53 protein-coding genes (2 of these 53 running past the window's edge) are annotated in these 55,979 nt (G+C 71.5%); 30 read left to right on the plus strand and 23 right to left on the minus strand.

Annotated elements, in window-relative coordinates:
* Positions 1–859: the start of an FtsX-like permease family protein gene (locus ACZ7OH_RS07020; protein WP_470279995.1), read on the minus strand. The gene continues 1,724 nt to the left of window position 1, outside the view; the window shows 859 of its 2,583 coding nt (coding positions 1–859); it begins with the start codon at positions 857–859; its stop codon lies beyond the left edge, outside the window.
* A gap of 287 nt (positions 860–1,146) precedes the next feature.
* On the opposite strand from ACZ7OH_RS07020, the gene ACZ7OH_RS07025 reads away from it, so the two are divergent.
* Positions 1,147–2,877: a glycosyl hydrolase family 18 protein gene (locus tag ACZ7OH_RS07025; RefSeq protein WP_470279996.1), complete on the plus strand. Its 1,731-nt coding sequence runs from the start codon at positions 1,147–1,149 to the stop codon at positions 2,875–2,877.
* Between the two features lie 101 nt (positions 2,878–2,978).
* A complete protein-coding gene (locus tag ACZ7OH_RS07030) occupies positions 2,979–3,512 on the plus strand; it encodes a carboxymuconolactone decarboxylase family protein (protein WP_470279997.1) in 534 nt (177 codons plus the stop codon).
* On the opposite strand, the gene ACZ7OH_RS07035 is transcribed toward ACZ7OH_RS07030, so the two are convergent.
* From ACZ7OH_RS07035 to ACZ7OH_RS07055, 5 genes are all read right to left on the minus strand, one after another.
* Positions 3,509–4,462 (minus strand): quinone oxidoreductase family protein, encoded by a 954-nt coding sequence (locus ACZ7OH_RS07035; protein WP_470279998.1) that lies wholly within the window; start codon positions 4,460–4,462, stop codon positions 3,509–3,511. The genes ACZ7OH_RS07030 and ACZ7OH_RS07035 overlap by 4 nt on opposite strands.
* A 4-nt stretch (positions 4,463–4,466) precedes the next feature.
* Positions 4,467–5,327, minus strand: a complete 861-nt coding sequence (locus tag ACZ7OH_RS07040) for a dioxygenase family protein (protein WP_470279999.1) — start codon at positions 5,325–5,327, stop codon at positions 4,467–4,469.
* A gap of 11 nt (positions 5,328–5,338) precedes the next feature.
* Complete coding sequence (locus ACZ7OH_RS07045) at positions 5,339–6,130, minus strand: citryl-CoA lyase (RefSeq protein WP_470280000.1); 792 nt, start codon at positions 6,128–6,130, stop codon at positions 5,339–5,341.
* A complete protein-coding gene (locus ACZ7OH_RS07050) occupies positions 6,123–7,283 on the minus strand; it encodes a CaiB/BaiF CoA transferase family protein (RefSeq protein ID WP_470280001.1) in 1,161 nt (386 codons plus the stop codon). The genes ACZ7OH_RS07045 and ACZ7OH_RS07050 overlap by 8 nt, the downstream gene beginning before the upstream one ends.
* Before the next feature lie 67 nt (positions 7,284–7,350).
* Positions 7,351–8,160: an IclR family transcriptional regulator domain-containing protein gene (locus ACZ7OH_RS07055; RefSeq protein WP_470280002.1), complete on the minus strand. Its 810-nt coding sequence runs from the start codon at positions 8,158–8,160 to the stop codon at positions 7,351–7,353.
* A gap of 131 nt (positions 8,161–8,291) precedes the next feature.
* Here ACZ7OH_RS07055 and ACZ7OH_RS07060 point away from each other — a divergent pair, with 131 nt between their 5' ends.
* The 5 genes from ACZ7OH_RS07060 (at position 8,292) to ACZ7OH_RS07080 (ending at position 13,908) form a co-directional block, all read left to right on the plus strand.
* Positions 8,292–9,707 (plus strand): amidohydrolase family protein, encoded by a 1,416-nt coding sequence (locus tag ACZ7OH_RS07060; protein WP_470280003.1) that lies wholly within the window; start codon positions 8,292–8,294, stop codon positions 9,705–9,707.
* A gap of 14 nt (positions 9,708–9,721) precedes the next feature.
* Complete coding sequence (locus tag ACZ7OH_RS07065) at positions 9,722–10,216, plus strand: hypothetical protein (protein ID WP_470280004.1); 495 nt, start codon at positions 9,722–9,724, stop codon at positions 10,214–10,216.
* 29 nt (positions 10,217–10,245) lie between these two features.
* Complete coding sequence (locus tag ACZ7OH_RS07070) at positions 10,246–11,100, plus strand: Pvc16 family protein (RefSeq protein WP_470280005.1); 855 nt, start codon at positions 10,246–10,248, stop codon at positions 11,098–11,100.
* Complete coding sequence (locus ACZ7OH_RS07075) at positions 11,097–13,073, plus strand: ATP-binding protein (RefSeq protein WP_470280006.1); 1,977 nt, start codon at positions 11,097–11,099, stop codon at positions 13,071–13,073. The genes ACZ7OH_RS07070 and ACZ7OH_RS07075 overlap by 4 nt, the downstream gene beginning before the upstream one ends.
* A gap of 103 nt (positions 13,074–13,176) precedes the next feature.
* Positions 13,177–13,908: an eCIS core domain-containing protein gene (locus ACZ7OH_RS07080; protein WP_470280007.1), complete on the plus strand. Its 732-nt coding sequence runs from the start codon at positions 13,177–13,179 to the stop codon at positions 13,906–13,908.
* A 39-nt stretch (positions 13,909–13,947) separates the two neighbouring features.
* Here the strand turns inward: ACZ7OH_RS07080 and ACZ7OH_RS07085 are convergent, their stop codons facing one another.
* The gene (locus ACZ7OH_RS07085; protein ID WP_470280008.1) at positions 13,948–17,307 is read right to left on the minus strand and encodes a phage tail protein; all 3,360 of its coding nucleotides are present in this window, start codon (positions 17,305–17,307) and stop codon (positions 13,948–13,950) included.
* A 190-nt stretch (positions 17,308–17,497) separates the two neighbouring features.
* On the opposite strand from ACZ7OH_RS07085, the gene ACZ7OH_RS07090 reads away from it, so the two are divergent.
* The 15 genes from ACZ7OH_RS07090 to ACZ7OH_RS07160 all read left to right on the plus strand — a co-directional run bounded on the left by ACZ7OH_RS07090 (position 17,498) and on the right by ACZ7OH_RS07160 (position 35,247).
* A complete protein-coding gene (locus ACZ7OH_RS07090; RefSeq protein ID WP_470280009.1) occupies positions 17,498–19,051 on the plus strand; it encodes a phage tail sheath family protein in 1,554 nt (517 codons plus the stop codon).
* 15 nt (positions 19,052–19,066) lie between these two features.
* On the plus strand, positions 19,067–19,510 hold the full coding sequence (locus tag ACZ7OH_RS07095) for a phage tail protein (protein ID WP_364456887.1): 444 nt from the start codon (positions 19,067–19,069) through the stop codon (positions 19,508–19,510).
* A 4-nt stretch (positions 19,511–19,514) separates the two neighbouring features.
* The gene (locus tag ACZ7OH_RS07100) at positions 19,515–19,955 is read left to right on the plus strand and encodes a hypothetical protein (protein ID WP_470280010.1); all 441 of its coding nucleotides are present in this window, start codon (positions 19,515–19,517) and stop codon (positions 19,953–19,955) included.
* The gene (locus ACZ7OH_RS07105) at positions 19,952–20,110 is read left to right on the plus strand and encodes a DUF6760 family protein (protein ID WP_086682608.1); all 159 of its coding nucleotides are present in this window, start codon (positions 19,952–19,954) and stop codon (positions 20,108–20,110) included. The genes ACZ7OH_RS07100 and ACZ7OH_RS07105 overlap by 4 nt, the downstream gene beginning before the upstream one ends.
* 2,086 nt (positions 20,111–22,196) lie before the next feature.
* Positions 22,197–22,496, plus strand: a complete 300-nt coding sequence (locus ACZ7OH_RS07110; RefSeq protein ID WP_470280011.1) for a hypothetical protein — start codon at positions 22,197–22,199, stop codon at positions 22,494–22,496.
* Positions 22,497–22,507: 11 nt separating this feature from the next.
* Positions 22,508–22,954 (plus strand): phage tail protein, encoded by a 447-nt coding sequence (locus ACZ7OH_RS07115; protein WP_400907180.1) that lies wholly within the window; start codon positions 22,508–22,510, stop codon positions 22,952–22,954.
* Between the two features lie 3 nt (positions 22,955–22,957).
* Positions 22,958–23,719 carry a CIS tube protein gene (locus tag ACZ7OH_RS07120; protein WP_470280012.1) on the plus strand — a complete coding sequence of 254 codons (762 nt, stop codon included), beginning with the start codon at positions 22,958–22,960 and terminating at the stop codon, positions 23,717–23,719.
* Positions 23,712–25,532 (plus strand): VgrG-related protein, encoded by a 1,821-nt coding sequence (locus ACZ7OH_RS07125; protein WP_470280013.1) that lies wholly within the window; start codon positions 23,712–23,714, stop codon positions 25,530–25,532. Before ACZ7OH_RS07120 ends, ACZ7OH_RS07125 begins: the two co-directional genes overlap by 8 nt.
* A 12-nt stretch (positions 25,533–25,544) precedes the next feature.
* A complete protein-coding gene (locus ACZ7OH_RS07130) occupies positions 25,545–25,826 on the plus strand; it encodes a PAAR domain-containing protein (RefSeq protein WP_364268765.1) in 282 nt (93 codons plus the stop codon).
* Between the two features lies 1 nt (position 25,827).
* Positions 25,828–26,253 carry a GPW/gp25 family protein gene (locus tag ACZ7OH_RS07135; protein ID WP_470280014.1) on the plus strand — a complete coding sequence of 142 codons (426 nt, stop codon included), beginning with the start codon at positions 25,828–25,830 and terminating at the stop codon, positions 26,251–26,253.
* Positions 26,253–28,214, plus strand: coding sequence for a putative baseplate assembly protein (locus ACZ7OH_RS07140; RefSeq protein ID WP_470280015.1), 1,962 nt, complete (start codon positions 26,253–26,255; stop codon positions 28,212–28,214). The genes ACZ7OH_RS07135 and ACZ7OH_RS07140 overlap by 1 nt, the downstream gene beginning before the upstream one ends.
* The gene (locus tag ACZ7OH_RS07145; protein ID WP_470280016.1) at positions 28,211–28,750 is read left to right on the plus strand and encodes a phage tail protein; all 540 of its coding nucleotides are present in this window, start codon (positions 28,211–28,213) and stop codon (positions 28,748–28,750) included. The genes ACZ7OH_RS07140 and ACZ7OH_RS07145 overlap by 4 nt, the downstream gene beginning before the upstream one ends.
* A 3-nt stretch (positions 28,751–28,753) precedes the next feature.
* Positions 28,754–29,731: a zinc ribbon domain-containing protein gene (locus tag ACZ7OH_RS07150; RefSeq protein ID WP_470280017.1), complete on the plus strand. Its 978-nt coding sequence runs from the start codon at positions 28,754–28,756 to the stop codon at positions 29,729–29,731.
* Between the two features lie 28 nt (positions 29,732–29,759).
* A complete protein-coding gene (locus ACZ7OH_RS07155; protein ID WP_470280018.1) occupies positions 29,760–33,821 on the plus strand; it encodes a VWA domain-containing protein in 4,062 nt (1,353 codons plus the stop codon).
* 106 nt (positions 33,822–33,927) lie between these two features.
* The gene (locus tag ACZ7OH_RS07160) at positions 33,928–35,247 is read left to right on the plus strand and encodes a COG1470 family protein (RefSeq protein ID WP_470280019.1); all 1,320 of its coding nucleotides are present in this window, start codon (positions 33,928–33,930) and stop codon (positions 35,245–35,247) included.
* 6 nt (positions 35,248–35,253) lie between these two features.
* Here ACZ7OH_RS07160 and ACZ7OH_RS07165 read toward each other — a convergent pair whose 3' ends face one another.
* The 4 genes from ACZ7OH_RS07165 to ACZ7OH_RS07180 form a co-directional block, all read right to left on the minus strand.
* On the minus strand, positions 35,254–35,880 hold the full coding sequence (locus ACZ7OH_RS07165) for a response regulator transcription factor (protein ID WP_470280020.1): 627 nt from the start codon (positions 35,878–35,880) through the stop codon (positions 35,254–35,256).
* A 96-nt stretch (positions 35,881–35,976) separates the two neighbouring features.
* Entirely contained in the window at positions 35,977–36,627 is a 651-nt protein-coding gene (locus ACZ7OH_RS07170) for a response regulator (protein ID WP_400907153.1), read from the minus strand.
* 4 nt (positions 36,628–36,631) lie between these two features.
* On the minus strand, positions 36,632–37,306 hold the full coding sequence (locus ACZ7OH_RS07175; protein ID WP_470280021.1) for a sensor histidine kinase: 675 nt from the start codon (positions 37,304–37,306) through the stop codon (positions 36,632–36,634).
* 343 nt (positions 37,307–37,649) lie between these two features.
* Positions 37,650–39,038, minus strand: a complete 1,389-nt coding sequence (locus ACZ7OH_RS07180; protein WP_470280022.1) for a KamA family radical SAM protein — start codon at positions 39,036–39,038, stop codon at positions 37,650–37,652.
* A 131-nt stretch (positions 39,039–39,169) separates the two neighbouring features.
* Between ACZ7OH_RS07180 and ACZ7OH_RS07185 the strand changes: the two genes are divergently transcribed.
* Genes ACZ7OH_RS07185 through ACZ7OH_RS07195 form a run of 3 tightly spaced genes read left to right on the plus strand, consistent with a single transcriptional unit; the run spans position 39,170 to position 43,180 of the window.
* Positions 39,170–40,765, plus strand: coding sequence for an amidohydrolase (locus tag ACZ7OH_RS07185; protein WP_470280023.1), 1,596 nt, complete (start codon positions 39,170–39,172; stop codon positions 40,763–40,765).
* A gap of 10 nt (positions 40,766–40,775) precedes the next feature.
* Positions 40,776–42,386, plus strand: a complete 1,611-nt coding sequence (gene lnt, locus ACZ7OH_RS07190) for an apolipoprotein N-acyltransferase (protein ID WP_470280024.1) — start codon at positions 40,776–40,778, stop codon at positions 42,384–42,386.
* A gap of 26 nt (positions 42,387–42,412) precedes the next feature.
* The gene (locus tag ACZ7OH_RS07195; protein ID WP_470280025.1) at positions 42,413–43,180 is read left to right on the plus strand and encodes a polyprenol monophosphomannose synthase; all 768 of its coding nucleotides are present in this window, start codon (positions 42,413–42,415) and stop codon (positions 43,178–43,180) included.
* Here ACZ7OH_RS07195 and ACZ7OH_RS07200 read toward each other — a convergent pair.
* Positions 43,167–43,913, minus strand: a complete 747-nt coding sequence (locus ACZ7OH_RS07200) for a class I SAM-dependent methyltransferase (RefSeq protein ID WP_470280026.1) — start codon at positions 43,911–43,913, stop codon at positions 43,167–43,169. The genes ACZ7OH_RS07195 and ACZ7OH_RS07200 overlap by 14 nt on opposite strands.
* Before the next feature lie 35 nt (positions 43,914–43,948).
* Between ACZ7OH_RS07200 and ACZ7OH_RS07205 the strand changes: the two genes are divergently transcribed.
* Positions 43,949–44,734 carry a PIG-L deacetylase family protein gene (locus tag ACZ7OH_RS07205; protein ID WP_470280027.1) on the plus strand — a complete coding sequence of 262 codons (786 nt, stop codon included), beginning with the start codon at positions 43,949–43,951 and terminating at the stop codon, positions 44,732–44,734.
* On the opposite strand, the gene ACZ7OH_RS07210 is transcribed toward ACZ7OH_RS07205, so the two are convergent.
* Positions 44,676–45,416, minus strand: a complete 741-nt coding sequence (locus ACZ7OH_RS07210; protein WP_470280028.1) for a DeoR/GlpR family DNA-binding transcription regulator — start codon at positions 45,414–45,416, stop codon at positions 44,676–44,678. The two genes, ACZ7OH_RS07205 and ACZ7OH_RS07210, sit on opposite strands and share 59 nt — an antisense overlap.
* A 48-nt stretch (positions 45,417–45,464) precedes the next feature.
* Here ACZ7OH_RS07210 and ACZ7OH_RS07215 point away from each other — a divergent pair, with 48 nt between their 5' ends.
* Together ACZ7OH_RS07215 and ACZ7OH_RS07220 are read left to right on the plus strand one after the other, a co-directional pair.
* Positions 45,465–46,073, plus strand: coding sequence for an NUDIX domain-containing protein (locus ACZ7OH_RS07215; RefSeq protein ID WP_470280029.1), 609 nt, complete (start codon positions 45,465–45,467; stop codon positions 46,071–46,073).
* A gap of 56 nt (positions 46,074–46,129) precedes the next feature.
* A complete protein-coding gene (locus ACZ7OH_RS07220; RefSeq protein WP_470280030.1) occupies positions 46,130–46,693 on the plus strand; it encodes a dihydrofolate reductase family protein in 564 nt (187 codons plus the stop codon).
* On the opposite strand, the gene ACZ7OH_RS07225 is transcribed toward ACZ7OH_RS07220, so the two are convergent.
* The 4 genes from ACZ7OH_RS07225 to ACZ7OH_RS07240 form a co-directional block, all read right to left on the minus strand.
* Positions 46,694–47,632, minus strand: a complete 939-nt coding sequence (locus tag ACZ7OH_RS07225) for an RNA polymerase subunit sigma-70 (RefSeq protein WP_470280031.1) — start codon at positions 47,630–47,632, stop codon at positions 46,694–46,696. It lies immediately after the preceding gene.
* A gap of 168 nt (positions 47,633–47,800) precedes the next feature.
* Positions 47,801–48,148 carry an RNA polymerase-binding protein RbpA gene (locus ACZ7OH_RS07230; RefSeq protein WP_003081521.1) on the minus strand — a complete coding sequence of 116 codons (348 nt, stop codon included), beginning with the start codon at positions 48,146–48,148 and terminating at the stop codon, positions 47,801–47,803.
* A 224-nt stretch (positions 48,149–48,372) separates the two neighbouring features.
* Positions 48,373–49,137 (minus strand): thymidine kinase, encoded by a 765-nt coding sequence (locus ACZ7OH_RS07235; RefSeq protein ID WP_470280032.1) that lies wholly within the window; start codon positions 49,135–49,137, stop codon positions 48,373–48,375.
* A 102-nt stretch (positions 49,138–49,239) separates the two neighbouring features.
* Positions 49,240–50,640, minus strand: coding sequence for an MFS transporter (locus ACZ7OH_RS07240; RefSeq protein ID WP_470280033.1), 1,401 nt, complete (start codon positions 50,638–50,640; stop codon positions 49,240–49,242).
* Positions 50,641–50,885: 245 nt separating this feature from the next.
* On the opposite strand from ACZ7OH_RS07240, the gene ACZ7OH_RS07245 reads away from it, so the two are divergent.
* On the plus strand, positions 50,886–51,554 hold the full coding sequence (locus ACZ7OH_RS07245) for a transglycosylase family protein (RefSeq protein WP_470280034.1): 669 nt from the start codon (positions 50,886–50,888) through the stop codon (positions 51,552–51,554).
* A gap of 4 nt (positions 51,555–51,558) precedes the next feature.
* Here ACZ7OH_RS07245 and ACZ7OH_RS07250 read toward each other — a convergent pair whose 3' ends face one another.
* Positions 51,559–52,350, minus strand: a complete 792-nt coding sequence (locus ACZ7OH_RS07250; RefSeq protein WP_470280035.1) for a glycerophosphodiester phosphodiesterase — start codon at positions 52,348–52,350, stop codon at positions 51,559–51,561.
* 66 nt (positions 52,351–52,416) lie between these two features.
* Here ACZ7OH_RS07250 and ACZ7OH_RS07255 point away from each other — a divergent pair, with 66 nt between their 5' ends.
* A complete protein-coding gene (locus ACZ7OH_RS07255) occupies positions 52,417–52,788 on the plus strand; it encodes a hypothetical protein (protein WP_470280036.1) in 372 nt (123 codons plus the stop codon).
* Between the two features lie 6 nt (positions 52,789–52,794).
* Here the strand turns inward: ACZ7OH_RS07255 and ACZ7OH_RS07260 are convergent, their stop codons facing one another.
* The 5 genes from ACZ7OH_RS07260 to ACZ7OH_RS07280 form a co-directional block, all read right to left on the minus strand.
* Positions 52,795–53,775, minus strand: a complete 981-nt coding sequence (locus ACZ7OH_RS07260) for a tyrosine-type recombinase/integrase (RefSeq protein WP_400907114.1) — start codon at positions 53,773–53,775, stop codon at positions 52,795–52,797.
* Between the two features lie 545 nt (positions 53,776–54,320).
* On the minus strand, positions 54,321–54,761 hold the full coding sequence (locus tag ACZ7OH_RS07265; RefSeq protein ID WP_470280037.1) for an SRPBCC family protein: 441 nt from the start codon (positions 54,759–54,761) through the stop codon (positions 54,321–54,323).
* Positions 54,762–55,097 carry an ArsR/SmtB family transcription factor gene (locus tag ACZ7OH_RS07270; RefSeq protein WP_470280038.1) on the minus strand — a complete coding sequence of 112 codons (336 nt, stop codon included), beginning with the start codon at positions 55,095–55,097 and terminating at the stop codon, positions 54,762–54,764.
* Entirely contained in the window at positions 55,094–55,540 is a 447-nt protein-coding gene (locus ACZ7OH_RS07275; RefSeq protein WP_470280039.1) for an SRPBCC domain-containing protein, read from the minus strand. The genes ACZ7OH_RS07270 and ACZ7OH_RS07275 overlap by 4 nt, the downstream gene beginning before the upstream one ends.
* 31 nt (positions 55,541–55,571) lie before the next feature.
* Positions 55,572–55,979, minus strand: the 3' portion of a protein-coding gene (locus ACZ7OH_RS07280) for a GNAT family N-acetyltransferase (protein WP_470280040.1). 108 nt of this gene lie beyond the right edge of the window; only the last 408 of its 516 coding nucleotides appear in the window; its start codon lies off the right edge, out of view; the stop codon is at positions 55,572–55,574.

Raw genomic sequence — 55,979 nt, forward strand, 5'->3', positions numbered from 1 at the left:
CCTGGGCCTGCCGGGCGATCTGGACCGAGCGTTCGAACGTCGGGACGTCGGCGGCGACGAGGCTGCCGAGTCCTTGGGCGGTGAGATCGGCGCGGACGTCGGCGACGAGGTCGCGGGAGCGCTGCAGGAGGTCTTCGGCCGCGCTGAGGGTGACCGGGGCCGGTTCGTAGAAGGAGATGTGGAGGTACTGCATCTTCGACAGGCCGATCGCCGCGACCGCGGTGTCGAAGGTCTTGCGGTCGGTGGCGAAGACGATCGAGTCGATGGGGTCGTTGGCGAGCCGGTCGACGACGGCGCCGGACTGCTGCGAGCACCACCACCGCGGCGGCGGGTCGAGCAGGTCGCGGTAGACGCCGGTGACCGGCGGCAGCGCGATGCCCCGGATGCCGGGCTTGGCGCCGACACCGATGTGCTCGGCGTCGGCGACGACGTTGCCCAGCCACAGGCCGGGGGCGCGGGTGCCCTGCTGCAGCGTGAGGTTGTCCAGACCGGCCTGGTCGCGGTAGGCGAGGCGGACCTTGTAGTGCGGGTCGCCGTTGAACTGCGTGCCGGGCAGCACGTTCGTGTACTGGCCGACGACCGGTGCGCCGAAGCCGTGCGCGGGCGCGTGGCGCTGCACCGCGCTCGTGAGGGCCGGGATGTCCTGGACGGGGATGTTGCCCTTGCCGAACACCGGACCGTAGCTGTCGGGGCAGGTGATCCCGGTCTGGTAGGCGATCGTCGCGCCGCCGGCGGCGGAGGCCTGCAGGACCGCGGCGGTGCCGAGGAAGCAGGCCAGCAGCGCGGTCACGGCGGCCACGATCAGGGTGAGCGGGCTGGTGAGGGCGGCTTTGGGGGCCGCACGCCACGGCTTGGTCACTCTGCGCAGTCCATTCTTCCCCCACTTCACCCGCATGGACGCGCACGCTACCGGCAGATCGCCGGAGTTGGCACGGTTTTGTATCCGATCGTTGCTCACTGGCGGTCATCGGCCGCGGAATGCGCAGCGAGCAACGGCTACCGCCATCCGGCCGGTTTAGTGGTCTAGACCTTGACGCCGATATTGGTCTGATCCAATCCTGAAGACGTTCCCGCCGTGTTACGCCGCGGCACGGCTTCCGCCCCGGCACTGGAGCGCAGATGCGTCGACGCAGACCTTTCTCTCGAATGTCCGTTTCCCTGGCCTTGTCAGCACTTTTCGCAGGATCACTTTCGGCCGGTTCGCTGGTCGCCGCCGCCGGAACCGCCCAGGCCGCCACCCCGCTGCCCGCGCACGTCTTCGCGCCCTACTTCGAAGCCTGGACGGGCGAAAGCCCCGCCACGTTCGCGCAGCAGTCCGGGGCCAAGCACCTCACCATGGCGTTCATCCAGGCCGCCACCAAGGGTTCCTGCACGGTCTACTGGAACGGCGACACCGGGATGCCCATCTCCACCGGCGTCTTCGGCTCCGACATCAGCACGATCCGCTCCCGCGGCGGCGACGTCATCCCCTCCTTCGGCGGCTACACCGCCGACAACACCGGCACCGAAATAGCCGACAGCTGCACCAACGTCGACTCGATCGCCGCCGCCTACGAGTCGGTGATCACCACCTACGACGTCCCCCGCCTCGACATGGACATCGAGGACAACTCGCTCACCAACTCCGCCGGGATCGACCGCCGCAACAAGGCCATCAAAAAGGTCCAGGACTGGGCCGCTGCGGCCGGGAGGTCGCTGCAGATCTCCTACACGCTGCCCACCACCACCAGCGGCCTCGCCGACAGCGGCCTGGCCGTGCTGCGCAACGCCGTCTCCAACGGCACCCGCGTCGACGTGGTCAACATGATGACCTTCGACTACTACGACAACGCCGCCCACGAGATGGCCACCGACACCCAGACCTCGGCGACCGGCCTGGTGAGCCAGCTCGGCGCGCTGTACCCGGGCAAGACGCAGGCGCAGCTGTGGGGCATGGTCGGGATCACCGAGATGATCGGCGTCGACGACTTCGGCCCGGCCGAGACGTTCACCACCGCCGACGCCGCCACCGTCTACAACTGGGCGGTGTCCAAGGGCATCAACGAGCTGTCGTTCTGGGCGCTGCAGCGCGACAACGGCGGCTGCCCCGGCGGCGCGGCCGCGGACAACTGCTCGGGCATCGCCCAGGACCCGTGGTTCTTCAGCCACGCCTTCGAGCCGTTCACCGGCGGCACCACCGTGCCCGGCAACGACTTCTCCCTCACCACCAACCCGGCGTCCGCCTCGGTCGACCCGGGTGGCTCGGCCACCGCGACCGTCGGCACCGCCGTCACGTCCGGCTCGGCCCAGCAGGTGACGCTCTCGGTCGCCGGCGCGCCTTCCGGCGTCACGGCGTCGGTCAGCCCGGGCTCGGTGACCGCGGGCGGCAGCGCGACGCTGTCGGTGAGCACCACCGCGGCCGCGGTCCCCGGGGTCTACCCGCTGACCGTCACCGGCACCTCGCCGTCGGCGAGCCACAGCGCCACCTTCACCCTCACCGTCAAGGGCACCCCACCCGCGGGCGGGGTCGTCAACGGCGGGTTCGAGACCGGCGCGCTGAGCCCGTGGAGCGCCGCCGGTGACGCGGTCGTCGCGTCCCCGGCCCACTCCGGGACCCACGCGCTGCAGGTGGTGCCCACGGCCTCGGCCACCGGCGAGGCGGCGCAGAACGTCACCCTCGCTCCGAACCACGCCTACACGCTCAAGGCCTGGGTGCAGGGCAACTACGCCTACGTCGGCGTCCGCGGTGGCGCGACCGCCAGCACGTGGACCTCGAGCAGCGGCTGGACGCAGCTGTCGGTGCCGTTCACCACCGGCGCGTCCGGCGCGGTGACGGTGTACGTCCACGGCTGGTACGGCCAAAGTGCCCTCTACGCCGACGACTTCACCATCGGCTGATCCTTTCGGCGGCGGCCCGGTTGCGCAACGCGGAGGTTGGCCGGGCCGCCCCTGGCCGAAAGACTCACGGGGACGATCTTTCGCCCGCGAGGAGGACCCCGATGCCGCACATCCCGCTCGACCCGCAGATGCCCGGCATCACCGCGCTCTTCGCGTACCGGCCGGAGACCGCGGCGCCGCTCGGGCAGCTGGCCCAGGTCCTGCTGCGCGGCCCCAGCACCTTGACGGTCGGGGAGCGCGAGCTGATCGCGACCGTCGTCTCCAACGGCAACGAATGCCGCTTCTGCACCGGCAGCCACGCCGCGGCGGCGGCCGAGACCATCGAAGGCGGCCGCGCGGTCGTCGACGCCGCGTGCGGCGGGATCGACGACGCCCCCGTGTCGGCGAAGCTCAAGGCACTGCTGCGGATCGCGCTCGCGGTGCGCGAAACGGGCCGCGCGGTCACCGGCGAGCTGGTCGCCGCCGCCCGCGCCGAAGGGGCGACCGACACCGAGCTGCACGACACCGTCCTGATCGCGGCGTCGTTCTGCCTGTTCAACCGGTACGTCGACGGCCTGGCCACGGTCGCGCCGGACGACCAGGCGGTCTACGACCAGATCGGCAAGCAGCTGGCCGTGGGCGGCTACGCCCGCTAGGGCACCAGCACGATCCGGCCCGGGCGGGTCCACGCGGTAGCGGCTTCGGCCAGCGGAACCCGCTCGTGGTCGACGGTGAGGTCGCCGGCGATCGCGTATCCCACCACCGTCAGCAGCGCTTCGCGGCGACGGTCGGCGTCGAGCTCGTTGTTCGTGTAGCCGTGGATGTGCAGCGACCGGCTGCGCAGCACCGCCGAGGACACCGGGCACTCGTCGCCGGCCGCGCTGCCGAGGTTGACCAGCCGCCCGCCCGGGCGCAGGGTGCGCAGCGCCGCTGCGGCCGGGATCCCGGACACCGGATCGATGACCAGGTCCACCGGGACGTCCCGGAGCCGCCGGGCCAGCGAATCGACGTCGTCGCCGTCGGCCAGCGGCACGACGTCGTCCGCGCCGAGCCGCCGGGCCCGCTCGAGCGCGGCGTCCGACCGCGCGCACGCGATGACGTGCCCGGCCCCGGCCACGCGCGCCAGCTGCACGGCCGACTGCCCGACGACCCCGCCGGCGCCGAGCACCAGCACGGTCTCGCCGGGAACGAGGTTTCCCTTCCAGGTCAAGCACATCCACGCCGCGACCGCCGACAGCCCGAGCGCCGCGACCAGCGCGTGGTCCGCCCCGGGCGGCAGGACCACCAGGTCGGCGGGCGCGACGACCGCGTGCTCGGCCATGCTGCCGTCCCCGGGGCGCATGCCCGCGGTCGTGGCGAACCAGATCGGCGTCCCGGCCGGCTCGGTCGGCGTCGGCCGCGTGAGCACGCCGACCCCCTGCACGCCCGGCACGTACGGCAGCTCCGGCAGCCCGAAGTAGGACGTGCCGGACGCGCACAGCAGGTCGAGCGGACTGACCGGCGCGGCGGTGACGCTCACCGCGACCTGGCCCGGCCCCGGTTCGGGGGCCGTCCGGTCGGTCACCACCGGCGGCGCGCCCGCCGCCCGGATCTCCGCCGCGCGCACGGCGTCAGACGGGCTGGAGGACGAAGTCGTAACGGGCCTCGAGCCACGGCTCGGCCGATTCGCCGCCGTCCGGGGTCGGGCCGGGCTCCCGGGGCTCGAAGGTCACGACCAGCTCCTGCTTGGTGCCGAACACGACGTCGCTGTCGAGGTACTGCGCGCCTTCCTGGAACAGGTGCGTGATCAGCGGCTCGTAGCCGGCGGCGTTGATCAGGAAGTGCACGTGGGCGGGCCGGAAGTGGCTGATGTCGGTGCCGCCGATGAGCTCGCCGACCGGGCCGTCCATCGGGATCGAATAGCCCTTCGGCGCGATCGTGCGCAGGCAGTAGGTCCCGTCGGGGCGTGTCGCGTACTTCGCGCGCAGCCGGGCCTCGTCGATGTCCGGGATCTGCGACTCGTAGGCGCCTTCTTCGTCGGCCTGCCAGACGTCGAGGATCGCGCCGGCTACGGGCGAGCCGTCGAGGCCGCGGACGGTGCCGGTGATGTAGAGCGGCGTGCCGGCCAGCCCGTCGGACATGTCTCCGCCGAACTCCTTCTCCGGCGAGCCGTCGATGTGGAACGGGCCGAGCACGGTGGCCGGGGTCGCCTTGGCGTCGAAGGCGTGGTTCATCTGGACCACCAGCATGCTCAGGCCGAGCACGTCGGAGGCGAGGATGAACTCTTCGCGCTTCTCGTCGCTGATCTGCCCGGTCTCGGTCAGCCACCGCATCGCGGCCATCCACTCGGGCTCGGTGAGCCGCACCTCGCGGGCGAAGGCGTGCAGGTGCCGGACGAGGGCCGCCATGACCTGCGCCGTGCGCGGGTCATGCGCGCTCGACCAGCGCTGGGCGGCGAGCTCGGTGATGTTGTCCTCGGTGACGAGCTGCATCGGCGTTCCTCTCAGCGTTGCGGGTCCGGCGGGACCGGCCGGTTGTTCAGGTCGACCGACAGGAAGACGTCGTTGGCGACCGGGTGACGCAGCTCTTCGGCCAGCTGCCCGACGAGCCCGGCGGTCCGGGCCAGCAGCGCGAACCCGCGCAGCAGCTCCAGCGGCAGCCCGAGGTCGGCCAGCGCCGCGCCGCAGACACCGGCGCCATTGAGCGGCAACGTCTTCCCGAGCACCTGCGGGTGGACGCGGCCGATGGCGGCGAACAGTTCCAGGTGCGGGCCGCGCAGACCTTCTTCGTCGGCGATCCGGAACAGCCGGGGGGTGCGCGGGTCGCCGTCCTTGTGGACGTGGTGCCCGAGCCCGGGGATGAACTTCTTCTCGGCACGGGACTTTTCGACGGTCTTCAGGGCCAGGGCGTCCCACCCCGCCTCGTCGGCAGGGGTTCCGGCGGTGGCGAGGACGTCGTGCAGGAACCGGCCGCAGTCCTCGGTGACGCCGAGGAACCGCGACCCGCCACCGAGCAGCCCGGCCGCCAGCGCGCCCTGCACCGAGTCCGGAGCGGACAGGTAAGTGAGCCGCGTGACGATCGCGGTCGGCGTGAAGCCGTGGTCGGCCAACGCCGCCAGCACCGCTTCGAAGACCCGAGTCTCCCCTGTGGACGGACGCCGCTGCGTGGCCAGCCAGAACGCCAGCTCTCCGAAGCCGACCTTGCCCATGACGTCCTCGGCGAGGTCCTGGCCGAGCAGGGTGATCTTGTCCTTCGTGGACGATCCGAGCGCGGTCTCGTAGACGCGGTCAGTCATGCGGGGTCTCCGTGAGCCAGGCGCGCAGCTCGGCGCCGTGTTCGTCGAGCTCCGGCGGCGGCAGCCGGTAGGCGGCCGGGGTCGCGGAGAACCGGATCGGGTGCCGGGTCGTGGGGACGGTGCGGTCGCCTTCGCCGACGTCGACGATCGGGTCGAGGCCGAAGCGCTCGGCCATCGCGAACCCGCCGTCGATGGTGTTGATCGGTCCACACGGGACACCGACCTTCGTCAGCGCGTCGAACCACTCCACCGCGGTGCGCTCCTTCAGGCGCTCGACCAGGATCGGCCGCAGCTCCTCGCGGTTCTTCGTGCGGTCGGCGTTGCGGGCGAACCGCGGGTCGTCGGGGACGTCCGGCAGGCCGAGGACTTCGCACAGCCGCCGGAACTGCCCGTCGTTGGCCGCGGCGACGATCAGGTCGGCGTCGGCCGTCGGCAGCGGCTCGTAGGGGAAGACGCTGGGGTGGGCGTTGCCCATCCGGTAGGGGACCACCCCGCCGGCGGCGTAGGCCGAGCTGTGGTTGACCAGCCCGGTCAGCGCCGAGGACAGCAGGTTGACCTCCACGTGCTGGCCCTCGCCGGTCGCGTCGCGGTGGCGCAGCGCGGCGAGGATGCCGATCACCGCGTGGTTGCCCGCCATCACGTCGAACACCGAGATCCCGGCCCGGTACGGCGGGCCGTCCGGGTCGCCGGTCAGGCTCATCAGCCCCGAGATCGCCTGCACCATCAGGTCGTAGCCGGGCACATGCCGGCCTGCACCCGAGCCGAAGCCGCTGATGGAGGCGTAGACGCTGCCCGGGTTGGTCGTCTTCACGGAGTCGTAGTCCAAGCCGTACTTGGCCAGGCCGCCGGGCTTGAAGTTCTCGATCACCACGTCCGCCCGCGCCGCCAGCTCGCGGGCGACGGCGGCGTCGGCCTCTTCGCGCAGGTCGAGCGCGATCGAGCGCTTCCCGCGGTTCACGCCGAGGTAGTAGGTCGAGACGTCGCCGCGCACCGGCGGCATCCACGTGCGCGTCTCGTCGCCCTGCGGGCCTTCGACCTTGACGACTTCGGCGCCGAGGTCCGCCAGCAGCATCGTGGCGTAGGGGCCGGCGAGCACCCGGGAGAAGTCCGCGACCAGCAGCCCGGTCAGCGGGCCGGCAGCGCTGGTGTCCACCCGGTTCCTCACTTCCTGTCCGTCCAACGGACGCCTGTCCGCAGTTTGCCTCCGCGGGCCCCGGTGGTCAAGACACGGCGGGCACGGTGACGTGCGGGACGTCGTCGAGCCGGGCGAAGTCGGCGCTGATCTCCCCGGCGGTCTGCAGCAGCAGCGGCAGGTGGTGCTCCAGGAGCCGGTCCACGGACGTCTCGGCGGCGTGGCAGTTGACGTTGACCCCGGCGATGACCCGCCCGGAGCCGTCGCGCAGCGGCGCGGCGACCGACCGGATGCCCAGGGCCAGCTGCTCGTCGGTCAAGGCCCAGCCGCGGGCGCGGACCTCGCGCAGCTCGGCGTCGCGCTCGGCGCGGCCGGGCTGCCAGCGCGGGACGAGCCCGGAGCGGGTCGGCTGGGCCAGCACCGCGTCCAGGTCGTCCGGGGTCAGCGCGGCGAGCTGGACCTTGCCCAGCGACGTCGGCAGGGCGGGGAAGCGGGTGCCGATCTGCACGGCCAGCGCGACGATCTTCGGCACCGCGACCCGGGCGACGTAGACGATGTCGGAGCCGTCGAGCTGGGCGATCGAACACGACTCGTTCGTGCGCGCGACCAGGCGTTCCAGGTGCGGGCGGGCGACGTCCCACAGCCCCATCGACCGCACGTAGGCGACGCCGAGGTCGAGCACGCGCGGGGTCAGCGCGTAGCCGCGCCCGCCGGCGCGGACGTACCCGAGCTCCTCCAGGGTGAGCAGGATCCGGCGCGCGGTCGGGCGGGCCAGGCCGGCGGCGGTGGCCACCTCGGCCAGCGTCATCTCCGCGTGGTGCGGGCCGAACGCCGTGATCACTTCGAGCCCGCGCGCCAGCGCTTCGATGAAGTCGGGACCCGTTCCCTCGCGTGGCATGCACGACCTCCCTCTGCAGTCCTGCCCCGCAGCGTAGCGGCGGGGATTGACACCGGCCCGGCGCTGGGCGAAGGTGACGTCACCCCTTCAGTGTCCGTAGAGCGGACGAGTGTACGCAACCGGAGGCAGCCATGTCCGGATCGATCGTCCTGCGGGGCGGCACGGTGCTGACCCTCGACGACGCCCACCGCGTCCTGCCCGGCGCGGACGTCCTGGTCACCGGCGGCGCGATCGCCGCCATCGGGCCGTCCCTCGAAGTGCCGGAAGGCACGGAGGAGATCGACGCCACCGGCGGCATCGTCATGCCGGGCATGATCGACACCCACCGGCATCTGTGGCAGACGGCCATGCGCGGCTACGGGGCCGACTGGACGCTGACCCAGTACTTCGTCTGGTACTACCTCGAATGGGGCAAGGTGTTCCGCCCCGAGGACATCTACGCGGGCAACCTGCTCGGCGCGTGGGAAGCCCTCGAAGCCGGCGTCACGACCACCGTCGACTGGTCCCACGGCCTGCAGACGACCCAGCACGCCGACGCCGCGGCCGACGCGCTCGAAGCCGTCCCCGGCCGGTTCATGCTGGCCTACGGCAACATCCAGGACTCCCCGGCGAACTGGACGGCCACGCCGGAGTTCCGCGACTTCGTCTCCCGCCGCACCGGCGGCGACCTCGGCTTCCAGCTCGCCTTCGACGTCACCGGCGACCCGGCGTTCCCGGAGAAGCCGGCGTTCGAGGTGGCGCGCGAGCTGGGCGTGCCGGTCACCACGCACGCCGGGGTCTGGGGCGCGACCGGCGACGACGGCATCCGCCTGATGCACGACCACGGGTTCATGACCCCGGAGACGATCTACGTCCACAGCGCGTCGCTGTCGGCCGACTCCTACCACCGGATCGCCGCGACCGGCGGCTCGGCGTCGGTGTCGACCGAAAGCGAGCAGAGCGCGGGCCAGGGCTACCCGTCCACCTGGGCGCTGCGGCAGTACGGGATCCCGGTGTCGCTGTCGATGGACACCTCGGTGTGGTGGAGCGGCGACCTGTTCACGGCGATGCGCACGACACTGGGCGCGGACCGCTCCCGCGAGCACCTGGAAGCGCACGCGAAGGGCGAAACGGTGACGCACGCGGCGTTGCGCGCGGAGCAGGTCGTCGAGTGGGCGACCCGCGGCGGCGCGGCCGCGCTGGGGCGCACGGACATCGGCTCCCTCGAGGTGGGCAAGAAGGCCGACGTGGTGCTGCTGAAGAACGACCACTCACCGGTGTCGTTCCCGCTGCTGAACCCGTACGGCCACGTGGCGTTCCAGGCTCAGCGCGGCGACGTCCACACGGTGCTGGTCAACGGCCGCATCGTCAAACGCGACGGCCGCCTGGTCGACGTGGACCTCCCCGCGGTGCGGCAGCGCGTCGAGGAGACGGTGGAGTACCTGCGCGGGCAGCTGGGGGAGGAGGCCTGGCAGCAGGGAATGAACCCGGACGTCCCGGAGACCAAGATCCTGGATAACCCGTACATGTACACGGACTACCAGAGCGACGCCACCCACGGCGGCTGAACTACCGTGGGGCCGTGGTCCAGGTCTTCATCCAGCCCGCCTACGGCACCTCCGACGCCCGCCGGTACGGGGCCGAGTCGCTCGAGAAGACCGTCGACTTCCGCGCGCACGCCGACCTGATCGAGCCGGCCGACCTCGCCCGCCTGACCGCACTGCACCCGGGTGGGCGCGCCCGGTTCTGGGGCGCCAAGGACAAGTACGACCGCCGCATGGACACGGTGTCCACCGGCGACGTCGTGCTGTTCACCGGCCGCAAGCACATCCAGGCCACCGCCGAAATCGGCCACGGCTTCCGCAACCCCGCCTTCGCGCGCCGGCTGTGGAACCCGGATCCGGGGAAGTGCTTGTTCAGCAACGTCTACAGCCTCCGGCGCTACGAGCGGATCGGGATGCCGTACGAAGAGATCTGGGCGTTGCCCGGGTTCAATGTCGGCGACAACTTCATGGGTCTGCGGTTCCTGGATGACGCGAAGTCGGCCGCGGTGCTGGGTCTGCTCCGCTCCGCGTGAGCGAAAGCCGCACCGCGGCAATCACCTCGATGACGAACGCGGACGGTCTCCACTACCAGCCCCGCGCCGACGGCCACGGCATGGTCGTCGCCGCCTACCTGCCCGTCCAGCGACCGCCCTGCCCGTACGGGCAGCCCGGCGTACCCGAAGGTCTGCCGCTGCGCGGGTGTCCCGCCGGCCGCGCAGCGCTCATCGTGGAAAGACCGCCAGCCCGAGGAGGTCCGCCGGTGATCCACGAGGTCGACGAGGCGCTGCGGCGGCTGGTGAAGGACGAGGCGCTGCGCGGCAGCGAGGTCGACATCGCCTTCGAGGCCCCCACCAAGGACTGGGCCGCCCGGCGCAACGCGCCCACCGTCAACATCTACCTCTACGACGTCCGCGAGGACATGCGCCGCCGCTCGCGGGGGCTGCTCAGCGAGTACGACCAGCGCGGCCAGATCGCCGCGCGGCACCTGCCGCCCAAGCACGTCAAGCTGTCCTACCTGGTCACCGCCTGGACCCAGCGCCCCGAAGACGAACACCGCGTGCTGTCGGACCTGCTGCTCGGCCTCCTGCGCCACGAAGCCGTCCCGGCCGAGGTGCTCTCCGGCTCACTGGCCGAAATGGGACTGCCGGTACCGATGACCGTCGCGCTGCCGCCGCCGGAAGACCGCGCGTTCGCCGACGTCTGGACCGCGCTCGGTGGCGAGCTCAAACCGTCGCTCGACGTCGTCGTCTCCGCGCCGATCCACAGTGGACGCGTCTACCCCGCCGGACCGCCGGCCAAGGAAGGCCTCCAGCTCGACACCGGCGGCGACCGCGTCGGGCACCACGTGTCCGACGCCGGCGCGGTCGACGGCCAGCGCCGCGTCGCGATGGCGCGGGACCACCGGAAGTCCCGGTGAACCAGGGGTACCTGTTCGAGCGCGTGGCCCGGCTCGAACAGCGCATCCGCGACGCGGTCGACAGCCGCCGCGCGGCCGACCCGAACCCCGACGACCCGTTCCGCGGCCTGTACCTGTCGCACGAGGCGATCGACGCGCTGCTGGACAGCCACCGGGAGCCGTTCACCCCGTTCGCCGACTCCGTGCCGGACGGCAGGCTGCGCCCGCTCGCCGACCGCGCGGGCCTCACCGGCGTCGACGTCGAACTGCTGCTGGTCGCGCTGGCCCCCGACCTGGACAGCCGGTTCGAGCAGTTCTACGGCTACCTCAACGACGACGTGACCCGACGCCGCGCCACCGCCGGGCTGGCGCTGCGCCTGTGCGGGATCCCGGAGGCCTCGGCCGCCGGCCGCGCCCGGCTCGACGCCGACTCCCCGCTGCTCACCTGCGGCCTGCTCACCATCGGCGACGACGACCGGCCGTTCCTCTCCCGCACGCTGCGCGTCCCCGACCGGGTGGTGAACCACCTGCTCGGCGACGACCGCCTCGCACCCGAGCTCGCCGGTTGCGCGCACCTGGGCACCGAGCTCGTCGAAGTGCCCGGCCGCGACCGGCTCGCCCGCGCGATCGGTGACCGCGTCGGGCTGGTCTACCTGAAGGAGCTCCCCGGGGGCGGCGCGGAAGAACTCGGCGTCGGCGCGCTGGCCGCGGCCGGGTTCCCGGCGCTGGTGGTGGACGCGGCGCGCTGGCAGGCCGAGCTCGAGCTGACCTCGTCGTTGCGGCGGGAGGCGTTGCTGCGCGGCGCCGGGATCGTGCTCGGCCCGGTGGAGGACCCGCGGCTGGAGGACCTGGCGCACCCGGCGGTCCCGCTGGTCGTGCACGGCACGGGGGCGTGGGACCCGCGGTGGAGCGCGACCGCGCCGTTGCAGCTCGACGCGTCGCCGCTGCCCGCCGCCCGGCGCGCGGAACTCTGGCGCAGCAGGCTCGAGGGCAAGCTCGCCCCGGACGTCGACCCCGGAGAAGCCACCGCGCACTTCGTGCTGGGGCCCGGGCAGATCGCGCGCGCGGCGAAGGCCGCGTCGGTGACCGCGCTGGCCGACGGCGGGCTGGTCCGGACGGCGCACCTGCGCGCGGGCGCGCGCAGCCAGAACGCCGCCGGGCTGCAGCGGCTCGCCCGGCGGATCGAACCGGCGGTCGGCTGGCCGGACCTGGTGCTGCCGGCGGGGGTGCTGTCGCTGCTGGACGAGCTGGCCGCGCGGGCGCGCTACCGCGACCAGGTGCTCGACGAGTGGCGGATGCGGCCGGGCGGCGGGCGCGGCCGGGGCGTGACGGGGCTGTTCGCGGGGGATTCGGGGACCGGCAAGACGATGTCGGCCGAAGTCGTGGCCGCGTCGCTGGGGCTGGACCTGTACACGGTGAACCTGGCGACGGTGGTGGACAAGTACGTCGGGGAGACGGAGAAGAACCTGGAGCGGATCTTCACCGAGGCGTCCGGGGTCAACGCGGTGCTGCTGTTCGACGAGGCGGACGCGATCTTCGGCAAGCGGTCGGAAGTCCGCGACGCGCACGACCGCTACGCCAACATCGAAAGCGCGTACCTGTTGCAGCGGATGGAGACGTTCGACGGCATCGCGGTGCTGGCGACGAACCTGCGGGCGAACCTCGACGAGGCGTTCACCCGGCGGCTCGACGTGATCGTGGACTTCCCGCTGCCGGACGTCGAGCTCCGCCACCGGCTGTGGGACCGCTGCCTGGGCACGCGGCTGCCACGCGCGTCGGACCTGGACCTCGGGTTCCTGGCGAGGGCGTTCGAGCTGGCGGGCGGGCACATCCGCTCGGCCGCGGTGACGGGCGCGTACCTCGCCGCCGAGGCGGGCCGCCCGGTGGCGATGAGCGACCTGGTCGGCGCGGTCGCCCGCGAGTACCGCAAGCTCGGCCGGCTGTGCCTGGACCGCGAGTTCGGGCCGTACCTGGCGCTGGTGACGGAGGGCTGAGCTGCCCGTTCGGGCAGCGTTTCCCGCCCTTGTGGCCGCGCACGCCAATCTGGTGCGGCGGTCGTGCTCGCGGCAAGCTGAACGGGCGGCGGAGGGAGCGGCCATGCGCGGGCACAGTCACGAAAACGACGTCGAACCGAGTGCGCGACCCCGGGGTGACCGGGTTTCGCAGGATTCGGACATCCTCGGCCGCGCCGCGGCCGCCGGCCGGTGCGACGTCCTGGGCCCGGAGGGGATGCTGGGCTTGCAGCGCGCGGTCGGCAACGCCGGGACCGCGTCGCTGGTGGAGGAGGAGCGTTCGCCGGTTCACGACGTCGTCTCGTCGGGTGGTGGCTCGCCTTTGGACACCTCGACGCGGGCGGACATGGAGTCTCGCTTCGGTGCGGACTTCTCCGATGTCCGGGTCCATACCGATGGGGCGGCGCACGAGTCGGCGAAGTCGGTGAACGCGCAGGCTTACACGGTGGGGTCGAACATCGTCTTCCAGCGGGACAAGTACGACCCGTCGTCGGCTGGTGGCCAGCACATGCTGGCGCATGAGTTGACGCATGTGGTTCAGCAGCGGAGTGGTCCGGTCGAGGGGACGGATGCCGGGGGCGGCGTGAAGGTTTCGGACCCGTCGGACCGGTTTGAGCGCGAGGCTGTGGCCAACGCGGACCGGCTGATGACTGCACCGGCGGTCCAGCGGTGTGAAGACGGTGGCGCGCACGAGGAGCCGGTGCAGCGGATGACCGTCCAACGTGAGGAAGAGGCTCCTGCCGCCGAAGAGGGCGAAGAGGAGAAGATGGCTCAGACGTTTGTGCAGCGTGCGGAAGAGACCGAGGAAGAGGCATAGCACGCAGCGTTGGGCGTCGCTGCACGGCCGCCCACCGCGCTAGGTGCCGTCCGGCCCTTTGAATCCCGGTTCGACGATCCAGATCCCGCTGCCACGCTCGGCCGCACCATTGGACTTGTTGCACGTTCCGCACATGCCGTGCAGATTGTCGAGCTGGTTGAGGAACGTGTTGCGAGCGACCTGGTCCGACTTGCGGCCGGTGCTGTTCCAGTGCTTGATGACACTCGGGTCTTTGTGGTCGAGGTTGATCGCGGTATTCCCGATGCCCGGCACGAGGTGCGGTGAATTGTAGTCCTTTCCCGGGCAGATGTAAGAGGAGCTCGTCGAGTACAGCGGATCGCTCTGCCACCTCGCGGCATTTTTGAACTTGAGGCTCATCAACCGGCTGAGCTCGCTCGCCCGCTTCGCATCGGCAGCGCCGTTGAAACCGCCGTAGAACGTCGGCCTGAACTTCCCGTCTTTCCGGAACTCGGAGCGGATTTCGCCGCCCAGGACGTAGGTCGACTCTTTGAGCAGGTCGAGGTCGATCTCCTGGCCGACCGCCTGGAGGGTGGAGGCGATGAGCCGGCGCTGGTCCCAGATCTCGAGCTCCGCCTTCTGGATTTCTTCCTTGGCGCTCGTGGCGAGAGCGTCCTTGAGTTTGCTCTCGTGTGCCACGACCATGCCCCGCATGGTGGAGAGCTGCCCGGCGACCGCGGGCTTGCTCTTCACGGCGTCATGCCCAAGCGCCCGGTCGATCTTGTCGATCAGCGGGTCCGGGTGGCTTGCCATCATGAGAGCCGGGCGGCCGCCCCTGTTGTCGAGGTAGATCGTGTGGGCGTTGCCCTTCATGCTGATGGGTGTCTTCGCCCTCAGCTTCTTCAGGAACGCGTCCTTGAGGCCCTTCACGCCTTCAGCGGCAGCGGCACCGCCGCGTTTGAGCTTCGACCAGACTTTCTTCCCCGCCTTGACGACCGTCCCCACGACGGAGTCGATCACCTTGCCCACCGGAGCCTGGACCTTCTCCAAAACCGACTTGATCTTCTCCGAAATCCCACCCAACCCGAGCAAACTCGCCAAGAACCCCAAGACCATCGGCAACGCCTTGCCCAGCGTCCGCTCGATCAACCCGGCCACGGCCCCAGCCCCACCGCGGGCGATCGACTCCACCGAGTCCAAAACCGAATCCACGAACTCCTTGATCTGCGAAGCCTTTTCCACGAAGAACATCACGATGTCGTAGATCGCCTTGCAGGCCTTGATGAACGCCGCCGCGGGGTTGAGGAGGGAAATGATCCACGTGATCCCCGCCTTGACGATCTTCTCGATGACGAATTCCTTGATCTGGCCGAGCACCATCTCCTTGAGGTCACCGAGCTTGGAAACGACCCACCGCCACAGTCCCGGCACGCCCTCGGTGATCAGGATCTTGACCACCTCGAACGTCTGCTCGAGCTTGGCCAGTACCGGCTCCGGGATGAACCGCAGGATTCGCGCCCGGACGCTCGCCCACGTCAGGCCCAGGATCGACAGGACCATCTTCAAGATGCCCTTCGCGTCCAGCGCTTCCGGGATCTCGATGCCCGCGCTCGCCAGGTTGCCCAGCAGCCAGCCCTTCAGGCCCTCCTTGAGGTGCTGAACGATGTTGGCGCCGAAGTTCATCACGCCGGTCTTGACCGCGTTGACCAGGTTGCCGAGGAACTCGATCGGCTTCCTGATGATCAGCTCGACCGCGTTCGCGGCGCGGGACAGCACGCCGAGCAGCAGGTTTTTCAGCGAGAGGATCGTCTCGATCGCGCCGCCGACTGCCTCCTTCGCCTTGCTCCACAGGCCCTTGTTCTCCGCCTGCAGCGTCTTGATCTCCTCGTCGACGGCGGTGCGGGCTTCGGTGTACTTCTGCGCCAGGTCTTCGACCAGCGACTGCTGCTTCTCGTCGACCGACTTCTCCAGGTCGTCGAACTGCCCGCCGAACTCCTTGGCCGCCTCGCCCGCGATCTTGCGCAACGCCGGCGACTGCGACTCGACCTTCTGCTTCACCCTCGAACGGCCGTCGAGAATCAGCTGTTTCGCCTCACCCAGCTTCTCACCGACGAAGTCCGCGATCTCGCCGATGACCCCCTGCATCTTGACCTCGTAGACCTTCTTGGCCTCGAGGAACAGGTTGTTCGCTTCGGCGGGCAAATCGGCGAACAGGTCGTACGCCCAGCGCGCCGCGCCGCTGATGCCGTCGTAGCGCTCGTCCTTGTAGCGCTTCATGCGGGCCTGGTGGTCGGCGGTGAACGCCGCCTTGGCCTGCGCCTCACCTGCCTCGAACTTCTTGGCCACCTGGTCGTCCAGCGCGCCCAGGACGCCCTCGACCTTTGTCTTGGTCTCGTCGAAGATCGCCTTGATCTCCCCGGTGATCCGCGCCCGGTCCTGCTCGTCCTTCGTCTTCGTCGCCGACTTGGCCGCCTGCCCGCGCTGGGCCGACGACGAACGCGCGCCCGTCATGCCCGCCATCGCGGTCTGCCCGGACGCCTGCGCCGCACCGGTGACGGCCGCCAGCTGCCCGGCCTCCGATGAGCGGACCGCCGCCGGCGCCGACGCCGTGTGCTGCTCACCTTCCTGCTTCGCCGCCAGCGCGCCGGTGAACTCCGGCTCGTTGGACTGCGCCAGCTGCTCGTCGGTGACGCCCGCGGCGGCCATCGCCCCGTGCGTCTCGCACTGGTCGGCACGCAAGTCCGTCTGCTCGGGTGGCGCCTTGTCCGGGGTGGCCTTGCGCGGGTCCGGCGGCGCCAGCGCGGGTGGCGCCGGGGCCGGCGGCAGCGGGGTGACCGGCTTTTCCACCGCACGGCTGGGGTCCGGCGCCTCCTTCGTCCGGTCGGTGACGTCCTTGGCCGAAGCGTCCTTGCCGCCGGTGACCTTGCCCAGCACCTCGGTCTTGACCTGGTCGGCCTTGCCGGAGGAGGCGAACTTGTCGGCCTCGTCGAGGTTCTTCGGCGCTTGCTTGGCGATGGCGGCGTTCACCGCGGCGATGAACGCCGCCTTGTCGAACCCTGCCGGTTTCGCCGCCGCCATCTTGTCCGCCTGGGCGGCCTTGGCCTGCGCGTCCTTGTCGTCGGCGGGCGCGACGGCGGCGTCCTGCGCCTTCTTGACCTCCGCGCCGGCGGGCGGGTGCGCCTTCGCCGCCTTGCCCTGCGCGCCGACGTCCTTCCTCAGCGACTGGAACTTCGGGTCGGCCGCGGGTGTGACACCCGGGGGCGCGACCGGGGGAGCGGGACAGCCTTGCCGCTGCAGCGCGACCAGCCCCGTCACCGCGGCGTTGCCGGCCGAGGCCTGCAGGCGCAGCAACGCCGGTGGCGACGCCCGGCGCGCGGGCCCGGCCGCCCGCGCAGGCTGCGCGGACGGTTCCCGTGGCGCGTTGTCCCGCCGCGTTGACATGACTCCACTCTCGGCCCGCGGCGGCGGGTTGCCAACGGCCGGACGGGCGGCCCGGCCTGCCCGAACGGGCAGCTGCCTTTAAGGGCAGAGATCGGTTCCCGCGGGCCTATCCGTGCGGTCGTACCGCCGCGGGCGCGCGGGCAGCACGATCGCCGATGTCAAGACTTGTGCGTCGACCAGGGAGGCCCGCATGCCCACCTATCTCACGCCGGGGGTGTACGTCGAGGAGATCGAGGCGGGCGCACGGCCGATCGAGGGCGTGGGCACCGCCGTCGCCGCCTTCGTCGGCTTCGCGGCGGACGGTCCCTTCAACACCCCGACGCTGGTCTCCAACTGGGGCCAGTTCACCCAGACCTTCGGCGACTTCGTCGAAGGCTGCTACCTGGCCCAGTCCGTCTACGGCTACTTCCTCAACGGCGGCACCAACTGCTACATCGTCCGCGTCGGCGGCTCGCGCGCCCAGGACAAAGGCTCCACACCGAAGCAGCTCACCGCGCGCCAGGCCGTGCTCGGCGGCTACCGCTTCGTCGCCAAGGAGCTGCCGGAGGGCAAGCAGGCCGGCGAGATCACCGTCGAGGTGGCCGAGCCGACCGGCGAAAACCCCGCCGACGACCGGTTCACCGTGCTCGTCAAGCAGGACGGCAAGGTCGTCGAAACCCACAACGTGACGACCAAGCGCACCAAGGAGAACGTCGTCACGGCGGTGCGGGAGAAGTCCAGCTTCATCACCGTCGAAGAGGCGGCGGCAGGCGGCACGCTCACCAAGCCCGAGAAGGGCACCGCGACGCTCACCGAGCCGCCGAAGGAACCGCAGGAGCCGCCGGTGCCGCGCCGGGTCGGGGCCGGCGACTACGTCGGCGACGTCGCCGACCGCACCGGGTTCGGCGGCCTCGAAGCGATCGACGAGATCACCATGGTCGCGGCGCCGGACCTGATGGCCGCCTACCAGCGCGAGCTGCTGGACCTCGACACCGTCAAGGCCGTGCAGCTGGCGATGATCGCCCACTGCGAGCTCATGGGCGACCGGATGGCGATCATCGACCCGCCGCCGTCGCTCAACCCGCAGGAGATCCGCGGCTGGCGGATGGACGCGGCCGGCTACGACTCGAAGTACGCCGCGCTGTACTACCCCTGGGTCCAGGTGCTCGACCCCGCCACGGGAACCAACACGTTCATTCCGCCGAGCGGGCACATGGCCGGTGTGTGGGCCCGCACCGACGCCACCCGCGGCGTCCACAAGGCACCGGCCAACGAGGTCGTCCGCGGCGCGCTCGCCCTCGAGACGCACCTGACGAAGGCCGAGCAGGAGCTGCTCAACCCGATCGGCGTCAACTGCGTGCGCTCGTTCTCGGGCAAGGGCATCCGGGTGTGGGGCGCGCGGACGCTCTCGAGCGACCCGGCGTGGCGCTACCTCAACGTCCGGCGGCTGTTCAACTACCTTGAGGAGTCGATCCTCGGCGGCACGCAGTGGGTCGTGTTCGAGCCGAACGACGACGCGCTGTGGGCGCGGATCCGGCGCACGATCAGCGCGTTCCTGGTCATGGAGTGGCGCAAGGGCGCGTTGTTCGGGCTCACCCCGGACGAGGCCTTCTTCGTCAAGTGCGACCGCGAGACCAACCCGGCTGAGGGGATCGACCTCGGCCAGGTGATCTGCGAAGTCGGCATCGCCCCGGTGAAACCGGCGGAGTTCGTGATCTTCCGGCTGGCCCAGATGTCGGGCGGCACCAGCCTCGTCAACGAGTGATGAAAGGGCTTCGCAATGGCACTTCCCGATCTTGACAAGGCGGTAGGCCACTCCTTCGGGCTCGAGATCGACGGCGTCCAGATCAAGCAGATCTCCGAGGTCTCCGGCCTCAAGATGGAGCAGGACGTCATCGAGCTCAAGCAGAACACCGTCGACGGCAAGTACGTCATCAAGAAGCTGCCCGGCCGCCCCAAGGCGGGCGAGGTCACGCTGACCCGCGGCCTCACCGAGGACAACAGCTTCGAGAAGTGGGTCAAGGACGCCCACTTCGGCAAGATGACGACGGCGCGCAAGGGCGGCGCCATCATCGTCTACGACTACGAGGGCACCGCGCTCAAGCGCTACAAGCTCACCAATGCCTGGCCGAAGAGCCTGGAGATCGGCGCGCTGAAGGCCGGCGACACGAGCGTGCTCACCGAGAAGCTCGTCATCACCTACGAGCAGATGGAAGTCGAGTGAGCCGATGCGCAGGGTGATGGCGTCGGCGCCGGTCGAGGAAGCTCCCTCGGAGGAGCCTCGGGCGGAGCGGCCGAAGCTGCGGACGGAGTTCGCGTTCGAGCTCCCGCGCGGGTACGTCGACGACGAGGGCAAGGTCCACCACTCCGGGGTGATGCGGCTGGCGACCGCGCGGGACGAGCTGATCCCGCTGCGCGACGACCGGGTGCGCGAGAACTCGGCGTTCCTCACGGTGGTGCTGCTGGCCCGCGTCGTCACCCGGATCGGCGACATCACCGACGTGCACGCCGGGGTCATCGAGAACCTGTTCGCCTCGGACCTGGCGTTCCTGCAGGACATGTACCGCCGGATCAACAGCGAAGGCCACACCCGGGCGGGCGTCGCGTGCCCCGAGTGCGGCCACAGCTTCGTCGTCGACGTCGCCGGTGGCCGCCTGGGGGAATCGTGACGTACGCGGCCGGCCGGCTGCACGAGGAAGTCGCGTACGTCGCCTACCACCTGCACTGGTCGCTCGACGACATCCTCGACCTCGAACACCCCGACCGGTTGACCTACGTCGCCGAGATCGCCCGGATCAACACCCGGATGAGCCAGGGACGGTGACACGGCGATGTGGTGGAACAGGAAGGAGGCGCCCCCGGCCGCGTTGCCGGTGACACGCGCGGAGTGGCGCGGTGTGCCACCGATCCAGCGGGTGCTCGACGAGCATCCGCTGGTCAACCCGGTGCAGCGGTTCAGCGCGTCGTTGACGTCGTGGCGGAGCCCGGCCTACCTCGAGCCGCTCGGGCACCAGGTCGGCGCGGACGAGCCGGCCGGCGTCATCGGCGACCTCGCCCGGCCGCGGCCACTCGAGACGCCGACGCCGGCCATGCCGGTGGTGCAGCGGGCGGTCCGCAAGCGGAGCGGGCTGTCCCGGCTGTGGGGTGCGCCGGTGCAGCGTGACGTCTCGCCGGAGGTGCCTTCGGAGCCGGTTTTCGCGCCGGAGTCTGCTTCGGAGTCGCCGCTGGTGTTGCCGGTGGCGGCGCGGGAGGTCGTGCAGCCGTTGACGTCCGCTCATGCGACGGTCGTTCCGCCGATGCGGACCGTGCAGGCGATCGTGGAACTGTCCCCTGTGGAGCCGTCCCCTGTGGACGTTCCGGTGGCCTCCCCGCCCGAGCCAGCGCTGCCGGTCGTGCAGCGGATCGAGCAGGCGACGCCCCGGCGGCTCGGTCTCGGTGCGCCGATACCGGTTGCTGAGCTGCCGGTATCGCGGGCGGCCGAGGTGCCGCCGGTCAACTCGTTCCGCCCGCTCGACACGTCGGAGAACCAGTCCGAGCCCCCGCCACCGGAGGCACCGTTGCCGGTGGCGCGGGCCGTTGACCCGACACCGCCTCCGGCGGCGCAGGACTCATCCCCGTCGGCGACTCCTGCCCTCCCGGTGGCACAGACCTTGCGGGACTCGACGGCGACCGAGACCGCGGTCGCTCCGGCCGCGCGACCGGTGCGGGACTCGCCCCTGCCAGTGGCGCAAACCGTCCAGGACGCGCCCGTTCCGGCGGCTCAAGACTCGCCGGTGAGAGCGATCGAGGCTGCGGCCCTTCCGGTGGCGCGGACCCTGCGGGAGCCGTCCCTCCCAGCCAGGCCGCTCGAGACCACGGTCGTTTCGGTGGCGCGCGCGGTGCAGGATTCCCCGCTCTCCACTCCCGCTCTACAGGTGAAAAAGGCGGTGCAGGACCCACCGCTTCCGGTTGCTCGCATTGCTGAGACCCCGGCGCTCGTGGCCAGCCGAGCGACCCACGAATCCGTGCTCCCGGTAGCACGAGCGGCTCTCCCAGGGGAGCAGGCGGCGCATGAGTCGCCGCTCCGCCCAGAGGAGCCGACGCTCCCGGTGGCCCGCGCGATCGAAACCCCCGCAACGGAACGGCTGGCGCACGAGCCACTGCTCCCGGTGGCGCGAGCGACCGAAGCTCCCACCCCCGCAACGGAACGGGCAGCCCACGAGCCGCCGCTCCCGGTAACCCGTGCGACGGGCCCAGCGGAAGGGCAAGCCTACGAGCCGCCGTTACCGGTGGCACGAGCAATGGAAGCTCCAACCCTCGCGGCGAAACAGCTGCCAGCGGCCCATGCGATCCACGTTCCCACGCTCCCAGCGGAACGGGCGGCCCATGAACCGCTGCTTCCGGTGGCACGAGCAATCGAAACGCCCGCCCTAGCAGCGAAGCACCTCCCGGCCGCCCACGCGATCGATGTTCCCACGCTCCCAGCGGAACAGGCCCATGAGCCATTGCTCCCGGTGGCGCGAGCAATCAAAGCGCCCGCCCTCCCGACGGAACGGCAGCCCCATGAGCCACTGCTCCCAATGGCACGAGCAACCGAAACGTCCGCCCTCCCGACGGAACGGCAAGCGCAAGGGCCACGGCTCCCAGTGGCACGAGCAATTGAAACTCCCGTCCTCCCGGTGGAACGGCAGGCTCAAGGGCCACTGCTCCCGGTAGCCCGCGCGACCGAAGCCCCCACCCTCGCAGCGAAACGCCCGACACCTGACCCACTGCTCGCTGCGGCACGCACGATCCCAGCAGAACAACAGCAGCACGACCCGCAGCTCCCGATAGCACGAGCGATCGAGACCCCCAGCCTCCCAGCGAGACTGCTGCCGCCCTTCTCGGTCACCCGAGCGGTCCAAGACCTTCCGCTCCCGCCCGAAATCCCCATGGCCCGAGCAACCCAGAACCTCGACACCCCGCTGCCCCTCCCCGTGGCTCGCACGATCGAGACCCCACCGCCCACCACAACCCACGACGAGCCCACCCAGCCGACGACCGTCCCGCAAACCGACGCCCCAGCCATCCAGCGCGCCCCAGAACCGGCACCCGCAGCTACCCCGGCCGCGCCGCAGCCGGAAACCGAAGAGCTCGTCAAGAAACTCTTCGACCCCCTCCTGCGCCGCCTCAAGACCGAACTCCGACTCGACCGTGAGCGCCGGGGTGCGCTCACCGATCGCCCGCACTGAAGGAGATGCCGATGCCGGACACCGAAGAGGCCGTCGCCGTGTGTTACGTCGTCAAGCTGGACGACAAGAACCTCGGCAACCTCGGCGCGTTCTCCAGCTGCGACGGGCTGGGCTGCGAGTTCGTGATGGAACAGCGGGAAGAGGGCGGCAACAACGGCATGGTCTGGCAGCTGCCGACCCGGATCAAGTACTCGAACATCAAGCTCTCCCGCCCCGTCACGCAGGCCAGCGCGCAGATCACCAAGTGGTTCGCCAGCCTGGCGAGCGGCATCGAACGCAAGACCGCCACCATCGAGGCGCGCACCCTCGAAGGCAAGGTGATCGCCAGCTGGGCCCTCGAAGGCGTCGTGCCGGTGCGCTGGAGCGGGCCGCAGCTCTCGCCCGACTCGCCCAAGGTCGCCACCGAGACCCTCGAACTGGCCCACCACGGGTTCCTCAGCCCGGCGAAGAAGGGCTGACAGATGCCCTCGCCCGTCACCTTCACCTCGGCCGGCTCCCAGTCCACGGCGGCCTACAGCTCAGGCGCGCCCAGCAACCTCCAGCGCGCGGTGCTGAAAGTCCACAACCCGCCGCAGTCCGGCGGGACCGGGCAGCCGCCCGGCGACTGGATGTTCGACATCGAGTTCCAGTTCAACCCCAAGGAGTTCTCGGTCAGCAAGAACGCCAAATGGGGCCGGGACGCCCAGCCCAACGCCAAGAAGAGCGCGCCGCCGCAGTTCAAGGGGTCCGATCCGGCCAAGCTCGCGCTGGAGATGTTCATCGACGCCACCGACAAGATGAACGACGCCGTCGTCAAGAAGGTCGAGCAGCTGTTCACCTGCTGCGTGGCCACCGAGGACAGCCGTCAGCACAAGAAGCCCTCACCGCCGTGGGTGATCTTCAAGTGGGGTGGCATGACCGGCTTCCCCGCCTACGTCGCCTCCGTCACCGCGAAGTACACGCTGTTCACGCCGTCGGGGACGCCGGTGCGCGCGGTCTGCACGGTCAACCTGGAGGAGATCTCGGGCGAGCTGGGCGGCCAGAACCCGACGTCGGGGGCGCTCGCGGCGCGGGACACGCACGTGCTCGTCGCCGGGGACTCGCTGCAGTCGGTGGCGTTCCGCGCCTACGGCGACGCCGGGAAGTGGCGCGAGATCGCCGACGCCAACGACATCGACGACCCGATGCGGCTGCGGCCCGGCACCCCGTTGCTGGTGCCGGCGCTGGAGGAGCTCAATGGCTAACGAGACCTTCACGAACACCCTGGTCGTCGAGGTCGAGGGCACGCCGCTGCCCGACGACGTCAAGGTGATGCTCAGCTACGCCTACGTCGACGACAGCCGGAACCTGCCGGACACGTTCGTGCTGCGCTTCCGCGACCCGGGGTACGTCGTGCTGGAGAAGGGGAAGTTCAAGGTCGGGGCGAAGATCAAGCTCAAGGTCCAGACGTCCGACCCCGAAGGCCCGCAGGACCTGCTGTCCGGCGAGGTCACCGCGGTCGCGATCGACCTGGACCCGCACGGCACGTTCACCGAGGTCCGCGGGTACGACCACGCGCACCGGCTGTTCCGCGGCCGCCGCGTCGCGGCCTACCCGAACATGACGATCGCCGACGTCGTGCGCAAGGTGACGCAGCGCGCGAAGATCCCGGCCGGGAAGATCGACAACGTCAAGGGCTTCGGCGGCCGGCCGAACACCCAGCTGGGCCAAGACAACGTGAGCGACTGGGAGTTCCTGAGCCGGCTGGCCGACGCGGTGGGCGCGCAGATCGCCGTGCGCGACGGGAAGCTGAACTTCGAGCTGCCCGAGAAGCCCTCCGGCGCGCCGTCGACCACCACGAAGGCGACGGCCGACCCGCTCGTCCTCGAGGCGCACGGGACGCTGGTCAGCCTGCGCGCCAGCGTCACCGCGGCCGAGCAGGTCCCCGAGGTGCGGGTCACCGGGTGGGACTACGAGAGCAAGCAGCCGATCTCCGCCACCGCGGTCCCGAAGAACGCGGGCACGGACGTGCCGGGGGTGGACCCGGTGGCGCTGGCGGGCAAGTTCGCGAGCCCGCCGTTCCTCGACGCCGCCTCGCCCCGGCGGGCGCAGGGTGAGGCGGACGCGACCGCGAAGGCGCTGGCCGACCGCTTCGGCAGCGCCTGCACCGAACTCGACGGCGTCGCCAAAGGCAACCCGAAACTGCGCGCGGGCACGGCGGTCACCCTCACCGGCGTCGGCCAGCCGTTTTCGGGCAAGTACACGCTGACCAGCACGCGGCACCTGTTCAACGCCGAAGTCGGCTACACCACCGAGTTCACCGTGTCCGGGCGCCAGGAACGTTCGCTCTACGGGCTGGTCGCGGGCGGGACGCACGGCTCGTCGTGGCCGGGAGTCGTCCCGGCGCAGGTCAGCGACCTGAAGGACCCGGCGAAGCTCGGCCGCGTCAAGCTCACGTTCCCCTGGCTGGACAAGGACTTCACCAGTACGTGGGCCCGCACCCTCCAGCCGGGCGCGGGCAAGGGCCGCGGCGCGTTCGTGCTGCCCGAGGTCGGTGACGAGGTCCTGGTCGGGTTCGAACACGGCGACTTCGAGGCGCCCTACGTGCTGGGCGGGCTGCACAACGGCAAGGACACCACGCCGAAGTTCGCCAAGGAGGTCGTCGACGGCACCAGCGGCGAGGTCGCCGTCCGCGGGTTCGTCTCGCGCAAGGGCCACAAGCTGGAGTTCGCCGAGGAGGACGGGATCACGCTGTCCTCCGGCGACGCGAAGTTCGTCGTCAAGATCGACCAGAAGAACCAGGTCATCGAGGTGACCAGCGGCAAGAGCGTCACGGTGAAGGCGCAGAACGGCGTGAGCATCGACGCCGGCACCGGGCCACTGGAGCTCAAGGGCCAGAAGGTCACCGTGAAGTCCCAGACCGACGCCAGCGTCGAGGCGGGAGCGCAGCTGAAGCTGACCGGGACGGCCGGGGTGAAGGTCGAGGGCGCGACCGTGTCCGTCGCGGGCCAGGGCCAGACGGAGCTGACCGCGAGCGGTGTCGTCACCGTGCGCGGCAGCGTGGTCAAGATCAACTGACGGGGGAGCGACATGCCACCAGCCGCGAGGGTCGGCGACCCGACCGGGCACCCGGGCGTCATCGCCGGGCCGGGGGTGCCGACCGTGCTCATCGGGGGGATGCCCGCCGCGAACGTCGGCACGCTGCACACGTGCTCGTTCCCGCCGCCCGCGGTGCACCCGCCGACGCCGATCGCGCCGCCGGGCTGCCCGACGGTCCTGATCGGCGGCATGCCGGCGGCCCGGATGGGCGACCTCGCCGCCTGCGGCGCGCCGATCGTCATGGGCTGCCCGACCGTCCTGATCGGAGGGTGAAATGGACTTCCTCGGCCGGGGACTGGCGTTCCCGCTGCACACCGACGCGACCGGCTCGATCGCGCTGGTCGGCGGCGAGCGCGAGGTCGTCGAGAGCATCCGGCTGATCCTGGCGACCTCGCCGGGGGAACGCCCGATGCGCCCGGAGTTCGGCTGCGCGGTGCACGACCTCGTGTTCGCGCCCGCCGACGCGGCGACCGCCGGGCAGATCGCCTACGAGGTCCGCACGTCGCTGGAGCGCTGGGAGCCGCGGATCACCCTCGACGACGTCGTCGTCAGCTTCGACGCGGCCGACCAGGGGACCCTGCTGATCGACATCCGCTACCGCCTGCGCGGCACGAACGACCCGCGCAACCTCGTCTTCCCCTTCTACGTCATCCCGCCGCACGAGTCCACAGCGCTCGATTCCCAACCGGACGGTGCGTGATGTCCCTGCCGCTGCCCAACCTCGACGACCGCCGGTTCCAGGACTTGGTCGACGAAGCCAAGTACCTGGTCCAGCGCAACTGTCCGGAGTGGACCGACCACAACGTCTCCGACCCCGGCGTCACGCTGATCGAGACGTTCGCGCAGATGGTCGACCAGCTGCTCTACCGGCTCAACCGGGTGCCCGACCGGCACTACCTGCGGTTCCTCGACCTGATCGGGGTCCGGCTGTTCCCGCCGGCCGCGGCGCGAGCCGACGTGACGTTCTGGCTCTCGGCCGCCCGGGACGTCCCGGTGGTCGTCGCGGGCGGCAAGCAGGTTGCGAGCGTGCGCACCGAGGTCGAGGACCCCGTGGTGTTCACCGTCGAGCGGACGCTGACCATCGTGCCGTGCTCGTTCGCGCACCTGGCGACCAGCACGTCCGACACCGGCCTGCCGCCGGTCGACCGCACCGACGAGCTGCTCGTCGGCGGCGGTCCCGCGGTGTTCGCCGAGACGCCCGCCCCCGGCGACGCGGTCTGCTTCGGGCTGTCGGACGCCGTTCCCGGCTGCGCGGTGCTGCTGCGGATGGACTGCGAGGTCGAGGGCCAGGGCGTCGACCCGCGCGACCCGCCGTGGCTGTGGGAGGCCTGGGACGGCAACGGCTGGGTGGCGTGCGAGGTCGACCGGGACAGCACCGGCGCGTTCAACCGCGCCGGGGACATCGTGGTGCACGTCCCGCCCGGGCACACGATGTCGGTGCTCGCGCGCCGGCGCGCGGGGTGGCTGCGGTGCCGGCTGGTGGAGGCCAAGGAGAACCAGCCGTTCTACCAGCGTTCGCCGCGGCTGCACGCGGTCGAGGCCTCGACCATCGGCGGCACGGCCACTGCCGTGCACGCCGAGATCATCCGCAACGAGATCGTCGGGACCTCCGACGGCACCCCTGGCCAGCGGTTCCCGCTCGGCCGCCCGCCGGTGGTCGCCGGGGACGGCGAGCTGATCGTGGAGGTCTCGGGCCCGGACGGCTGGCAGCAGTGGACCGAGGTCCGCTCGTTCGCCGGTTCCGGCCCTGACGACCGGCACGTCGTGCTCGACCGGATCGGCGGGGAGGTCGTGTTCGGTCCCGCGGTGCGCGAGCCCGAGGGCGGCCTGCGCTACTACGGCGCGTTCCCGGCCAAGTCCGCCGCGATCCGCGTCCCCGAATACCGCTCCGGCGGCGGGCGGCGCGGCAACGTCGCCCGCGAGGTCCTCGAGGTGCAGCGGGACCCGATCCCGTTCGTGAGCAGCGTGGTGAACCGCCGTCCGGCGATCGGCGGGGTGGACGGCGAGTCCGTGCAGGACGCGCAGGTCCGCGGTCCGCTGCTGCTGCGCACGCGCGACCGCGCGGTCACGGCCGAGGACTACGAGCAGCTCGCGCGGGAGGCGGCACCGGAGGCAGCGCGGGTGCGGTGCATCCCGGCGCACGGCTCCGACGGCCGCGAAACCGGCGCGATCCGGGTCCTGGTGGTGCCGGCGGTGCCCGACACCGGCGAGCTCGCGTTCGGCACCCTGATGCTGGACGCCGGCATGCGCGCCCGGATCGAGCGCCACCTCGACGAACGGCGCTGCGTGGGCGCGCTGGTGTCCGTGGAGCCGCCGTTCTACCAGGGCGTCACCGTGGTCGCGCGGCTGCGGGCCCGGCGCCGGACGACGGCCGGCACCCTCGGCGCGCGGGCGACCCAGGCCCTCTACGACTACTTCAACCCGCTGCGCGGCGGCCCGGACGGCGACGGCTGGCCGTTCGGGCGGCCGGTGCAGTCGGGCGAGGTCTTCGCGGTGCTGCAACGGCTGCCCGGCGTCGAACTGGTCGAGGACGTGCGCCTGTTCGCCGCGAACCCGATCACGCGCGAACGCGGCGACCAGGTCGACCGGCTCGACCTGCCGCCCCAGGCGCTCGCGTTCTCGTTCGGGCACCAGGTGCGCGTGCGGGAGGCCGGCGCATGAGGACGGGGATCCCGGGGCTGCCCAGTGCGCACCCGCTCGGCGAGCAGCTGCCCGCCGTCTACGCCGACGACCAGTTCGTGCGGGGTTTCACCAGCGCGCTCGACGAAGTCCTCGCCCCGGTCCTGTCCACATTGGACAACTTCGCCGGCTACCTGGACCCGGGGGTGGCGCCCGAGGACTTCGTCGGCTGGCTGGCGCACTGGGTCGCGCTGCGCGTCGACGAGAGCTGGAGCCCCGCGCAGCTGCGGCAGCTGGTGACGCGCTCGGTCGAGCTGCACCGGTGGCGCGGCACCCGGCGTGGCCTGGCCGAGCACGTGGGGCTGCTGACCGGCGGCGCGGTCGAGGTGACCGACAGCGGCGGCGTCGTCGGCTCGCCGACGCCCGGCGCGCCACTGCCGGACCCGGGACCGGCCTGGGTGCAGGTGCGGGTCCGGGTGCCCGACGCGGCCCGGGCGGACCGGCGGCGGCTGACGGCGGCGGTCGTGGAGGCGGTGCCCGCCCACGTGCGGGTCGCGGTGGAAGTGTTGGAGGGGTAGCGGATGGTCATCTACGCGGAGTGCGGGCACCAGGGTCCCGCCGACGTCGAGTTCTGCGGCGAGTGCGGCCGGTACCTGAAGTGGGACGACGACGGCCCGGTCGCGGTGCGGGCGCAGCCGGTGGTGCAGCAGCAGGTCGTGCAGCCCGCCGAGCCGCTCGCCCCGGTCCGGCAGCCGGTGCACCAGACCGTCGAGGACGAGGTCCTCCACCCCGGCGACCTGATCTGCGGCCGGTGCGGCAAGGGCAACGCGCCCACCCGCAACTTCTGCGGCCGGTGCGGGGCGTCGCTGGCCGAGTCCGAGGTCGTCAAGACGTCGTGGTGGCGACGGCTGTTCGGCCGCGAACCGAAGCAGCACAAGGCGGGCGAGCGACCGGGCAAGGACGGCGTCCGCCGCCGGACCGGCCGGGCCGGGGCCGCGCGCCGGACCGTCGGCAAGGTCATCCGCCGGGCGGTCGCGGTGGCACTGGTGCTTTCGGCGCTCGTCTACGCGCTCTACCAGCCGTTCCGCGGGGCGATCAACACCGCCGCGACCGGACTGTGGAGCCAGGTCACCGGCATCTTCGAGGCCAAGCTGAACCCGGTCCACCCGGTCAAGGTGACCGCGACCGCGCAGATCGCCGGGCACGCGGCACCGCTGGTCACCGACAACGCCAAGAACACTTTCTGGGCGGCCCCGACCGACCGGGAACCCGCGCTGGTGTTCACCTTCGACCACCCGGCGGACCTGCGGAAGGCGATCGTCTACTCCGGCGACGCCGCGAACTTCCAGGCCGAGCACCGGCCGCAGAAGCTGCACCTGGTGTTCTCCACCGGCAAGACCTACGACATGGCGCTGGCCGACACGCCGGACGCCCAGGAAGTCCCGATCGAGAACAGCGAAGGCGCGACCAGCGTCGAGCTGCACGTGGTCGGGCTGCACCGCTCGCTCAACGGCACGGACGTCGCGATCTCCGAGATCGAGCTGTTCGAAGCCGGGTGAGCGATCGACAGCTTGGGGAGGACCGACCATGCGCGCGAACCGAGCGGTGGCGGGTGTCGCGGTCGTCGCGGTGCTCGGCGGCTGGGCGATCAGCGGAGCGCTCTCGCCGACCGCGGCGCAGGCACCGCCACCGGCGGCGCCCTACCGCGTCGGGTACGTCAGCGACGCCACCACGGGCCTGTTCCAGGCGACCGGTGACGGCGCGCAGGCGGCGTTGCCCCGCGGGATCGGGAGCGTCGACGCCGACGCGTCCGCCGGCACCGGGGGCATCGTGTGGGTGAGCCACCGCGCCGCTTCGCCCGGGGGCGCCGAGCGGGACGGCGAGATCTTCTACCTCGCCGACGGCGGGCGGGTCCCGGTGCAGCTCACCGCCGGCGAGACCGTCGACACCCACCCCGCGCTGTCGCCCGACGGCCGCACGGTCGCGTTCGCTTCGGACCGCACCGGCAGCCGGAACCTGTTCGTGATCGGCGTGGACGGCCGCGGCCTGCGCCAGGTGACGTCGGGCCCGGCCGCCGACGACTCCCCGAGCTGGTCACCCGACGGCACCCGGCTGGCGTTCAGCAGCACGCGCGACGACCCGGCCGGGGACATCTACACCGTCCCGGCCGCCGGTGGGGCGCCGACGCGGCTGACCGCGGACCCGGCCGCGGACACCCAGCCCGCGTGGGGGCCGGCGCGGATCGCGTTCACCACCACGCGCTTCCACCCGGCGGGCGACGTCGTGCTGATGGCCGACACCGGCGGCGCGGTCACCCGCGCGGTGCCCGACCCCGGCGACTCGGCCGAGCCGGCGTGGTCGCCCGACGGCACGCGCCTGGCGTTCACGACCCACACCCCGGACCCGCTCGGCGACGTCAAGCAGGTCGCCGGTGGGCGCGTTTCGGTCATTTCGGCGGAGCCCGGCATCGGGGAGTCCGAGCCGACGTTCCGCGCGAACGGGCAGCCGGTGTTCACCGAGCTGCGCGCGGGCGGCAGCACCGACATCTGGAGCGCGGACGCGACCGGCGGCGACCGCCGGGACCTCACCCAGCGCCCGGACGCCGACGAGTTCGACCCGGCGTTCTCCACCGACGGCACGCTCCTGGCCTACACCGAGGCCGGCACCGGCGAGGCCCGGGAGACCGCGGTCGTGGTGGCGAACGCCGACGGCAGCGCACCCCGCGCGTTGACCGCCCCAACCGAGGGGACCAAGCGCGAGCGGCACCCGGCATGGTCCCCGGACGCGACGATGATCGCGTTCACCGACACGGTGTTCGAGAACGAGAGCCCCCGCGACCTCATCCGCATCGCCCGCGTCGCCGACGGCAGGCTCCTGGGCGAGATCCCGCTGCCGCCGTACTTGCGCGGCGACGATTCGCAGCCGGTGTGGTCGGCCGACGGAACGAAGATCACCCTGACCCGCGCGGCGACGCGGGTGACGCCGCCGGGACCGTCCAGAGTGGACCCGGCGGTGGTGGACATCCCCGTCGGCCGCGGCACCTCGGAGTCGATCGCCAAGACCGTGCAGACCGACCGGATCCGCACGAAGCCGGACATCGTCCTGCTCGTGGACCAGACCGCGTCCATGGGCGGGGTGGAGGGCGACCCCGGCGTGCTCGGCCAGGTGAAGCAGAACCTCGGGCAGGTCATCGACGCCGTGCGGACCCGGGAAGCCGACGTCCAGTTCGCCGTCGCGGCGTTCGGCGACGTGGCCGACAAGGACGACGTGGTGGGCGAAACGCACATCCCCCGCTCGTTCTACGTGCAGCAGCCGCTGACCGCGGTGGGCCCGGCCCCGAACGACCCCGGGCGGACGCTGCTGGCCGAGGCGTTCGACCGGATCCGGGCGGACGGGGGCGGCGACACCGCCGAGGACTGGCTACTGGCCCTGCAGAAGGTCGCGACGGGAGCGATCACGTTCCGCCCCGACAGCAGCCGGATCATCGTGCTGGTCGGCGACGCGGCCAGCCACGAAGACCCTCCCGACAAGGGATCGGCGGTCAAGGCCGCGGTGATCGCGGCGCTGAACGCGGCGAAGATCAGCGTGGTGGCCGTGCCCGCCGTCACCGGCGGAGAGGGCCCGGACTCGACCCTCGACTACCGGGGGCAGGCGACCGCTGTCGCGAACGGGACCAACGGCGTGCTCACGGCGGGCACCGAGGCGGGCGGGATCACCGAGGCGATCATCAAGGGCATCGGCGACCTGCCGGTGGCCGTGCAGCCGATGCCCTTCTGCGACCCGGGCCTGACGCTGTCCTTCACCCCCGAAGGGGGGCAGCGGGTTCCGGGTGGCACGCCCGCAAAGTTCGCCGAGACCGCCACCGTCTCGGATTCCGCGCCGCTCGGCGCCCGGCTGCACTGCCGGGTGGAATTCCGGATCGACGGCGAGGACTTCGTGCGCCCCGGCTACACCGAAGACATCACCGTGCGGGTCAAGGATCCCCGGCTCCCGCTGATCACCGTGCACGACAAGACCGTGCCCGGGACCGCACCGACCGTCATCGACTACCCCGCGACCGCGGTCGACGCCGACCGCGAAACGGCGATCACGCCCTTCTGCACCCCGTCCTCCGGCAGCCTGTTCCCCGTCGGGGCCACCACCGTCACCTGCACGGCGACCGGGCGGAACGGCACCGCCACCGAGACCGCCGTCATGGCGGTCGACCCGGGCGGCCAACGGCAGGAGCTGTGGCAGGCCGAGGTTGCCCCGGCGCCCGACAGCGTCGTCACCGGGACCCAGCGGGACCTCTCGCCGTCGTTCGGAGGGCCGTGCGGCACCGGACGGCAGGGCTCGGCCGACGTGTCGCCGAACGGTGCCACGATCGTGTTCCAGAACGACAGCCGGCTGATCTGCGCCGCCCCCGCGGGCGGTGGACCCGCGCGGGTCCTGGTGCAGAACGCCGACTTCGTCGACAACCCCGCGTGGTCGCCGGACGGCACGCTCGTCGCGTTCGACAGCGCGCCCAGTGAAGCCCCGTCGAGCATCCGGGTCGTGCCGGCGGCCGGGGGCGCGTCCACGCTCCTGATCGACGGACCCGGCGGGGCGTCGCAGCCGGTGTTCCAGCGGATCGCCGACGTCGGGGTGAGCGCGACCGCCGTCCCGGCCGCGATCGCCTTCGGCGGCCTCACGACGTTCGAGTTCGTGGTCACCAACCACGGCGCCGCGGCCACGTCCGGGACCGGGCTGTTCGTCCGGCTGACCGCCGGGTTGCGCCCGCAGGCGCCCCTCACCACCGCGGGCACCTGCACGCCCGAGCTGGTCTGCGCGTTCGGCTCGCTCGCGCCGGGTGCGAGCGCGCGGGTGCGGTTCAGCGCCGCCGGCGTGGTGGCCGGGCCGCAGGCCGCGACCGGCACGGTCACCACCGCCGGTGGGGACGCCGACGCGCGGGACAACTCCGCCACCGCGGTCGTCACCGTCGCCGAGAAGCCGGCGCCGCCGGTCACGCCGGGGTCGCTGTCGCTGGGGATGGCGGTGTCGGCGGTGCCGCTGTTCGTCGGCGGCGACGACGTCGTGCTGACCTTCCTGGTGCACAACGGTTCCGGTGCCCCGATGCCGGACGTCGGCCTGGCTGTCCAGCTGCCGCCGCCGCTGCCCGCGACGTCGGTGACGCCGGGGTGCGCGCCGAGCGGCGTCAGCTGCGCGCTCGGGACGCTCGCGCCCGGGCAGACGGCCGAGGTCCGGGTCGCGCTGGCGGCGAAGGCGGCCGTGGACGCGCCGGTGTCGGCGACGGTCGCCACGACCGGGCCGGACACCACCGCCGCCGACAACACGGCGAGCGCGCGCGTGGTGATCCGGCAGCCGGTGGTCGCGGTGGACCCGGGGATCGGCCCGCTCGGCTTCGTGCCGCGCGTGACGGGCACGGACTTCCCGCCGGGCGCGACGGTCCGGCTGGCGTGGTCGGCCGGCATCTCGGCGACCCCGGGGCTGGTGACGGTGGGCGCGGACGGGAAGTTCCAGACCCAGTTCCTGATCTTCCACCACGACCTCATCGGGCCGCGCACGGTCTCGGTGGCTCCGGTGATCGGGCCGAAGTTCCAGGCGGTGCAGTCGAATCCGATCCTGGTCGTGCTGCGCACGGAACAGCCGCCGTTCATCACCCGCGGCTGAACCGCGGGCTCCGGCGAACCGCTGCCCGTACGGGCAACCACCGGCGCACGGCCGCACACCCGTCCGCCGGTGCCGCACCGGGTGGCGGGCGCGGAGACTTCCCCGCATGGGAGCAACGGCGACGCTGTCCGAAGCCGGCCTGGTCGCGGAACCGGGCGAGGAGACGACCTGCTCGGTGACCATCCGCAACGCCGGGCAGGTCGTCGACCAGTTCGCGGTCGACGTCGTGGGCGACGCGAGTGGCTGGGCCACCGCGGAACCGGCGACGGTCAACCTGATGCCGGGGGAGACGGGCACGGTCACCGTGCGCTTCGCCCCGCCGCGGTCCTCCGACGTCCCCGCCGGGACGATCCCGTTCGGGGTCCGGGTGTTCTCGACCGAGGACCCCGCCGGCTCGGTCGTCGAGGAGGGCACCGTCCAGCTCGGCGCGTTCGCCGACGTGACCGCCGAGATCGTGCCGGCCAAGGTGGAAGCCGCTTCCAAGGCCGACTTCGAGGTCGCCGTCGACAACCGGGGCAACCGGCCGGTGGCGGTGGAGCTGAGCCCGCTCGACCCGGAAGACGAGCTGGAGTTCCGGCTCGAACGCGAGCGGGCCGACTTGGCGCCCGGCACGGCCGCGTTCCTGCGGATGCGCGCGAAGCCCCGGAAACGGTTCCTGCGCGGGCAACCCGTGCGGCACCGCTTCCAGGTGTTCGTCACCGCCGACGGCGGCGAGCCGCTCAAGACCGAAGGCACCATGGTGCAGCGCCAGCTGCTGCCCAAGTGGCTGCTACCCGCGCTCGCCGCGCTGCTGGTGCTCCTGCTGGCCCTGGTGACGCTGTGGTTCACCGTGCTGCGGCCGGCGGTGAAGTCCGCCGCCCGGGAAGCCGCCCAGGAGCAGAACCAACAGGTCGTGAAGGCCGCGCAGGACGCCGGCGCCGGGGCCGATCAGGCGAAGAAGAACGCCGACCAGGCCAAGCAGAACTCCGAGCAGGCGATGAAGGCCGTCGGCCTGACCCCGCCGGGTGAGAACACCGGCGGTGGTACCGCCAACGACGGCACCACCCCGAGCCGCGTCAACGCCGCCGCCGGAACACCGACGGACTTCCGGGTGGCCGCGGACGCGAACATCGACTCGAACGTCAACCGGTTCGCCGAGTTCCCCTACACGATGCCCGACCCGAACAAGACGCTCGTGATCACCGACCTGATCCTGCAGAACCCGCGCGGGGACACCGGAACCCTGCGGCTGCTGCGGGACTCCGGTGGCACCAAGAGCGTCCTGCTGGAGGTCGGCCTCGCCAACTTCCGCGACCTCGACCACCACTGGCTGCAGGCCTGGCGGTTCCAGCCGGGGGAGAAGATCGTCCTCGCGGTCAGCTGCCAGAACCCCGGCGACCGCGGCCACTGCACGCCGTCGGTCTCCTTCTCCGGCCGGGTCGAGTAGGCGGTGTCAGATCAGGCCTTCGCGCATGGCGAACGCCACCGCGTGGGCGCGGTTGCGCAGCTGGAAGCGGTTGGTGATGTCGTGCAGGATCGACTTCACCGTCCGCTCGGAGTAGCTCAGCTGGTCGGCGATCTCCTTGGTCTCGAAGCCGTCGGCGACCAGCCGCAGCACCCGGGTCTCGCGCTGGGACATCCCGGCGAGGTCCCACCCGTTCGGGTGCAGCACGTCCCGTTGCAGCCGGGACACCCGGGACAGCAGGCGGCCGAGCAGGTCGGGCGGCAGCGCGCCGTCGCCGGCCGCGGCGGTCTTGACGAGCCGGACGAGGGTGTCGGGCGTGGCGTCGGCCCGGCGGATGATCGCCGACACGCCGTTGCCGACGACGTCGAGCAGTTCCGAGTCCTCCACTTCCCCGGCGACCAGGACGATGCCCGCGTGGCCGGCGCACTGGAGGCTGCGCAGCAGCTGCCGGGCTTCCTCGTCGAGGCGTTCGACGATGACCAGCACCACGGCGTGGTCGCCGCCGCCCTCGTCGGCGAAGCGGATTTCGGGGCGTGACCGCAGCGCGGCGGTGACGCCCGCGCGGGTGATGGTGTCGGTGGCGTGCAGCAGCACCGGAACCTGGTCGGTGATCATCGGTGAAGCCCTCCCTCGGACGATGTCGGTTCCCAGGATCGGGGGTGCGGGGTCCCGCCGAACAGGGAGGAGGAGTCCCGACCTGTCCCGCTTTCCTTACTCCGATCGGGCAATGCCTGCTTCTCTGGCCTTGGCGATGGCCTGGGCGCGGTCGGTGACCCGGAGCTTGCGGAAGATGTGGGAGACGTGGTTGCGCACGGTTTTCTGGCTCAGCACCAGCTGGTCGGCGATCGAGGCGTTGCCCATGCCGCGCGCGATGAGCAGCATGATTTCCTTTTCGCGCGCGGTGAGCCGCGGGAACGACTCGTCGCGCGGGGTCGCGGTGCCCAGCAGGGACAGCACCCGGGTGGCGATCGCCGGGCTGAAGATGGCTTCCCCGTCGCCGATCACCCGGACGGCGCGGATGATCTGCTCGTTGCGGGCGCCCTTGAGCAGGTAGCCGCGGGCGCCCGCGCGCATGGCGGCGAACACCGCGGCTTCGTTTTCGAACATGGTCAGCATGAGCACGCCGGTGTGCGGCGCGGCGGCCACGATCCGCCGGGTCGCTTCGACGCCGTCGAGGTCCGGCAGGTTCAGGTCCATCAGGACGACGTCGGGTTCCAGCCGGTGCGCCAGCGCGACGGCGGTGTGGCCGTCGGCGGCTTCCCCGGCGACCTCCATGCCGTCGGTGCCGTCGAGCAGCGCGTGCAGCGCCGCCCGGAAGACGGGGTGGTCGTCGACGACGAGGACGCGCAGGGTGCCGAACACGGCGTCACGCCTTGGCGAGCGGGAGCCAGGCGGCGATCCGCGTGCCGCCCGAGGGAACCGGCTCGACCCGGCAGCCGCCGCCGAGGTCGCCGGCGCGTTCCCGCATCGACCGCAGCCCGGTCCCGCCGACCGTGGGCAGCGCCTCGCCGTCGGTGCCGACCCCGTCGTCGACGATCTCCACGTGCAGGTCGCCGTCGCGCGGCCACAGGTGGACGGTGCACTGGCGGGCACCGGAGTGGCGGGCGACGTTCACCAGGGCCTCCCGGATGATCCGGTACGCGGTGACTTCGACTTCCGCCGGCAGCGGCGGCAGTTCGGCGTGGACCTCGAGGTCGACGCGCAGCGGGCCGTGTTCGGCGGGCACCCGGTCGGTGAGCGCTTCGGCGTACCGGCGCACGGCCAGGACGAGCCCGGCGTCGTCGAGCGCCGGCGGCCGCGCGTCGGCGACGATGCGGCGCAGGTCGGTGATGGCGCGGTAGAGCTCGTCTTCGAGCCGCGCCAGCAGATCCCCGGCGGCCACGCGGTCCCGGGCGAGCAGGTCCCGGGCGGCACGCAGCCCGAGCACGGCGACGGCGAGCGTCGGCCCGAGGCCGTCGTGCAGATCGGTGAGCACCCGTTTGAGCCGGTCTTCATACCCGGCAGGAGCAACGAAGTCGGCGACGACGAACGTCCGGCGCATTTCCACCCCCGTCCGGCGGAACGGACCGAGCTCCCGGGCGCAAGGCGGAGAGCCGGCTCGTGCGGGCGGCCCAACCGGCGTTGCGCTGTTTCGCGTAGCAGGGTGGTTACCCGTTGTACTAGTCGTCGCATCCGGTTCCGGCGTTTCACCCCAGACGCCCGGCCAAGGTCACGGAACTGTTTCGATATGGGGGTGCGAGTAACGGGAGCGGCCGAGTGGCGCAGAAAACCGGGCGCGCGGAAATCGATTCATGAACTGCGCCGCGACCTGGTCGGAATCCGACGTAAAACGGTGCCGCCGGGTCCGATCGGCTCGGATCCGGCGGCACCGGTGGAGACTCGCCTCAGCTGCCTTGGCTGGCCCACCAGGTCTGGCCGGCCTCGGGCAGCGTCGAGATCGGGTCGTAGTACGGGTACCGGCGCTGCAACGCCTCCGGGTCCTCCAGCTCGATCCCGGTCCGGTAGTTCTTGGTCCAGTAGGAAATCCCCAGCTCCCGGTCGTACTCGGCCAGCTGGTGCACCCACCGCTTCCCGACGTAAGGCACGTCGCACACGATGCGCGGCGTCGCGTAGCCCGGCAGGTAGCCCATGATCGCGTGCTGCAGCTCCTGGGCCTCCCACACCGAAACCCGCCAGTGCTCCGCGTTCGGGATCATGTCGCACATGTAGAAGTAGTACGGCAGGATGTTCGCTTCCCCTTGCAGCGCAAAGCAAAGGTCCAGCAGCGCCGCCGGGGTCGCGTTCACCCCGCGCATCAGCACGCCCTGGTTGCGGACGTCGCGGACGCCGACGTTGAGCGCCGTCTGGGCGGCCTCGGCCACCAGTGGCGTCACCGACTGCGCGTGGTTGACGTGGGTGTGGATCGCCAGGTTGACGCCGCGGCGCTGGGCGGTCACGGCGACGCGCTCGAGGCCTTCGACGACCTTCGGCTGGAGCCAGTGCTGCGGCAGCGCCGCCAGGGCCTTGGTCGCCAGGCGGATGTCGCGGACGGTGTCGATGTCCATCAGCCGCATCAGGAACGACTCCAGCTGCGGCCACGGCACGTTGGCGACGTCGCCGCCGGAGACCACGACGTCGCGCACACCCGGGGTCTTCTTCAGGTACGCGATCATCGCGTCCTGGCGGTCGACCGGCTTGAGCGTCAGCTTGTGCTTCTCGACCGTCTCCGTGGAGTTGCCGACGAGGTCCATCCGGGTGCAGTGCCCGCAGTACTGCGGGCAAGTCGAGATCATCTCGGCCAGCACCTTGGTCGGGTAGCGGTGGGTCAGGCCCTCCACGACCCACATCTCGGCCTCGTGCAGGGAGTCCCGCTCGGAGTGGGGGTGGCTCGGCCAGGTGGCGTCACGATCACTGCGAACCGGGAGCATGTAGCGGCGGATCGGGTCGGCGTAGAACGCCTCGGTGACCTTCGCCGGGTCGGTGCCGGCCGTCGGCGCCATCGTGTTGAGCATCTGCGGCGGCAGCAGCATCGACATCGTCGCCAGCTCGCGCTGGTCGGCGAGCAGGTCGTCGTAGAAGCGCTCCTCCAGCAGGTCGCCCATCAGGGCGCGCAGCTGCTTGACGTTGCGGACGCAGTGCACGCGCTGCCACTGCGCGTCGCGCCACTCGGCCTCGGTCACGTCGTGCCAGCCGGGGAAGCGGCGCCAGTCGGGTTCCACCAGCTCGGCGCGGGCGTACTCGTAGGGCTGGTCAAAGGCGGCGGCAGGCGTCACAGGTTCCTGGATCGCAGTCACTTGTACTCCTAGTCGTCGGGAACACGTTAAAATATCCTGCCACAACGCTCTCACGACGTAAATCTTCCTGCTTGCTGGGGTGGGTTCCCCCAGGTGCAGTAGGCCCGCCCGACCGGGGCAGACTCAGGGGTGTGACGGACGAACACACGACGCTCCTGCTCGGCGGGCGCGTCTACACCCCCGCCGGCCCGGACGCCACGGCGATGGCGGTCACCGGCGGCACCGTGGTCTGGGTCGGCCAGGACGCCCCGGCCCGCGCCCTGCACCAGGACGCCGAGATCGTCGACCTCGACGGCGCCTTCGTCGCCCCGGCCTTCGTCGACGCGCACGTCCACGCCACCGCCACCGGCCTGCACCTGACCGGTCTCGACCTGACCGGCGTCCGCGGCGGCGCCGAGCTGCTGGGCCGCGTGCGCGACGCCGTCGTCCCCGGCCAGGTTCTGCTCGCCCACGGCTGGGACGAAAGCGCCTGGACCGACCCGCGGCTGCCCAGCCGCGCCGAGCTCGACGACGCCGCCGGCGGGACGCCCGTCTACCTCAGCCGCGTCGACGTCCACTCCGCGCTGGTCTCCACCGCCCTCGTCGAGCTGGCCCCGGCCGCCCGGGACGCCGACGGCTGGTCGCCCGACGGCCCGCTGACCCGCACCGCCCACCACGCCGTCCGCGCGGCCGTGCGCGCCGCGATCACCCCGGACCAGCGTGAACGCGCCCAGCGGGCGTTCCTCGCCGAAGCCGCGAAGCAGGGCATCGTCAGCGTCCACGAATGCGCCGGACCGGACATCTCCGGCCGCGACGACCTCGCCGCCCTGCTCGCCCTCGCCGGCCCCGGCACGCCCGAGGTCGTCGGCTACTGGGGCGAACTCGGCGCGGTGGACACCGCCAAGACGCTCGGCGCCCGCGGCCTGGCCGGCGACCTGTTCGTCGACGGCGCCCTCGGCTCCCACACCGCCGCCTTGAGCGCCCCCTACGCCGATCACGTGGGCGAAGGGACGCTCTACCTCGACGCGCACCGCATCGGCGAGCACCTGGCCGCCTGCACCGAAGCAGGGCTGCAGGCCGGGTTCCACGTCATCGGCGACGCCGCCGTCGCCGAGGTCGTCGAAGGCTTCCGGCTCGCCGAAAAGGAAGTCGGGCAGCGGGCCCTCGCCGCGCGCCACCACCGCCTCGAGCACCTGGAGATGGTCACCGCCGAGCAGGCCAAGCAGCTGGCGGGCTGGGGCGCCGTCGCCTCGATGCAGCCGCTGTTCGACGCCCTCTGGGGCGGCGAAGACGGCATGTACGCCGAACGGCTCGGCGCGGACCGCGCGGCCGGGCTCAACCCGTTCGCCACGCTCGCCGCGGAAGGCGTCCTGCTGGCCTTCGGCTCCGACGCGCCCGTCACGCCACTGGACCCGTGGGCGAGCGTCCGCGCCGCCGCCTACCACCGGACGTCGGGCGCCGGCCTGTCCCCGCGCGCGGCGTTCACCGCCCACACCCGGGCCGGGCACCGCGCGGCCGGGGTCAACGACGGCGTCACCGGCAGCCTCGTTCCCGGTGCCCCGGCGCACTACGCGATCTGGGACGCGACCGACCTCGTGGTCGCGACGCCGGACAGCCGCGTGCAGCGCTGGTCCACCGACCCACGCGCCGGCGTGCCGCCCCTGCCGCGCCTGGAACCGGACGCCGTCCTGCCGCGCTGCCTGCGCACGGTCCGCGCGGGTGCCGTCCTCCACGACGCGATCTCCTAGAGTTGGCACCGTGGCAGTCACCGTGGCCGACCCCGAACCGGGCGCCCCGCACCAACCTTCGCGAACCCGGCGGTTCCCGCGTGCCTGGCTGGTGCGCCTGGCCGCCGCGCTGGCGTCCGGCTTCGCCTACTACCTGAGCTTCGCGCCGCGCCCGCTGTGGTGGCTCGCGCCGCTGGCCTTCGCCGGGTTCGCGCTCGTGCTGCGCGGGCGCACCTTCCGCGGCGCGTTCGGCTACGGCTTCGCGTTCGGGTTCGTGTTCTTCCTGCCGCTGCTGACGTGGCTGCTGGACTTCCTGGGCCCCGACTTCGGGCCGTGGCCGTGGCTGGGCCTGTCGTTCGCGCTGGCGCTCTACTACGGCCTCGCCGGCGGTCTCATCACGTGGGTGTCCCGCCTGCCCCTCGCGCCGCTGTGGGCCGCGCTGGTGTTCATCGCGCTGGAGACCCCGCGCGCGTGGTTCCCCTTCGGCGGCTTCCCGTGGGGCCGGGTCGCCTTCAGCCAGCCCGAAGGCGCGTTCCTGCCCCTGGCCTCCATCGGCGGCGCACCCCTGGTCGGCCTCGCCGTCGTCCTCAGCGGCTTCTGCCTCGCCGCGCTCGCCGCACGGCTGTGGGAGACGCGCAAGCTCACCCGCCCGGCCGTCTTCGCCGCGGTGGGCACGCTGCTGCCCGTCGTGGCCGGCGCGGCGCTGTGGCCGGCCGTCGGCACCGGCGCGCAGGACGGCGAACTGACCGTCGCGACCGTGCAGGGCAACGCCCCGAACATCGGGCTGGCGCTGCAGGGCGAGCGCGTGGTGCTGCGCCGCAACACGATCGCCGAGAGCCGGCGGCTGCTCGACGCCGTCCGCGCCGGCCGGGTCCCGAAGCCGGACCTGCTGCTGTGGCCGGAGAGCGCGACGACCATCACCGGGCCCGACCCCCAGGTCGACCAGCTCGTGGCGAGCTTCGGCGTGCCCGCCCTGATCGGCGCGCTCTACGAGCTGCCCGACGGGCACCTGCAGAACTCCGTCATCGCCTGGGACCCGCGCACCGGGCCGGGACAGCGCTACGCGAAGCAGCAGCTGGTGCCCTTCGGCGAGTACGTACCCGCCCGCAAGGTCGCCGAGGTCGTCACGCCGTTCCTCGACCAGGAGACCGTCGACATGGTCCCCGGCGACGGCGCCAACCAGGCCATGGCCGTCGCGGGGACGAAGGTCGGCACGTTCGTCTGCTACGAGGTGGCGTTCGACTACCCGGGCCGCGACGCGGTCCGCGACGGCGCCGAGCTGCTCGTGGTGCCGACCAACAACGCCTGGTACGGCGAGAGCGAGATGAGCGTCCAGCAGCTGGCCATGTCGCGGCTGCGGGCGGTCGAACACGGCCGTGCGGTCGTGGTGTCCGCCGTCTCAGGAGTGAGCGCGATCGTGGCCCCGGACGGGACGGTTACCAGCTCAACGGGCCTTTTCACCGCGGATTCCCTGGTCGGGCGCGTCCCGCTGCGGACGCAGACTACGCTGTCGGATCGACTCGGTGCGTGGACGGAGTACGGGCTGCTGGCACTGGCGATCGCCGGGGTGGCCGGCGGGCTCGTGCTCCGTTTTCGCACCCGGCGCACCAGCGCCGGCACGGCAGGGGAAGCGGCGGACTGACCGCCGCGGATATCGGAGGAGCACGGATGTCGCAGGCGCCGCGGGGGGCCCGGGGAATCGAGCCGGTGCTGGTGGTGATCCCGACGTACAACGAGCGGGAGAACCTCGGCCCGATCCTGGATCGCCTGCACAAGGTACTCCCGGACGTGCACGTGCTCGTGGTGGACGACGGGAGCCCGGACGGCACCGGTGAGCTGGCCGACGAACGCGCGGCCGCCAACGACCACGTCCACGTGCTGCACCGCACGGAGAAGGCGGGCCTCGGCGCCGCCTACATCGCCGGGTTCCGCTGGGGCCTGGCGCGGGAGTACAACACGATCGTCGAGATGGACGCCGACGGCTCGCACGCGCCGGAGGACCTGCCGCGCCTGCTGGACGCCGTCGGCGACGCCGACCTGGCGATCGGGTCGCGGTACGTGCCGGGCGGCGCGGTGGTGAACTGGCCGCTGAAGCGCCAGGTCCTCTCGCGCGGCGCGAACATTTACTCGCAGGTCGCGCTGGGCATGCGCACCCGCGACATCACCGCGGGGTTCCGCGCCTACCGCCGTCCGGTGCTGGAGAAGCTGGCGCTGGACGAGGTCAACTCGCACGGCTACTGCTTCCAGATCGACCTGACCATCCGCACGGCCGACGCCGGGTTCGAGATCGTCGAGGTGCCGATCACCTTCACCGAGCGCGAGATCGGCGAGTCGAAGATGGACGGCTCGATCATCCGCGAGGCCTTCCTGCGGGTGGCCACGTGGGGCGCCGAGCGGCGCTGGCAGCAGCTGCGCCGCCTGGTCAAGCGCGGTTGAGCCGCGCGGTAACGATCCACGTCCGGGCGCCCAGCAGCACGCCGTCCGGGGTCTCGTGGGCGGCGAAGGCGGCTTTGAGCCGGCTCGCGGCCTGCTCGGTGGGCCGCAGCTCCTGGACGTCCTTGAGACCGAGCGCGAACTCGCACGCCGTCGCCGCGTCGCGCCCGTAGCAGACGGGCTCGCGCAGCTCGGTGAACTCGACGTCGCCGAACCCGGCCCCTTCCAGCAGCGCGCGGGTGCGGCCGGGGTCGCCGAGGGAGAAGTGCGGCCCGGCGGGTGGCGGGGTGGTGCCGGGCGCGACGGCGTCGTGCAGCACCGAGTACCACTCGTTGCGGTCCCGCTCCTGCCACACCAGCAGCACCAGGCGCCCGTCCGGGCGCAGGGCGCGGGCGAGGTTGGCGAACGCGGCGGGCGGGTCGGCGAAGAACATCGCGCCGAACCGGCTGAGCACGACGTCGAACGCGGCCGGCGGGAACTCGTGGGTCTGCACGTCGGCGACCTCGAAGCTCGCCCCGCCGAGTTCGCGGGCCTTGCCGATCGCCTGCTCGGAGACGTCGACGCCCAGCGCGGTCGCGCCCGCCCGCGCGGCTTCGCGCGTGGACTCGCCGGTGCCGCAGCCGACGTCGAGGACGTCCTCGCCCGGCTTGACCGCGGCGGCCGCGGCGAAGCGCTCGTTGTGCGGGCGCACCTCGGCGTCGAACAGCGCCGCGAACCGGACCCGGTGTTCACTCACGTCGTCTTCTCCCGTTCTCGGCCATCATGGGGCGGATGACGACCATCGTGGCCTTCCACGCGCACGCCGACGACCCCGTGCTGCTCAGCGGCGGCACCCTGGCCCGCGCGGCGGCCGACGGGCACCGGGTGGTGGTCGTCGTGGCCACCGACGGCATGGCCGCCGAACACCCGACCCCGCGCTGGGCCGAACTGGAGGCGAGCGCGGCCATCCTCGGCGTCCGGCGCGTCGTCCACCTCGGGTACGCCGACAGCGGGCACGGACCGGAGCTGTACGCGGACCCGCCCGGCCGGCAGCGCTTCGCCCGCGCCGACACCGAGGAAGCCGCGCACCGGCTCGCCGCGATCCTGCACGAGGAACGCGCCGACCTGCTGCTCGGCTACGACGCCAACGGCGGCTACGGGCACCGCGACCACGTCAAGGTGCACCAGGTCGCCCGGCGGGCGGCGCGGCTGACCGGGACGCGGCTGCTGGAGGCCACGCTGCCCCGCGACTTCGCGCAGCGGTTCGTCCGGGTCCTGCGGGCGCTGCGGATCCCGTTCGACTACGACGCCGAAGCGCTCAAGCGCGCCTACAGCCCGGCCGCGTCGGTCACGCACCGGTTCGACGTGCGGCGCTTCGCCGGGCGCAAGCAGGCCGCGCTGGCGGCGCACGTGTCCGACGTCCGCGGCAGCGGGCGGCTCGCGGCGGTGCTGCGCCTGCTGGTGTGGCTGCCGGCACCGCTGTTCGCGGTGGTGGCGGGCCGGGAGTGGTACGTCGAGGTCACGCCGGCAGGATCGGCACCCGCTCTGCAAGTTCCTGCACGTTCTCGGCGTCGGTGATCACGCCGGCGACGTCGGCGAGGGGCAGGACGGTGAAGCGTGAGGCGGCGCCGATCTTCTCGGCGCTGGCCAGCACGTAGGTGTCGGCCGCCCGCCGGGCGAGGGTGCGTTTCATGGCGGCTTCCTCGGCGTCGCCGGTGGTGAGGCCGGCGTCGGGGTGGACGCCGGTGACGCCGAGGAGGAAGACGTCGGCGCTGATCGCCTGGGCGGCCTCGGCCGCGGCGGCGCCGCAGGTGACCGCGGAGTGCCGGAACAGGCGGCCGCCGAGCAGGAAGACGTCGATGCCGGGGTGGTCGAGCAGGGCGACGGCGATGGTCGGGCTGTGCGTGACGACGGTGGCCTGGAGGTCCCTGGGCAGGGCTTTCGCGACGGCGAGGGTGGTGGTGCCGCCGTCGAGGATGACGGTCGAGCCGGGCCGGACCAGCGTGGCGGCGACGTGGGCGACCCGGTCCTTGCCGTCGACGGCGATGGCCGTCCGGCTCGCGTAGTCGGCGACGGCGGGGGAGACGGGCAGCGCCCCGCCGTAGACGCGCTGGCAGAGCCCGGCGGCGGCGAGGTCGCGCAGGTCCCGGCGGATGCTGTCTTCCGAGACGCCCAGCTCGGCCGCGACGTCCTTGGCCAGCACCTTGCCCTCGGTCGCGAGCCGGGCGAGCAGCAGGTCACGGCGTTCCCCGACCAACATGCACGATCCTCCTTGTTTCTGCCGAGTCCTGCACATTATGGTCGCGGTATGACCTCTTCGACAAGCCTGTCCCGCAATCCGCGTGTCCGGGTGCGAGACGTGGAACTGCTGTCGTCGGCCTGGTACGTCCTGCGCCGCACGACGTTCGACTACCAGCACCGCGACGGCCGCTGGACGACCGAGCAGCGCGAGACCTACGACCGCGGCAACGGGGCGACGGTCCTGCTGTACGACACCGCGGGCGGCACGGTCCTGCTGACGCGCCAGTTCCGCTACCCGGTGTACGTCAACGACCACCCGGACGGCATGTTCCTGGAGACGGCGGCGGGCCTGCTGGACACCGACGACCCGGAGACGGCGATCCGCCGGGAGGCGCAAGAGGAGACGGGTGTGCGGATCGGCGCGCTGGAGCACGTGTTCGACGTGTACACGAGCCCGGGTTCGGTGACCGAGCGCCTCCACTGCTACGCGGCGCCCTACGACCCGGCGGACCGAGGGGAGGGCGGCGGGCTCGCGGAGGAGGGGGAGGACATCGAGGTGCTGGAGCTGCGCTTCGAGGACGCGCTGAAGATGATCGAGACGGGCGAGATCGCCGACGCCAAGACCATCATGCTCCTGCAGTGGGCAGCCCTGCGAGGTCCGTTCCGCACCGATTAGGTTTCCGCGCCGCGCCCGTCTGTACGGGGGAGACCGACCCACGGAAGGCTGGCACGATGCGGAAACTGACCTTCGGCATGAACCTCACCCTGGACGGCTACATCGCCGCGGCCGGCGACGACATCGGCTGGAGCAACGGGCGCAGCGACGAGCTGTTCGAGTGGTGGCTCGACCGGGAGCGGGCGATCACCCTGTCGCTGTACGGGCGGAAGCTGTGGGAGACGATGAGCTCCTCCTGGCCGACCGGCGACCAGCAGCCGGACGCGACGCCGGCGCAGATCGATTTCGCGCGGAACTGGCGCGACACGCCGAAGGTCGTGTTCTCCTCGACGGTCGACAAGGTCGACTGGAACACCCGCCTGGTCACCGGCGACGCGGTCGCCGAGATCACCCGGCTCAAAGCCGAAGACGACGGCCCGATGAGCATCGGCGGCGCGACGCTCGCCGCGGCCGCCGTGCGAGCCGGACTGGTCGACGAGTACCTACTGGTCACCCACCCGGTCCTGGTGGGCGACGGCACGCCGTTCTTCACGGCGCTGGACAGCTGGGTGAACCTGAACCTGGTCGAGACGCGGACATTCCCCGGCGGCGCGGTGCTGACCCGGTACGAGACGAGGTGATCACAGCGTCGGCGGCAGGCCCAGCCACGGTTTGCCGCTGACGTCGAACCCGGTGAGCTCGGCGATCTTCCCGTCGACGACGTGCAGGAGCGCGACGGCGAACAGCCGGTGCTCCGGGGCGTCGGCGGTGCGGACGTACAGCGCGGCGGCAGGCATGCGGTTGACCGTCGTCGTGATCCCGCGCCAGTCGTCGTGGCCGGGCCGGAAGAGCCCGCCGGAGACCCAGCCGTCCACCGCTTCCTCGGCCGTAGTGGTCACGGTGCCCGGGTCGGGCATCATCGCGAAGCGCAGGTCGTCGCGCAGCAGGGCCGTCAGCGCGGCGAGGTCGTTGCGCTCATGGGCGTCGATGTAGGCCTTCACCACGCCGCGCTCGTCGGTCGACAGCTCGTGGGTGGCGGGGCTGCGCCAGTCCAGGCGGCGGTCCGGCAGCTGCTCGCGCATCGTCACGCGCGACCGCTGCAGAGCGCTGGTCACCGAGGCGACGGTCAGCTCGAGGGCGTCGGCGGCCTTCGACGCCGGCCAGCCGACGACGTCACGCAGGATGAACACCGCCCGCTGCCGCGGCGGCAGGTTCTGGACGGCGACGATGAACGCCAGCTCGATCGTCTCCCGCGCGACCACCGACTCCTGCGGGTCCTCGGGGAGCATCCCGTCGGGGAAGGGCTGCAGGTACGGCAGCTCGAGGTCCTCGCCAGGCAGCTCGGGTTTGCGCTTGTCCAGGAAGTCGAGGCAGGCGTTCGTCGCGATGCGGTACAGCCAGGTCCGCAGGGCGGCGTGGCCCCGGAACGACTCCCGCTTGTGCCACGCCCGCAGGAACGTCTCCTGCGTCAGGTCCTGGGCGTCCTCGAAGTTCGCGAGCATCCGGTAGCAGTGCACCTGCAGCTCACGCCGGTGCGGCTCGACGAGAAGCGCGAACCGGGCCGCGTCGGTCATGGTCATCGATCCTTCCACCGGTGCCAGGGGTCGGCAGTACTGACGACGCGGCGGCGGATTCCTGATCGGTGACGCCGCCCTCCGGGCAAGCGAAAGGCCCCCGCCGGGGGAGGTGGCGGGGGCCTTTCCGTTGTGGTGGGAGCGGTGGCTACGGGCCGACGCTGGATACGGGCGTTACGCGGACCGGGAGGTCCGCCGGCCCTTCAGCTCGGCGAGACGTTCGTTCAACAGGTCCTCGAGCTCGGGGATCGTGCGCCGCTCGAGCAGCATGTCCCAGTGGGTGCGCGGCGGCTTGACCTTCTTCTGCTCGGGCTGCCCGCCGTCCACGATCTCCGATTCGCTGCCGTGCAGCCGGCATTCCCAGACCGTCGGGATCTCGGCGTCGTCGGAGAACGGCACCTCGAACTCGTGGTTCTTCGGGCAGGCGTAGCGCACGGTGCGGCGTGGGGCGAGGTCGTGGTTGCGGTCGGTCTCGTAGCTGACCGCTCCCAGCCGGCTTCCACGAAGAACACGGTCGGCCATGATGGGTCCTTTCAGTCAGCTCCGGGTGGAGCCAGGGTGATGCTCACCCTATGCAACGACCTGGGGGCCCCGAGGATTCCCGGGACACCATGTCGTTGCTCACGATGAGCTGCGTCACCCAACGGCATCAGCTTCCTCTAGTAGGAGGCGTTTCGCGCTCCGGCGTGACGTCAATACGGCCTTCTTAGTGCTGATATCCCCCGGATGGGCTACTGACGCCCATGTCAGGTCAACCGTAACTGACCGTGACGACCAGTAACGGGCCCCAAGTCACCCGATCGGAAGTGGCGGCGACACAATACCTGATAACGCACAGTAGCGTTTTCGGCCTCAAAACCCGCCAAAGCTGAAGATTCAACTACGGATTGTTCGGTATCTGCCACCACAACGGTGTCGCCCTCGCGCACAACCTCGCCCTCGAGCACCCGCGCGTTGAACCGCCCCGGCAGCCCGCACCAGCACAACACCTCCACCTGAACCGGCTGCAGCTCGTCCGCCAGTTCGAACAGACGAGCGGCCCCCGGGAACAACCGGCTCCGGAAGTCCGTCGCGATCCCGAAGCAGTACACGTCGATCTCGACCTCGTCGGCCAGCTCCGCCAGCTGGTCGACCTGCCCGGGGGAGAGGAACTGCGCCTCGTCCACCACCACGTAGTCCACGTGCTGCCCGCGCGCCCACTCCTGCCGCACCAGGTCCCGCACGTCGGTGTCCTCGCCGACCTCCACCGCCTGCCGGCTCAACCCGATCCGGCTCGAGATCTGCGGCGCCCCCGACCGGTCGTGGCGCACCAGCACCAGCCCCCGCCTGCCCTGCCGCGCGTGGTTGTGGTCGATCTGCAGCGCCAGGGTCGACTTTCCGCAGTCCATCGGCCCGTAGCAGAACTTCAGCCTGCCCACCGGCGGCGTCCCGCGCCGCGAACCGGCCGCGGGAACCGACGAGAGGGCGTCGGTCGGATCGGGGCCGCCGGCCCGGTCGTTCAACAAGGTCACGACACCCGACCCTAGCGGTCCCTGGACACTCGTCCAGGACAGGCCGGTACAACACCCCCCGAAACTGTCACAGCACGCCGCGTGACAACCGCCGCGACCCCGTCACAGGACCTCCGGCGGGGTGTTGCCCGCCGCCACGATCGCCCGCCGCACCGGCACCAGCCACACCAGCACCAGCCCCGCCGCGAAGAAGATCACCAGCGCGACGATAGCCAGCCGGAACGACCCCGTCGCCTGCCCGACCCCGGCGAACACCAGCGGCCCGAGCCACGACGTCCCGCGCTCACCCACGACGTAGAGCGAGTAGTACTGCGCGTCCTTGCCCGCCGGGATCATCTGGCTGAACAACGACCGCGACAACGCGTTCGTGCCGCCCAGCACCAGCCCGATCCCCACCGCCACCGCCAGGAACTGCACCAGCTGCTTCGGCTGCACGAAGTACGCCCCGGCCAGCACCGCCACCCACACCACCAGGCTGCCCAGGATCGTCCGCTTCGCCCCGATCCGCCGCGCCACCAGCCCGTGCAGCGTCCCGCCCAGGTACGCCACGAACTGGATCACCAGGATCGTCACGATCAGCACGCTGTTGCCGAAGCCCAGCTCGTCCTTCCCGTACTGCGCCGACACCGTCACCACCGTGTTGATGCCGTCGGTGAAGACCAGGTAGCTGCCCAGGAAGGCCAGCGTCAACGGGAACGCCTTCGCCGACACGATCGTCTGCCGCAGCTCCGCGAACCCCGCCCGCAACACCGACTTCCCCGGCACCACGTCCACCGGCGTGTGCCGCCGGGGGAGCGCCCGCACCGCCGGGACCGTGAACGCCGCCCACCACAACCCCGAGGTCAGGAAGCAGATCTGCACCGCCATGCCCTCGCTCACCCCGAACGTGTCGTGCCCGAGGTAGAACCCCAGCTGCAACGCCAGCGCCAGCCCACCGCCCAGGTACCCGAACGCCCAGCCCTTCGCCGAGATGTCGTCCCGTTCGTCCGGCCCGCCGATGTCCACCAGGAACGAGTAGTAGACGACCAGCGAGCCGCCGTACCCGATGTTCGCGACGACGAACAGCGCCACCCCCAGCTGCCAGTCCGACCCCGCGAGGAAGAACATCGCCGCCGCCGCGGCCGCCCCCAGGAACGCGAACCCGCCCAGGATCCGCCGCTTGTTGTGGCTCCGGTCGGCCACCGCACCCGCGATCGGCAGCACCAGCACCTGCACCACCGTCGCCACCGACAGCAGGTACCCCCACACCGAACCGGCGGGGAAGTGCAGCCCGAACAACGACACGTCGCAGTTGTGCAGCGTGTCCGTCTTGCCCGCCGCGTCGACGCACGGACGGTCCCCATTAAGGGTGAAGTTCGTCTTCGCGTCCGCCGCCGCGATCCCGCTCATCGAGAGCGCGCCGAACACCGTCGTCGACGACGAATAGAACGGCGAATTCGCCCAGTCGTAGAAATACCAGCCCCAGCGCTCGCGCTTGGTCGAGCGCGTCCCGGCCAGCGTCATCCACGGCTCCTCGAGGTCGAGAACTTCCAGGTCAGCGCGGAGACTACTGGTCGTTCGCAACGCGAAGGACCCCGCCCGCCCCAACCGTGTCAGCTTTGTCGCTTCGTCCCCATCCGCCACTTCCGGGGCAATCACATTCCACCCGGTCCGGCGTGTCGCGAACAGAAGTGAACGGTGTTTCGTGTGAGACTGAGGTGCTCAGTGTGTCCCTTGTGGTCAGTGGGACACGCTCCTACTGTGCACGCATGATCCAAAACCGGAGACGCACCGCCGCGAGAGTCCTGCTCCTCGCCTTCGCCGCCATGGGTCTGCAGCTCACCGTCCCCGCCGCCGCGTCCGCGGACCCCGCGTCGAACACCTGGGCCAAGCTCCGCATGTGCGAATCCAGCGGCCGCTACGCCACCAACACCGGCAACGGCTACTACGGCGCCTACCAGTTCGACCTGCCCACCTGGCGCAGCGTCGGCGGCGCCGGCCGCCCCGACCAGGCCGCCCCCGCCGAACAGGACTACCGCGCCCTCTACCTCTACCGCATGCGCGGCTGGCAGCCCTGGCAGTGCGCCGGCATGCTCAAGCTCGCCGGCGACGCCGACGCCCGCAGCAAACGCGTCCCCACCTACGCCGAATCCGCCTACATCGGCGGGGGAGGACTGCCCACCCCGCCCCCGGGACCCGGCGGTCCCAAGCCCGCCTGGCCCGGCGTCGTCTACCAGTACGGCGACTGTGCCGACCCGCTCAAAGCCTTCCAGCTGCGCATGAACGCCTACGGCTACGGCTTCACCGGCACCGGCTGCTACTACGAAAAGACCCGCACCGCCGTCCTCGACCTCCAACGCGCCAACGGCATCAAGGACAGCGGCCTGCTCGGCCCCAAGACCTGGGACGCCGCCTGGAACGGCAAAGCACCCCGCTGACCGCTCACGCCTCCTGCGACCGCTGCCACGCACCCCGCTCGATCAGCACCTCGCGCAGCAGGTCCGGCCGGTCCGTCACGATCCCGTGCACCCCGAGGTCCAGCAGCATCCGCATCTCCGCCGGATCGTCGATGGTCCACGTGTGCACCTCGATCCCCGAACGCCCCGCGATCGACACGAACGCCTTGTCCACCACTCGCAACGCACCCTGGCGCACCGGCACCTGCGCCATCGCCCCCAGCACCAGCCGCCCGAGGGGGAGCAGCGGCAGCCTGCCCCGCACCCACAACGCGAACGCCGACCGCGGCCCCATCGCCGTCACCAGCTTCGGCCCCGCCAGCTTCCGCAACCGCACCAGCCGCGCGTCCGAAAACGCCGCCGCCGCCACCCGATCGTGCGCCTGCGTCCGCTCCAGCACCTCCACGAACGGCTCCACCGCCCGATCGACCTTCACATCGACGTTGAACCGCGCGTTCGGCAGCTCCTCCAGCACGTCCTCCAACCGCGACAGCGGAGCCTTCCCCCCGACCTTGACGCCCTTCAGCTGCGCCCACGTCTGCGCCGCGATCGGCCCCGACCCGTCCGTCGTCCGGTCCAGATTCGGGTCGTGGTGCACGACCACCACCCCGTCCGCCGTCGCGTGCACGTCGGTCTCCAGGTACCGGTACCCCTCCTCGCACGCCCGCCGGAACGCCGGCAGCGAGTTCTCCAGCCCCTCGAGCTCGCCGAGGTGCCACCCCCGGTGGGCGAACGCACGGGGGATCGGATCGGCCAGGTACGGAAACGACGCCTGCATCCCCCAAGTGTGCCCTTCCGCCATGACCCCGGCATGAGCAACCGGTGGCCAGCTAGGGTCTCCCGGGTGAGGGAAGCCGCCGAACTGACACAGCTCGAAACCGCCCCCGCCCGCCGCGGCGCCCCGAAGCACTGCGGCTGGTGCGGCCGCCGCCTGCCCGAAGCCGGCAACGTCGGCCGGCGCCGCCGCTACTGCGGCCAATCCTGCCGCCAGCGCGCCTACGAACGCCGCACGGCGCTGCAGCGAAGCGGACTGCCCGAAGACGCCGTCGTCCTCTCCGACACCGAGATCGCCGCCCTCCAGGACCGGCTCTTCCAGCTCCGCTGCGCGGCCGAGGACATCGTCACCGCCGCCGACGACGGCGCCGACCCCCGGGAACTGCGCGGCCTCGCCGAAGAGATCGCCCGCGCCGCCAAGGACCTCGAACAGCTCCGCTGACCGGCCTCACCCCAGCCCATCCAAGGCCCGGTACGTCCGGTTGCTCGCCGCCGCCGCCCGCTGCTCCCGGCCCGTCGCCTCGATGTAGTTCTGGCTCGTCGCCAAGCTCGCGTGCCCCAGCAACGCCATGATCTCCGAAGCCGACGCACCGTCCTCCGCCAACCGCGTCGCGAACGTGTGCCGCAACGCGTGCAGATTCGCCCCCACCGGCACCCGATCGTGCAACCCCGCACCCCGGTAACACGACTTCACCAGGTACTCCAGCGCACCCCGCCCGATCGGCTCACCCGACCGATCCAGCAGCAACGGCGAACCAGGGGAGAACCGCACACTCGGGAACCGCGCCCGGCACGACTCCCGGTACCGCTCGATCAGCTCCGCCAGCACCGGCTGCACCGGGATCGACCGGTCCCGGCTGCCCTTCCCCGTCACGTGCAACCGCAGCTCACCCGCGCGCCCCACCAGCGACCGCGCCGTCAACGCCCGCATCTCCGCCGCCCGCAACCCCGCCACCAGCCCCAGCGCGATCACCAGCACGTCCCGCTCCGGCCACGGATCCCGCGCGCGCCGCGAACCCGCGGCCGCCGCCGACAGCAGCTGCTCCGGGGTTTCCTCACCCCGCAACGGCTTCGGCGTCAACGCCGGCGTCCGCGGCCGCGCCACGGCACCCATCGGGTTGCCCTCCAGGAGCCCGTCCGCCACGCAGAACGTCAGGAACTGGTTCCACGTCGACCACGCGCGCAGCACCGAGCTCTTCGCGTGCCCGTCAGCGAACACGCCGAACACCGCCCGCAGCGCCGGCCCGGTCAGGTCGGCGACGTCCAGGTCCTCGGCCGGGCGCCCGAGCTCGGAAACCAGGAGAGTGGTGATCCCCGCGAGGTCGCGGCGGTAGGCGTCGGTGGTGTGCGGAGAGTCCTTGCGGGGCCGGCGGGCCGCGAAGAAGGCTTGCTGGGCCTCGGAAACCTTCATGTGGATCTTGTACCGCAGACCACCGACAATTTCGGACGCCGGGTCACTCTCCCGATTTCATGCATAATTGCCATTATGCATGAAATGTCGGTTTAGCCCGGAAGGGCCTCCCGGGGGATCCCAGACTCTCTCTGGGACGATTTCGACCCCGAATCGCCCCTCGGTGCACGCGGCGGGGATGCGCACGTATGTTCGAGGGCCTGGTCGGCCGCAGGATCGGCCTGGGGCGTCAGGCTGACGGAGCATCTCGTGAGCCTGACGCGTCAGCGTCGCCAATCGACCTCTTGACGCCGGATCGGTCAACGTAGTTTCGTCACCGTGACGTTTTGAGGTCGAGTGGCGGGACATTGGTAGCGCGCCTCCAGGGGATGCTCCTGCGACCCCTGGAGGCACCCCCAGATGTCCTGGCGGTGCGAGGCGACGTGAGGCTCAGCCGGAAACCTCAGGAGAAGCCGTCCTGACGAACTGAACGCGTCTCCCGGGATTCCCGCCTTCGGCACCCTCCCGGCTCGTCGCCGCAGGGCGTCCTCAAGTGCCGATAATGTACATTATGTCAAGTAATGTCAGTGCCAGTCGCTGATCATGACGTCCCGCGGTGCCGGGGCGCCCTCCCCGGTCTCCAGGAGCTGCTTGAGGCTCATCAGGTAGATGGCCCACTTCGTGCTGCAGTGGTGCATGAACTCGCCGGCCTCGCGCCAGCCTTCGTGCTTGAACAGCACGATCGTGTGGTCGGCGCGCTGCTCGACGTCCCAGCGGATCGTCGTGCCGATCCACTCGGGCGGGCCGTCGACGACCTCCCAACGGACGAGCCGGCCCGGGTCGAGCTCGATGACCTTCATGTCGAAGCCGCCGGGGATGAACCGGAACGCGATGACGCCGCCGAGGTCGGTGTCCCCCTCGGTCTTCTCGGTCCACCAGCCGGAGAGGCCGTCGAGGGTGGTGAGTGCGTCGTAGACCTGGTCCGGTGTGGACTTCTGGATGCCGACGCGGTGCAGGATGTCCATTTACTTCTTCTTTCGTTCGATGGTTTCGGCGATGCGCTTGATGCGCTGGAGTCGGGCGTCCCAGGTCTTGCCGACGTCGGCGAGCTGGGCGGCGGCGCGGGCGAGCTGGGTTTCGTCGACGTGGAACTGCTTTTCGCGTCCTTCGGGCCGGGCGTGGACGAGGCCGACGCGGTCGAGGACGGTGAGGTGCTTGGCGACGGCTTGGCGGGTGACCGGGAGGTGTTCGCTGAGGCTGGTGGCCGTTCCCCCGCCTTTGCTGAGCAGTAGGTCGAGCATGCGGCGGCGGGTGGGGTCGCCGATGGCGGACCAGAGGTCATCGTCCACGGCGGTGCTCACCGGCGGGCTCCCGCCTTGGCGGCGCAGGCGGGGATGCGGGGCAGGAAGTGGTCCCAGCCGCTGACGTGGTCGGCGTATTCGGCGGCGATCTTGGCTTCGTCCCAGCCGCGCTCGCGGAAGCCGGTTTCGGTCATCCGCAGGCGGGTGCCGGTGGCGGTGGGCTCGAGCTCGAAGACGACGAGGAACGAGTTGCCCTCGGCGGCGGTCTCCCCCTCGGCGTGGGTCCAGCGGAAGGAGAAGTGTTTGGGCGGGATGGCGTCGACGACGGTGAACCCGACCCAGTTACCGCCGAAGGCGATGCGGCCTTCTCCCCCGGGTTCGACGGGGTATTCGGCTTCGTCGGGCCACCATTCGCGGACGTGTTCGGGGTTGCTGACGACGTCGAAGACGACGTCGGGGGTCGCTTCGATGTGGATTTCGCGTTCGAGTGTTCCGTGGTCCATGTCGGCTCCTCGTGCAACGTTTGGTTGCTCGTTACGGTAGCCGCGGTGGCGGTGATGCGCAACCATCGGTTGCTTGAAGGTCTTTCTGGACCCAGGCGACGTCGTGCCACGCGTCGTGTTTCCAGCCGACGCGGCGGTAGACGCCGGCGGGCTCGAAGCCGAGCGCGCGGTGCAGGCCGGCGCTGGCGTCGTTCGGGAGGGTCATCCCGGCGAAGGCGCGGCAGAAACCCTTGTCCCGCAGGCGTTCGAAGAGGGTCTCGTAGAGGGCGCGGCCGGCGCCGGTGCGGTGGCGGCCGCGTTCGAGGTAGATGCTGGTTTCGCAGGACCACTGGTAGGCGGCGCGTTCGGCGAAGGGGTGGGCGTAGGCGAAGCCGGCGATGTGGCCGTCGTCCTCGAGGACGAACCAGGCGTGCGCGTGGGTGATGCGGTGGGCCATTTC

The sequence above is a fragment of the Amycolatopsis sp. NPDC114478 genome (assembly GCF_055633805.1).

Coding starts and splice junctions, on each gene's coding strand:
- ACZ7OH_RS07025 (WP_470279996.1), top strand. CDS start 1,147: ATGTCCGTTTCCCTGGCCTTGTCAGCACTTTTCGCAGGATCACTTTCG.
- ACZ7OH_RS07030 (WP_470279997.1), top strand. CDS start 2,979: ATGCCGCACATCCCGCTCGACCCGCAGATGCCCGGCATCACCGCGCTC.
- ACZ7OH_RS07040 (WP_470279999.1), bottom strand. CDS start 5,327: ATGCAGCTCGTCACCGAGGACAACATCACCGAGCTCGCCGCCCAGCGC.
- ACZ7OH_RS07045 (WP_470280000.1), bottom strand. CDS start 6,130: ATGACTGACCGCGTCTACGAGACCGCGCTCGGATCGTCCACGAAGGAC.
- ACZ7OH_RS07055 (WP_470280002.1), bottom strand. CDS start 8,160: ATGCCACGCGAGGGAACGGGTCCCGACTTCATCGAAGCGCTGGCGCGC.
- ACZ7OH_RS07060 (WP_470280003.1), top strand. CDS start 8,292: ATGTCCGGATCGATCGTCCTGCGGGGCGGCACGGTGCTGACCCTCGAC.
- ACZ7OH_RS07070 (WP_470280005.1), top strand. CDS start 10,246: ATGACGAACGCGGACGGTCTCCACTACCAGCCCCGCGCCGACGGCCAC.
- ACZ7OH_RS07080 (WP_470280007.1), top strand. CDS start 13,177: ATGCGCGGGCACAGTCACGAAAACGACGTCGAACCGAGTGCGCGACCC.
- ACZ7OH_RS07085 (WP_470280008.1), bottom strand. CDS start 17,307: ATGTCAACGCGGCGGGACAACGCGCCACGGGAACCGTCCGCGCAGCCT.
- ACZ7OH_RS07090 (WP_470280009.1), top strand. CDS start 17,498: ATGCCCACCTATCTCACGCCGGGGGTGTACGTCGAGGAGATCGAGGCG.
- ACZ7OH_RS07095 (WP_364456887.1), top strand. CDS start 19,067: ATGGCACTTCCCGATCTTGACAAGGCGGTAGGCCACTCCTTCGGGCTC.
- ACZ7OH_RS07100 (WP_470280010.1), top strand. CDS start 19,515: ATGCGCAGGGTGATGGCGTCGGCGCCGGTCGAGGAAGCTCCCTCGGAG.
- ACZ7OH_RS07110 (WP_470280011.1), top strand. CDS start 22,197: ATGGCCCGAGCAACCCAGAACCTCGACACCCCGCTGCCCCTCCCCGTG.
- ACZ7OH_RS07115 (WP_400907180.1), top strand. CDS start 22,508: ATGCCGGACACCGAAGAGGCCGTCGCCGTGTGTTACGTCGTCAAGCTG.
- ACZ7OH_RS07120 (WP_470280012.1), top strand. CDS start 22,958: ATGCCCTCGCCCGTCACCTTCACCTCGGCCGGCTCCCAGTCCACGGCG.
- ACZ7OH_RS07125 (WP_470280013.1), top strand. CDS start 23,712: ATGGCTAACGAGACCTTCACGAACACCCTGGTCGTCGAGGTCGAGGGC.
- ACZ7OH_RS07130 (WP_364268765.1), top strand. CDS start 25,545: ATGCCACCAGCCGCGAGGGTCGGCGACCCGACCGGGCACCCGGGCGTC.
- ACZ7OH_RS07135 (WP_470280014.1), top strand. CDS start 25,828: ATGGACTTCCTCGGCCGGGGACTGGCGTTCCCGCTGCACACCGACGCG.
- ACZ7OH_RS07140 (WP_470280015.1), top strand. CDS start 26,253: ATGTCCCTGCCGCTGCCCAACCTCGACGACCGCCGGTTCCAGGACTTG.
- ACZ7OH_RS07145 (WP_470280016.1), top strand. CDS start 28,211: ATGAGGACGGGGATCCCGGGGCTGCCCAGTGCGCACCCGCTCGGCGAG.
- ACZ7OH_RS07150 (WP_470280017.1), top strand. CDS start 28,754: ATGGTCATCTACGCGGAGTGCGGGCACCAGGGTCCCGCCGACGTCGAG.
- ACZ7OH_RS07155 (WP_470280018.1), top strand. CDS start 29,760: ATGCGCGCGAACCGAGCGGTGGCGGGTGTCGCGGTCGTCGCGGTGCTC.
- ACZ7OH_RS07160 (WP_470280019.1), top strand. CDS start 33,928: ATGGGAGCAACGGCGACGCTGTCCGAAGCCGGCCTGGTCGCGGAACCG.
- ACZ7OH_RS07165 (WP_470280020.1), bottom strand. CDS start 35,880: ATGATCACCGACCAGGTTCCGGTGCTGCTGCACGCCACCGACACCATC.
- ACZ7OH_RS07175 (WP_470280021.1), bottom strand. CDS start 37,306: ATGCGCCGGACGTTCGTCGTCGCCGACTTCGTTGCTCCTGCCGGGTAT.
- ACZ7OH_RS07195 (WP_470280025.1), top strand. CDS start 42,413: ATGTCGCAGGCGCCGCGGGGGGCCCGGGGAATCGAGCCGGTGCTGGTG.
- ACZ7OH_RS07205 (WP_470280027.1), top strand. CDS start 43,949: ATGACGACCATCGTGGCCTTCCACGCGCACGCCGACGACCCCGTGCTG.
- ACZ7OH_RS07210 (WP_470280028.1), bottom strand. CDS start 45,416: ATGTTGGTCGGGGAACGCCGTGACCTGCTGCTCGCCCGGCTCGCGACC.
- ACZ7OH_RS07215 (WP_470280029.1), top strand. CDS start 45,465: ATGACCTCTTCGACAAGCCTGTCCCGCAATCCGCGTGTCCGGGTGCGA.
- ACZ7OH_RS07220 (WP_470280030.1), top strand. CDS start 46,130: ATGCGGAAACTGACCTTCGGCATGAACCTCACCCTGGACGGCTACATC.
- ACZ7OH_RS07225 (WP_470280031.1), bottom strand. CDS start 47,632: ATGACCATGACCGACGCGGCCCGGTTCGCGCTTCTCGTCGAGCCGCAC.
- ACZ7OH_RS07230 (WP_003081521.1), bottom strand. CDS start 48,148: ATGGCCGACCGTGTTCTTCGTGGAAGCCGGCTGGGAGCGGTCAGCTAC.
- ACZ7OH_RS07240 (WP_470280033.1), bottom strand. CDS start 50,640: ATGACGCTGGCCGGGACGCGCTCGACCAAGCGCGAGCGCTGGGGCTGG.
- ACZ7OH_RS07245 (WP_470280034.1), top strand. CDS start 50,886: ATGATCCAAAACCGGAGACGCACCGCCGCGAGAGTCCTGCTCCTCGCC.
- ACZ7OH_RS07250 (WP_470280035.1), bottom strand. CDS start 52,350: ATGCAGGCGTCGTTTCCGTACCTGGCCGATCCGATCCCCCGTGCGTTC.
- ACZ7OH_RS07265 (WP_470280037.1), bottom strand. CDS start 54,761: ATGGACATCCTGCACCGCGTCGGCATCCAGAAGTCCACACCGGACCAG.
- ACZ7OH_RS07275 (WP_470280039.1), bottom strand. CDS start 55,540: ATGGACCACGGAACACTCGAACGCGAAATCCACATCGAAGCGACCCCC.